Origin of the sequence: Mucilaginibacter sp. (assembly GCF_041660805.1) — a bacterium.
Taxonomy (GTDB): domain Bacteria; phylum Bacteroidota; class Bacteroidia; order Sphingobacteriales; family Sphingobacteriaceae; genus Mucilaginibacter.
On record NZ_JBAZVP010000022.1, the window covers coordinates 1 to 57,671 of the forward strand.

Genomic DNA, 57,671 nt, shown 5'->3' on the forward strand with positions numbered 1-57,671 from the left:
TAGGTTAAAGAATGAAAGTGAGCGGTCGCCAACTATAGTGGTGGCGGCGAAGTAGCTATCGTTCAAGTATATATCCGCGATGGGCAAGATAGCTGAGATAGATATCCAGCTCGCTATCGCCCATTCCATAGATCTTTTCGGTTTGCCAAAAGGCGCTATAGATTTCGTGTTTATTGGTGATGCCGCTTTTATAAATATCAAGCAGTTTTTGATGGATGTAATTTAAACCATTTTCATTAACCTGTAAACGTTTCAAATGCGCCTGCATTGCCAGTTTCAATTGGTGCAGGTTTCCCCAAAATAGTGTTTCATCCAGCCATACTTTTAAGGCTTCGGCATTATGGCTTACATATAAATTCCATGCCTGGGTGGCAAGGGTAAAGTCATACTTCCCTAATTGCACCCGGATGGTATCATACAGGTATTCCAGTTGCCCGCCATTTAATTCGCCCATACCGCCAAAGTTTTCGATGCCTGGAAATTCGGCCGGACAAATCAAGTAAATGGCCGGTGCGGATAAATTGGTTTGCTGTTCAAGTAGCATCATGGCGCCTAACAGGTTTATTTGGCAATGCAGATCATACTCAAACCACAAGTTTATTTCATGATAGGGCTCGTTTAATTTTTCAAGATGAACAATCATCCTATCATGATAGTGTTCGGGCGTTTCATCAAAAGCTTTGCAAATAAATTCAGAACGCTTCTCCCAAAAATCAGCAGAAGAAACATTTTTTGATACCGGGCCTTCAGATAAAGCCTCGCGCCAAACCATTACGTTACCTTCAAGGCCGGTTTGTTCAAAGCCTCCTAATGTGGCATCGCCATTTAGTATGTGTAAGATATTACTCATTTAATAAGGCTTTTAAGCTTTCTAATGTATCGGCTTCTTCTTTAGGCTTATCATGCCGCCAGCGCAATATACGCGGAAAACGCAAAGCAATGCCCGATTTATGGCGGGTTGACCTATTAATACCTTCAAAACCTATTTCAAAAACCAGCTCGGGTTTTACCGTACGTACCGGACCAAATTTTTCAAGAGTATTCCGTTTGATGAAATAATCTACCTTGTTAATTTCCTGATCGGTAAGGCCGGAGTAGGCTTTAGCAAATGGCACCAGTTTATCGCCATCCCATACAGCAAAGGTATAATCGGTATACAAATCGGCACGCCGGCCATGGCCTTTTTGGGCGTATATCATTACCGCATCAACAGACAGCGGGTCTATCTTCCATTTCCACCAATCGCCACGCTTACGGCCTACCTGGTAGGTGGCGCTCTTGCGTTTCAGCATAATACCCTCTGCTACCATAGCGCGCGATTGCTCCCTGATGGTTTCCAGCTCCTGCCAATTATCAAATTTAATGAGTGATGAGATACGGAACACCTCTGAAAACTCCGTTTGCTGTTGTAATCTTTCCAATATAACCCGGCGTTCCGACTGTGTTTTATAGCGGATATCCTCGCCTTTATATTCCAGGCAATCATAAGCAATAACCGCAACAGGGCTATCTGTCAGGATCTTTTTACTCAAGTTTTTACGCCCTATACGGGTTTGCAGCACACTAAAGGACATAGGCGATCCATTCTGAAAGCTAAGGATCTCGCCGTCTAAAACAGTACCATCCGGCAGGGCATTCAAAAAAGGGTGCAGCTCCGGAAATTTTTCAGTCGCCAGGTCCTCACCCCTGCTCCAGATAAAGATCTGCCCATCGCGTTTTATCATTTGGGCACGTATACCATCCCATTTCCATTCGGCCTGCCACTCATCTGCTGCACCTAAGGCCGTGTTAATTTCTTCCGCATTCTTCCTTTTTTCAGATGTTTCCTGTATGGGATATGCCAAAAAGAAAGGATAAGGCCTTGATGTATTATCCGCTGCATTTTGTTCCTGTATCAGCTGGTCATAAGTATAATCTTCAGGCATCCAGCTACCCATTATACGATGTGTAAGGGCGGGTGCATCAATACCGGTGATATCTGCAAGCGCTTTTATTACCAGGTTTTGTGATACCCCAACCCTAAAACTACCGGTAAGCAGCTTGTTAAATACAAAACGTTCCTGGCTATCCAGCATAGCCCATGAATCCATTAGCCATAACTTGCGTTCCTCTTCTGTTTTAGCGCCCAGCTGGTTTATTTCAGCAATCCACTCGGTTAGCGTTTTACTGCTGCTGTTAAGGCTTTCGGGCATTAGCAATGACATGGTTTCGGCCAGGTCTCCTACAACGTGGTAGCTTTCTTCAAATAACCAGGGCGGTATATTTGATGCCTCAATAGCATAGTTCCGTATTAAGGTTGAATTGATTTGCCTTTTTGGCCGCCTGCCGGTAAATAGCGCCAGCATGTGCATTTTATCTGTATCAGGTACTTTTATAAAGTAATCTTTCAATACCTTAACCTTTTCGTTGGTTTTATTGGTCTCGTCAAGCGAGAGGAAAAGCTGGGCAAATGCTTTCATGTGGTTGCCTCCCCAGCCTCACCTAAATCCTCTCCAAAGGAGAGGACTTTATGCATTTTTTCATTTTTCTCTTCATCAGTTGGCCCCCTCTCCTCTGGAGAGGGCTGGGGTGAGGCTTCTTCTTCTTCCTCGCCGCCATAAAGCGTATGTACCTCATGGGCATCAAAGCCTATCTCGTTTAAGTAACGGGCAAATGAGGCAGTATATCCATGAGTAAGATAAACTTTTCCGCAGCCTGTGGCATCAATAGCGCTAATAAGCCCGTTCCAATCCGCATGGTCAGACATGATGAACCCCCTATCAGCAGCACGGCGGCGTTTAGCGCCGCGCAGGGCCATCCAGCCGCTGCAATAGCCAAAACTATACGGCTGGAACTTTCGCATCCAGGGAGTGCCTACAGACGACGGTGGGGCAAGGATCAATCCTTTACGCACCTCTTCTTTTGATGATTCAGGGGTTATTCTTTCTGTTGGGTTTAGTATCACGCCATTTCGACGCAGGGCCTCATTGGTATTTTCGATAACACCGTGCGTATAAACCTTACCGTTATCCAGATCAAGGTTTTGAAGGATGCGCTGGGCCTTGCCTAAGGAATAACCTACAAGTACCGTAGCAACCCCATTTTGGAGATTGGTGCGCCACCAGTTATTTACGTCGGCAAAGATCCGGGCTTGCGGCTTCCAGGAATATACCGGCATCCCAAAGGTGCATTCAGATATAAAGTGCTGGCACTTAATGGGTTCAAAAGGCGTGGATATACCATCATCCTCAATTTTATAATCGCCTGATACTACCCAAACCTCACCTTTATATTCCACCCGGATCTGTGCCGAGCCAATAACATGGCCTGCCGGGAACAGAGAGACCTGTACACCGTTCTTCACTATCTTTTCGCCATACTCAATTGTGCGTAAGTTAATGTAGCCCAGGCGATAAAGTAAAACTTCGCGGGATAAATGATGGGCTAGATAATGCTTGTGGCCCCAGTAGGCATGGTCTGCATGGGCATGGGTAATGATGGCATCATCCACCGGTTTCCAGGGATCGATATAAAACCGTCCCTTTTCACAGTAGATCCCCCTGTCGGTAAATTCAAGCAGCGGTTTGGCCATAGTGTATTTATAACCCTTGTAAACCAAATTGGTTTTAACTGCTATGGTTTGCCCCAAATCAGTAAAAAACCTCTAAAAATCTCTAATTTTCTCTGGTTTGCTTTAAAAAACACAGCATATTTTGCAGTTTGCTCTAAAAATTTCAGCATAAAAAAAAGAGGCGCGGATATCGCGCCTCTTTCAAATTTTTGGAACAAGAGAGACAAGATTTTATGTCTCCGATTTTATTTTTTTATTACACTGCTTATTTTATTGTCAAGTGTAATGTAGTCTGTCAGGATCTGGCCGGCTTCGCGTTTCAGGAAGTCAAGGTCTTCGTTCTTAGGTCTTATCTGGCCTTTCTTTAAAGCTGGCAAACCTAAGGCGGTGCGGCGCGCATTGTTTTTTTCTAAAGCTACTTTCTCATCCATATCACGCTTCCTCTTTAGCTCCGCCTCGTTCAGCGTGATCGTTTTTTCGTTCTCGCGTTTTTTCATATCAGCAATATCAGCCAATAAGTATTTGTAGCTATCGCTGGTTCTCATACGCTGATCATGCAGTTTCTTCAACTCAGGTAATACCGGAGTAAAGTCTCCCGCTTTAGTAAAATCAGTTTTAGCAATTACATCATATGGCATTGCAGATGGTTCGGTATCCTCACCGTACTTATCCAACGGAATAACTGATGGGAACTCAACATCAGGCAACACACCTTTATGCTGGGTTGCGCCACCGCTAACGCGATAGAATTTTGCTATTGTTAAATTAAGCTGGCCAAATTTGTTCTGGCTGCCGGTTGCTACAGATTTTGATTTACCTGCAAGTGCAACAAGCCTTTCTTTAATGCTTGGATTGATCACCTTATCAAGGTCAATAGCATTTTGTACCGAACCCTTACCGTAAGTTTGTGTACCTAAGATTAAACCACGGCCATAATCCTGTATAGCAGCAGAAAAGATCTCTGATGCTGATGCGCTAAACCTATCAACCATAACGGCTAACGGGCCTGAATAGGCAATGGCAGGGTCTTCGTCAGGGTCAACCTCTACCTGGTTACGGGCATCTCTTACCTGTACAACCGGGCCGGTTTTAATAAACAAACCGGTTAGCTCAATAGCTTCCATTAATGAACCGCCGCCATTCTCGCGCAGGTCAATAACTACGCCATCCACATTTTCGCGTTTCAGGGTATCCAATATCAGCCTAACATCACGGGTTGTGCTTTTGTAATTAGGGTTACCGGCTTTATAATCATTAAAATCAAGGTAAAAAGCAGGGATAGAAATAACACCTATCTTAACTGTTTTACCATTGTTGTTATAAGTACGGATCTCTTTTTTGGCCGAGATATCTTTTAAGATAATTTTATCACGTACCAGTTCAATGGTCCTTACTTTGCCAGTAGCGGTATTACCTTTTGGCAATAGCTGCAGGCGCACTAAAGTTCCTTTAGCGCCACGTATCAGTGCTATAGCGTTTTCTATCCTCCAGCCTACAACATCCTGGAAGGCGCCTGTTTTGCCTTGTGCAACACCAATTATACGGTCATCAACGTTTACCAGCTTGCTTTTATCAGCAGGGCCGCCCGCTACAATTGTTTTTATAGTAACGTATTCGTTCTCTGATAGCAGTGTAGCGCCAATACCCTCTAAAGAGCGCGACATATCAATATTAAAATTGGCCGCGTTTGATGGGTTAAAGTAGTTGGTATGCGGGTCTATCGCCTCGGTAAAAGCATCCATAAACGCCTGGAACACATCCTGGTTTGAAAGCTTGTTTGATTGCGACAATATGTTTGTGTAACGTTTCTTTAAAGTCTCTTTGTTAGCCGCTAAGGTTTTACCGGTTAGCTGCAAGTTCAACAGATCGTACTTTACACGCTGTGCCCAAAGCTGGTGAATTTCGTTTTCTGTTGCGGGGAAAGGCAGGCTATCGCGATCATAAGTAAAGGTTTCATTTTTTGTAAAATCAAACTCTTTGTTTAGCTGCGCGATAGAAAAGTTCACATATTCGGTATACCGTTTTTGGAACACGTTAAATATGTAAAACGCGTTCTCCAGGTTACCCGCTTTAATGTCATCATCAAAAACGGTTTTGTATTTGTCAAAGTCCTTAACATCACTTGCTAAAAGATAGCTGTGGTTCTCGTCAAGCTTTTTCAGGTAATGATCATATATGATTGCTGATATAGAATCATTTAAGGGAACTTTTTTATAGTTGTAATTGGCCACCAAATTGGCAACCTGCCTGCAAACTATACTTTGCTGTTCGTCTGGCTGCAGATCATTTGGTCCAGCTTTTTTGTCATGTACGGGTTTCGTTGGCGCGGCATTACACGCCAGCGCGGCGGCTAATACCACCAATAAATATAATTTCTTAAACATATCTTTTACACTATTTAAATCGGAATCTGGGTGATACATCAATACTTGTGCCTGTTTTTAATATTTGCAATATAAAAAAAGAGACAGCTTAAAAGCCGTCCCGCTACATATTATAACTGTATATTCAATAACAATATTACAATAATGTTTGGTTTGTTTTATAATAGGATAACCATTTTACGCAAATGTTACAAAGTTACCTGTAAGAGATTTACTTTGATTTAGTTAGCGGGTCAATTGCCTCGGCATAACGAAGTTCTGATTTAGGCAACCAAATTTTATTGCTTTGTACAAACTTAACTTTCTTATCAATCAGTTTTACATCATCTGTACGGCCGGTAGTAAACGCCAGTTCGCGGGCCTCTGCCAGGTCCTGCTGTGCCTGTGTGAGGTCGCCAAGGTCTGCCTTAACCATTGCCAGGCTAATAAGGCTGCTAATGGTGTGCGGGTTATCGCTTTTATTTTTTGATAGATAAATGCTTTGCAGGTAATACCATTTAGCTTCAGACAAACGGTTTTCCAGCACATATAACTGTGCCAGTTCGCTAAAGTTATAGCTGGCCAACGCATATTCGCGGTAACGCATATTATGCTGCGCCATTTTCATGACCGCTTTTTCTGAAATTTCAATGTTGTATGCTGTACGTGTAAGCGGCACTGCTTTTAGCTTTACTTTTGTAAAAGCCGCAGCAGTAGCCCCTTTTTTAATGGGCGTATGTTTAACCTGGGCAATGGCCGGTAACCTTTTGTGGCTTTTAAAATCGCCTCGCCACCATTGGGCCGAAGCTGAAAGGTTAATGGCACAAAGGATAACTAAAATGATGTATCGCATTTAATATTTCGCGGGCTATAGTTTAATTAACAGGGACGCAAATCATACAAATATAAAATATATTCATATGATTGACAAAACTTTAACTTTTCGTAATTTAACTCTTTTTTATCTAAAAAATTATTGGAACGTAAATTTTTTAAAGACTTTACCCTCCTGGTCGAAGTTTACAAACTTCGTCCTAAAATGTGTTAAGCTTTCAGCTTAACCATTTCGGAAGCTGGAAGCTTCAAAATTTTAGGTCTAAGTTACACTATGCTAAACTTAGACCAGTGTGGGGGAAGGACACACCCCTCCACCCCTCTCAAGAGGGGAATCGCACAACCCGCCGCTTCTTTTAATCTTACTGTATCACCGCGCTACACTAATAAAATAAGGGGTCATGCCGATGCATATCGGCATCTCACTGGCAAAGTAAAATACATGCTTAGCTATGAATTATCTGTAAAGTGGATGACCTTCCTGATGGGATGCTGAAATAAATTCAGCATGACCTGGTTGTTTTTCCGCCCTTGTTGGTTGTCACTAACAAGCCGCCAATGCATAACGGGATATGAAGATTCAGCCTGTGGTCGGTGTTATCACCGCACCACTACTGCGTATAAATGTTGGTGATAATGCCAACCCAAGGATATTGCTATTACACGTTCCCAATATTTTGCAAGCTTGATTTAGTCAGGAGCACTCCAGATCTTTGCTCTGTGCTGCATACCCGAGCCAGGCAAAGGGCACGAGGCCGTTTTTATTTCTTCAATATCTCGGCCGAACCCAAAAACACTTCGTTATTTTTGGTAACCAGGTTAGCGGGTACCCGGCACGAGAGGGAGTACATTTTGCTGCCAATAAATATCATTCGAATCAATAACGTGTTCTTATTAATTTTGTCAGACGCGGAAACATTATAAGTGGTATATGTGTTCCATTTGCCTATTATGATATCCCCAAAGGTATAGTTTGTCTTTTTCGACGCTATACCCATCTTCAGTTGATCAGCAAATTGCTGGGTATCCTTCACCGGCGCTAAGGCGGCCGAATCTAAATGAACCATAACTTTATAATCTATCATATTAGCACTGTATGCAAGACTGTCAGCCTCCCTTAGGGTATAAATATCAATGCCGTTCTTGGTCGTCTTTTCGGGTTCGGCGGGGAATTTTACCGACAGGTTTTCGTCCAGGTTTTTTGTTACCCAATGGGTTTGGGCTTTAGCCGCTGCCGATAGCATCAGCACAAATAACAGCAGGTAATAGGGTTTTTTCATTTACAGTAAAACTTAGTATTGTTTAAAAGTGAAGCATTAATTTGATAAAAGCCAAGATAGTATTAAAACATCAATTTTATTGAAGGGTGTTTCGGAAGAAATAAAATGAGTGGTCATGCCGATGCATATCGGCATCTCACTTGCAAAGTAAAAATGAATGCTTAGCTATGAATTGTTTGTAAAGTGGATAACCTTCCTGATGGGATGCTGAAATAAATTCAGCATGACCCGGTTTTGATGTTGCCACCAATAACGGCACAGAAATAAATGAGCAGGGCTTTAGCCTAAATAATCAAGTTAAAAAACCCATTTGCCATCAATCAATAACCCTATTCTGTACGGTCTTCAGTTTCTGAAGCTTTTTCAGCAGATCATTCGGCTTAAAGGGCTTGAGCAGGCAGTCATCAATATAAGGGAAATCGTTTATCTGTTCCACAGCCGTTCCTATGGATGCGGTTACCGCGATTATAGGCGTGGCCGCTTTTTTGCGGTCGGGCAGGGTTTTGATCAGCTTTGAGGCTTCGAGCCCGTCCATTACAGGCATATTAATATCCATCAGCACAACATCAAAATCCAGCTCCATCACCATGTCTACCGCCTCCCTGCCGTTAACGGCCAACTCCGGAACGATACCCCATTTGCCGAGGATCTTGGTGATGACCAGTATATTGATCGGCTCATCCTCTACCACCAGGACACGGAGATGGAGCATGGGTGCTGTGGCCGGCTCTTTTGCCGCAGGTTTTTTCGCCACCGTTTCTGCCAGCGGGTAGGTCAGCTCAAAGCTGAAAGTGGTACCTATGCCTTCAGCGCTGTTTAGTTCCAGCCGGCTGTTGTGCAGTTGAAGCAGCCGGTAAGCGATGGTTAAACCCAGCCCTGTTCCGTGGTACTGGCGGTTGGTGCGCGACATCACCTGTGTAAATGGCTGAAAGATCCGGTCCTGCCGGTCTATCGGAATGCCGATACCGGTATCTTCTACCCGCAAACGCAGGCTGGCCGTCGTTTCGGTTTTGCTAAGCAGCCGCGCCTCTACCCTTACATGGCCGGCGTTGGTAAACTTAACCGCGTTGCCTATCAGGTTAAACAGGATGCTGGTTAAACGGTTGGGGTCACCCAGCATGGTCTGGCCGTTAACCTCCTTGTCAATGTTACAGTCAAATTTTACGCCCTTTTCCGCAGCCCGGGCCCTAAAAGAGCCGCAAACGTTATTAATTAGTTCTGCCAGTTGGAATGGCCGGCTTTCCAGCACCACCGCGCCGCTATCAATTTTATTAAAATCGAGGATGTCGTTCACAGTGACCATCAGGTTATCAGCCGCGAATCGCAGGATATCCAGGTGTTCGATCTGATCGGGCCGGGGGCCTTCCATGTGCAGGATATGGGTCATGCCTATCACCGCGTTTAGCGGGGTGCGCAGCTCATGTGACATGGTTGACAGGAAATTGGTTTTGGCGGCAGCCTGCTCCTGCTCTGCGGCGAGGGATTTTTGCAGATGGTTCCGCAGTTCGATCTCCTTATGTTGCGATTTTTTAAAGGCCCGGAAAAAAGCATAATGTATATACAGCAGCAACAAAAAATTACACACCAGGCCTATCATACCGGCATGCCGGTTGATGATGAGCTGCTGGGTTGGCAGGGAAATTCCTATATAATTATCCAGGATGATATAGCTGATAACCGCGGCGATATTGATCAGTGAATAGATAGTGCCCCATTTGCTGCCGAGGATATAATAACCACCCGAAAGCACAAGCAGCACCAGTTCGGCCGTGGCGACGTTGAGGCTCTGCCGGAACAGCAATATGCCCGACCAGATCATAAGCGTGATACAAATGATAAAGAAATGCCCGGCCAGGCTCCAGGGCCGCCTGAACAGGAGCAATGCCAAACCGGTGAGAAAAAGCGCCAGGAAGAACCCCATCCTTATCAGCAGGAAATTCCGTTCCTGAAAGAGGTACAATATGATTAAAGTGCTGGTTAAACCAATAAAGGTTAGCAGGCATACGGCCAGTATCCCCACACGCGTGCGTTCGAGAATCTCCCGTTCTCTGTTAAATACGCGGTTATAGCGGCTAATAATTTGATCGGCAAAAAACATATAAGTAGTAGCAATATAAAAGGTTTAGATAGCCTGAGCACTGATCCCGATGTAAACCTATCCCGTTCGATAAACACTCGCCTACCTTTCAGTTTGAGTTAATCGGAGAACACTTCCCCGCATGGTCAGTGCGGGTAAATCGAAGATAGTGTTTAAAATTTGTTATCCAAACAGGAAAAATGCCGCGCCGCGCCAACGTTGTTATTGCTGCGATAACCCCCTACCGCCGTACTTGGCGGATGCAAAGATCAGGGTTACGCCCTTGTTGGTGTTGTCACCAACAAGCCGCCATGCATTATAGAATACGAAGATTAAAAGTTGTTGGTGTTGTCACCAACAACGGCAGAAAATTTGATTTACGCCAAGACTCCTTCCTTCGGGAAGGGTGCGGCTGTTTGTGAAGTGGCGGGTAGGGGTTATTTACGCCAATACCTATCTCATAAACCCCTCCCTGCACCCTCCGTTGGGAGGGAATCGCACCTATCCCTGCTTTTTTCGCCTTCCCACACCAGTGGTGACAACACCAACAAGTCGCCGTACACAACCGGATGCGAAGATTAAAAGCAGGAAGACTTAATTATTCAAATACTTCAATCTCACCATCATGCAGGGCCCAAACCATATATGGGTGTGTATCGGCATGGTAAATATCGCCTGCTTTTGAGATACCTATTATTCCGGCGAAGCCATCATAGGCCTTCATTTCATCAAGGGTTTTTGCTGTAGCCACATAAAGGGGCATACCGTCAGTAACACGGGTAACAATTTTTACAGCAACAGAACCGCTCACAATATCTTCGCCCACGCCGGTACATGATACACCTGCAAGGGCATTAGCATAGTTGCCCGCTGTAGTTGCCGAATCACTCACCCTGCCCGGTATCTCAAAGCCTTTACCACCGGTTGAGGTTGCCACCGCTATATCGCCATACATATCAAGTGCTACGCAGCCCACGGTACCTAAACGGATAGAATCGCTTAGTTTTTTTTCATATTCCTTACGGCGTTGCGGTGTTTCGGGATTATAATATTTAAAGCCATGCTCGGCAGCAAAATCACTGGCGCCCTTACCGCTTAAAACGCGGTCGTCATATTCCATCAGTTTCTCTGCCAGGCAAATAGGGTTTTTAATATTCTCAATATTAATAACGCCCGAAAATTTTTGGGTTTTGCCATCCATCAGGGAGGCGCTTAATCTTATCTTTCCGTCGCTTTGTATTTGTGAGCCGGTGCCTGCGTTAAACAGGTCGCAATCTTCAAGCAATCTTACGGTATACACCACCGTTTGGGCCGCGGTGTGGTTCTCCAGGTGTTTATGGCCAAGCTGCACAATTTCTCTCAGGGCATCCTGCTTAGTTTTTTTTACTTCCTGGTTGGTTTCGCTTTCGCTAAAAAAACCCCCGTGTATGATTAGCTTCATTGCAATAAGTTGTTACTATCCGGAGCGGTTATAAAAACGCCCTCTTCTACCTTCACTGCTTTTTTAATGATCATGCGCTGCTGCTGCAGGTCGTACTTATCAAATATAGACATTACATGAACCTTTAAGTTTTCAATAGAAACGGGGTCGCCTATTTCTACATCATAAACGTTGGTTTCCACTATATTAGTGCCATCAACCAGCATTATTAATCCGGAACCAATTGCTTCCATCATAGCGCCTTCGGTTATCAGCAAACCGGCGTCTTCCCCTAAACCAATTCCCAAAATACCCGGGTTGGTAGCAACAGCATACAGCAAACGCCCAATACGGCCCCGTTGTACAAAGTGGGTATCAACAATAACAGAATCTATAAATCCTAATCCGGCGGTTATCTGCACTTCGCCTTTTATCAGCGCTTCGTTACTTTGCCCGCGATATATCATATGGGTTGAAGCCGCCGCCGCCCCTGCAGATGTACCGGCAATTACAAAATTCTCTTCGTTATAGCGTTTCTTCAGGATCTGCAAAAATTGGGTGCCGCCAAAAATAGCGGTCAGGCGCAGCTGGTCGCCGCCGCTAAACATTACTACGTCCGCTTTGCGGATGCGCTCTAAAAATTCAGGATTAGAGGTATCTTCGCGGCTTTTTATATGCAATACATTTACATGGGTAACACTTAGCTGGTTAAAGGCTTTTATATACTCGTGGCCCACAAGCTCGGGTATTTGCGATGCCGTGGTAATTACCTCAACCACAGATGCTTCCTGCTTATCAGACTCATTAATAATGCGCTTGAGTATGCCTTTTTCAAAGAATTTTATGTAATGGGGCTGCATTATATGCTCCGTCACACTTACATTACTGCCCATATCAACAGCACCACCTATAATAACCAGTTTTCCTTTTGGGGCAATCATAATTCTTATATCAATTTATACAAATTAAAATAAAAATCGTTTAAAACGAGTGATTTAATTAATAATACTGCATTTTTCAACCGAAACTTTTTATTAACTTGATAAGTTCTTTAGATTTAAAAAGAATTTCCTTAACTGATTTTGAAGCGCATTTATGAAGATTGAAAATATACAGGTACTACGCGGGCCTAACCTATGGAGTGTTAACCGCAAGAAGCTAATTCAGATGCGTTTGAATTTGGAGGAGATGGAGCAACGCCCAACAAATACCATTGACGGGTTTTACGAGCGCATGAAAGATCTTATCCCCAGCCTTCACTCGCACCGCTGTTCGCCGGGTGTACCGGGTGGCTTTTTTGAGCGTGTAATTGCCGGCACCTGGATGGGCCACGTAATTGAACACATTGCTTTAGAGATACAAACCCTTGCCGGCATGAACACCGGTTTTGGCCGCACCCGCGAAACCAAAACGCCGGGCGTTTACAACGTGGTTTTTGCATACCTGGAAGAGAAAGTTGGCGTTTTTGCGGCAGAAAGCGCCGTGCGTATTGCCGAGGCCCTGATAGCCGGTGAAGAGTACGACCTGGAAGCCGACATACAGCAAATGCGCGAGATACGCGAAAATACCCGTTTGGGCCCAAGTACAGGGTCAATAGTAGAAGAGGCTATAGCACGCGATATCCCCTGGATAAGATTGAATAACCAATCATTAGTGCAGTTGGGCTACGGCAAGAACCAGGTCCGTTTCCGTGCCACCATGACGGAGAAGACCAGCTGCATTGCCGTTGATATTGCCAGCAACAAGGATGAAACCAAGCGCTTGTTACAGGAGCAGGCCATCCCGGTTGCAAAAGGCATGACCATTAGCAGTGTTGAACAAGTGGTTGAGGCGGTAAGCAAGATAGGCTTCCCCCTGGTATTTAAACCGCTTGATGGTAACCATGGCCGCGGCATCAGCATTAACATACGCGATTTGACAGATGCTATTGCCGCTTATGAATTTGCCGCCCGCATATCGCGCAAGGTAATTGTAGAGCGCTTTATAACCGGTTATGATTTTAGGGTGCTGGTGATAGATAATAAAATGGTAGCCGCCGCCCTGCGCGATCCGGCCCATGTGAAAGGCGATGGCGAACTGACCATTCAGCAATTAATTGATAAAGAAAATTCTGACCCGCGACGGGGCTACGGGCACGAGAATGTGCTTACCCTTATTGATGTTGACCGCGATACCCTTGACCTGTTAGAAAAGAAAGGTTATACCTTGGATACCATCCCCGCTGAGGGCGAAAAGGTATTTGTAAAATCGACCGCCAACTTAAGCACCGGTGGTACATCTGTTGATGTTACCGACCATGTGCACCCGCAGAATATTTTTATCTGCGAACGCATCTCTAAAATAATTGGGCTGGATATATGCGGTATAGATATAATGGCCGAGAACCTCACCGAACCGCTAACCGAAAATGGCGGCGTGGTATTGGAGGTTAATGCCGCACCAGGTTTCCGGATGCATATTGCCCCGAGTGAAGGCCTGCCCCGCAACGTAGCCGGGCATGTTATTGATATGCTTTATCCTCCGGGCAAATCGGCACGGATCCCTATTATTGCCATTACCGGCACCAACGGCAAAACCACTACCACCCGTTTAATAGCGCACATTGTAAAAAATAACGGGCACAGGGTGGGCTTTACCACATCTGATGGTATTTACATCCAAAATAATATGATGCTGAAGGGCGACACCACCGGCCCGGTAAGCAGCGAATTTATACTAAAAGACCCTACGGTTGATTTTGCCGTACTGGAAACCGCACGCGGCGGTATCTTAAGATCGGGCCTGGGCTTTGGCTTTTGCGATATTGGCGTAATAACCAACATACAGGAAGATCACCTCGGCATATCAGATATTCATACGCTTGATGATCTGGCACGTGTAAAAAGCGTGGTTATCAATTCCATTAAAAAAGATGGCTGGGCAGTGCTGAATGCTGATAATAAGTATTGCGTAGAGATTGGCAAAAAAGCCGATTGTAACGTGGCCTATTTTAGCCGTACCGAAAACAACCCGGTTGTGATTGCCCATTGCAAAAAAGGCGGTATTGCCTGCGTTTGCGAAAACGGGTTCATTACCATACAAAAAGGCGATTGGAAGATCCGCGTACAGCGCACCATTCTTATCCCGCTTACTTTTGGGGGCACAGTTGCTTTTATGATAGATAACGTAATGGCGGCTACCCTGGCTACCTTCTTACACGGCTTTAAACCCGAGGACATCAAAATGTCGCTTGAAACCTTTATCCCGTCTGCAGCGCAAACACCGGGCAGGATGAACATCTTTGAGTTTAAGGATTTCCGTTTCATGATTGATTTTGCACATAACCCTGATGGGTTTAACGGTATAAAACAATTCCTGAGCTATATTGATTCGCCATTGAAGATCGGTATCATAGCCGGTACCGGCGACAGGCGCGATGACGATATCCGCGAGCTGGGTAAAATAGCGGCAGAAATGTTTGATTATATTATCCTCCGCCAGGAAAAACATCTGCGCGGCCGTACCGCAGAAAATATCCTTGAACTGTTGATAGAAGGTATAAAATCAGTTGACCATAACAAGTCTTTTGAAGTGGTGCCAAAAGAAGTAGATGCCATTAAGCATGCTATGAGCCTGGCCAAACCGGGTACATTCATCACAGCCCTGAGCGATGTAATAAGCAATGCCATTGAAACCGTACAAAACTACCAGGAGCAAGAGCGGAACGGGTTGTTTAACGTATAACCTTCAGGAACTTACAGTTTAAACCAGAAAAAGCCGCTTCATAATTAATTTATGAAGCGGCTTCTTTTTATTGCCCGGTCATAATGTATATCTTTACATAATGCCACGACACAAAACAAATATTTTTTTTAACACTCAACCAAAACGGTGGTGGCTGGCATTAACTTTATTCCTTAGTTTTTTTGCCCTTTCGGGATACGTAAGCAATGCGCCGCAAAACAGCATAGCAACGCCAACTGAGCAAGTAGTTTTACCAAACGGACACTTAAAAAATGCGGTAAGCTATAAAAGGGCGCGGTTGTTATTTTACAATAAAAGTTGCGCTAACCCACTATTCAGAAGCGACAATAACACAGCCATTTTTATTTACAATAAAACAGTAAATACACAATACCTTCGTTTAAAGCAATTTGCTTTGCTTAAACCACGTTTAATAATTCTGTTAAACGGCATTCCACATTTTTCTGCTTCAGAGCACCCGGCTTCCCTGCGGGCATAAATTCGCTTTGCCATTATTGGCTTTACACAAATTTTTTATCACACAATTAGCCGTGGCTTAATGCCGGCTTATCTTATAATTTATTGACATGAAAAGACTCAAAAAAATATTGAGGCTTTGCGGGCTTGTGCTGTTTTTAACATTGGCCGTTATTGGCATTTCTGTAACCGGCGCCGCGCAGGCCCCACCCAAACGGGGCGGGCGCGATAATGATAGCGAAATACTGATAGAACTGGTGGAAAAAGAAAAGGAAGAAAAAGATACACAAGGCGAGGAAGCCTTTTATTAAGAAAGCCGCCTGTATAATTTGCCTAAAGATTTCGGTGAGGACACCGAAATGGGGAATTGGGCTGTGCTATATAACCTCCTCCGTTGGTTATGTTTTTAAAAAATTTGCATTCGGCGAACTTGCCTAAAGATTTCGGTGAGGACACCGAAATAGGGAACTGGGCTGTGAGGACACCGAAACGGGGAATTGGGCTGTGATATAAGCTACCTACCCCGCTGGTTATGTCCTCACAACCAGTTGCATTCGGCGGCTTGCCTAAAGATTTCGGTGAGGACACCGAAATAGGGAACTGGGCTGTGAGGACACCGAAACGGGAATTGGGCTGTGATATAAGCTACCTACCCCGCTGGTTATGTCCTCACAACCAGTTGCATTCGGCGAACTTGCCTAAAGATTTCGGTGAGGACACCGAAATGGGGAGGTGGGCTGTGAGGACACCGAAACGGGGAATTGGGCCGTGATATAAGCTACCTACCCCGCTGGTTATGTCCTCACAACCGGCTGCATTCGGCGGCTTGCCTAAAGATTTCGGTGAGGACACCGAAATAGGGAACTGGGCTGTGAGGACACCGAAACGGGAATTGGGCTGTGATATAAGCTACCTACCCCGCTGGTTGTGTCCTCACAACCAGTTGCATTCGGCGCGCCTGCCTAAAGATTTCGGTGAGGACACCGAAATGGGGAGGTGGCTCAGTGTTCTTTGTGTTTCCTTACTTTGTGTGCTTTGTGGTAAAAATTAACCACAAAGATTGACGCCAAATTTTCTTCTTCTTATCAGGTTTTTTCATTTCTCTCATAATTCGTTTAATGATAGCTATTTACAGACTGTTTATTTACATTTGATTTTCATAAAGCAATTAAATTCCAATCAATATGCTTACAGAAGTCAACCCCAAACTACCAATGCGCGATAAGGCCATTACAAAAGATTTCTACTTAAACAAATTGGGTTTTCAAGAATTTGGCGGCGATTACGATGGCTACCTTATGGTACAAAAAGACAGTATCCAAATTCACTTTTTTGAGTTTAAAGAACTTGATCCAAAGGAAAACTATGGCCAGATATATGTCCGTACGGATGATATAGAAGCATTTTATCAATTTGCCCAAAGTAAAAACATCATCAGTAATAAATTGGAGCATAAACCCTGGGGGCAAAAGGAGTTCTCTATTCTTGACCCTGATAACAACCTGCTAACTATCGGACAGAACTTATTTTAAAATTTTCACAAGGGAGTAAATAATTTATACACTGTTATTTTGACGGTGATTTTATGAATTTGATGTTTTCTACATGCTCACCAATGAAAATATTCGCCATATCACCGGTCTTATAAAAACCGGGCTTCCCTTCCATATTATCAGCAATAATTAATCCGTTGATCTGCAGATTTTCGAAAACCACATTCTTAACAGCCCTGTGCTCGTCATAACCGGCGATCAGGGAAAGAGGAGGATCCTGACTGGCATAGGAAATATTCTTAAACAGGATGTTTTCAATGGCAGAGCCGGGAGAGGTATTGTATTTTTTGTTAAACATGATCCGAACATTGAAGAGCTGCCCCTTACGGATCTGCTCTATATTGATATTTTCAAAACTGATGTCCCTGAGTGTATTGCTGTCCCCCGCGTTTAGGGACAAACATCCCTGGTAGTCCATTTGGTTTTCATGCTGATCGAGTATCTCCAGACCTGTAAACTTCATATTTGATAACGTGTCTGGATGTTGTGAATCGCCATGCGTGCCAATCAGTATCGGATGAGCGACGTCAGCCCAGAGCAAGGAGTTACTTACCGAAACATTTTTCGTGTTTCCATAATAGTTCCAGCGATGCCCATAGATAGCGATACAATCATCAGAATTTCGCATAAAAACATGGTCCAGGGTGATATCTGCACTGCAGAAAATGTCTATACCATCCGCATTGCCTTCTGAGCTGAAAGATTTAATATTACTTATTTTCACCTGGTTGGATTGACCGATCAGCACCGTGTATTTGTGCGGCAAAAAAACAATGCCATCAATATCAACATTGGTCGAAAAACTGACGATCAGCTGATCATTGCGCCCCGTTCTGATTTTGTTGGTTTTATTTAAAGTTGATGTTGGTGGCATGGATTCTATCTGGGTTAGGATGCCACGGCCCCCGATATGTACATTTTTTGCATGGTCCACAATAAAACTGCCTTCAACAATAGCCCCACCGGCGATATAGACTGTTTTATTTGACTTGATCAACATTTTTCCAATCTGATGGATCCCCGGACCGTAATAGATGACATTGGTATCCCTGGCTGACGGCCGCGTTGTTTCCAGCGGATTGGCGAACAATTGCATGTTTTGAAATATATCGCCATTTACTTCTATTGACATGTACTGGTTTGCGCTTATTGAAAAAGAAATGTTATTGCCATGGATCACCGGTTGAATGCCTAGGGAGAGGGGCCGGATCTTTACCGACCTGATACTTCCGGTATTTACAGTCAGGTTCACTTCAACGGTCCCGGAACAATCAAAATAAGCGAAGGACGTTTTTTTGATGATCGTTTTGGTATCAACAACGTTAGCTACGTTAGCATGATAAATGTCAACATTTTGCCAGGGGCTGCCGGCTTCCCTCACCTTTAAATAGTAATCTTTACTAATGAAATTACACGGAGGTGCCTTGTAGGTAATAATTTTAGCAAACCCGGGTTGGGTGAATATCAACAGCAGGCCTAAAAAGATATTTCTCATCTGGATTATTAGTTCTATTTATAATTGTTAAGAACTATAAAGACCGAAAACCTGGATTTTTATACTCAATAAAAACACCAAGACAAAAGAAATAATAGCGTAGGCCGGGGATGTTTAATGTCCTGTGCTTTAAATAAAACGGCCCCAGTGAAGGGGCCATTAACTAATTATGTTACCGGAATGGTAATTTGCCGAAGAGTGTATCAAAGACAGCCGCACCGCTGTTTGATACTCAGTTAGCGGAACAAACCATACTATTCCGTCACTAACCCGGTTTTTATATTCAATTTAAACGGTTTAGGCGCAGGTAACCATAACTTACCGTCGCCAATTTCTACCGGCATCCAAAGATACCTCGAGTCCCATTGCGTTTTAGGTTTCCATATATCCCCTAAATATAATATAGTAGTTCCCTTTGTTCCAACAACTTTAAGCAGTAAGGTAGATTGGGAACCATAAGTGTTTGTTTCCGGCGGCGCGATATCCGTGAATTCGGACCACGGACCTTCCAGGGATTTAGCTGTCGCGTATTTATTGGGATTTGCCCGCCAGCCGGTTAAAGCAGAACCGATAGCGTAATATAACCCCTTATAGTGTACAATCGCTCCGCCTTCCATATGCTGTGAAATGAGGCACATTTCCTTTTCTACGTCCATATAATCTTCGGAAAGCCGTGCAATCCGAAACCCGTATGGCCGGTCTTCAAATATCAGGTAAGCGGTGCCGTCATCATCCACAAACTGCCCTATATCCCGGCTTTCATGGCCCAAAGGGCGAAAACTTTTAACAAAAGTGTAATCACCGTCGGGTTCGTCACTAATAGCGATGCCTACACTCGCTGTCTTATAGGATTTATTATCGAGATGGAAATACATGACATACTTCTTCGTCTTGCTGTTATAGAACACTTTCGGACGCTCCAGCACCCAGCCTTCTCCCTGATTGTTCGGATCGGTCATCTGCACAACGTCTTTACGAAACTTCCAATTCATCAGATCTTTAGATGAATAGCAGCTCACATAACGCTTATTAGAGTCAAGCCCCTTGCGCCTTTCTTCGCCATACCAATAATAGGTGTCTTTGATCTTGGTAATACCCCCGCCGTGGGCCTGTATATGTTCCCCGCGATCGTCCGGCCACACCTCTGTAGGGCGAAACTCTGTCAGTTTCTGGGCAAAGCCCTTATTGCAGTAAACCAGCAAGGCTATTACTAATAGCTGCCTGCAAAGGGCCCCATTTAATCTTATCATTGTTGTTTTTTTATTAATTTATTGATACTGTTTTATAAAAAAATGCCGCGCCTTTATTGTTTACCTGAACCTGCTTCTTACTTAGCTCATACGGCCATACGACAGTTCCGCAGTTGTTGGTCGGTCGTCAGTTCAGTCCTTAACTGAAGGATCGCCCGGTGGACATGATTGACTACCGATTGATATTTAATGCCGGTAACTTCTGCAATCTGGTCATAATTCCAGCCATCAAAATATTTCAAAAATATCATTTCCCTTTGCCTGCCGGGCAAGGTATTTAAAGCCGCGGATAATAGCCTGTTAACTTCTTTATTATTCTCAAAATTAACCATTACTTCCTCCTGTGAAAAAACAATATTGATATGCTGATGATCATCCGTCAGCGAGTCGTGAATTTTGTGACTTTTAATATAGTTGATGGCCATTGACCGGGCTGATTTGAAAAAATAGACCTTAAGGTTATAAATCGGCCCGAAGTTTTCTTTCCGTTCCCACATTTTAATGAACAGGTCCTGTAATATATCCTGACAAATATCTTCGTCCCGGATAATTTTCAACAGGTAATGATATAAAGCAGGGTAAAGTTCATGGTGGATACAACCAAAGGAGGCTACATTTCCCTGGCGGGATTCATCCCACCAACCCGATAACTGGTTACTTTTGTTCATAGTGGCTTTAATGGCTAATACTATTACGTTGCTGAATAAGGTCCATCGTTTAAAGCCCGATAATTAAATTGGATATCAAAAATTCCTTGAAAACCAGTTAAGTAAAGTTTACCCGATGGATTATAATTTGGTTTAATAAGGGCTAATATGGAGTGATTTAAGGATAAAGAAGGGATACAAATAAGCCATTTAAAGGGTACAATCTGACCAAAAGAAATTTCCTAAACGGGTTTAGAAGCCGTAAAAAGAACTTTTATAACAAAAAAACATGGAAACAAGTAAACTGACAAGCTTTCCGTGGCAGAACCCGGATGCACCCTGGCAGGATAGCTGTTTAGTTGATAACGTTGAAGCGCTTCTTAAAAACCGGCCGTTTCTGGCGCAGGAAATCTGAAGGGTTTGCCCCGAATAACTTGAAAAACTGGGTGCGGAAATATTTGATGTTATTAAAGCCTGTTTCTAAAGCCACTTCGTTAATATTCATATCAGACTGTATCAGTAATTCTGCAGCTTTTCTCAGCCGTATATATCTGATAAAACTGTTAATAGAATGGCCCGACAACGATTTTACCTTGCGGAATAGGTTAGACCGGCTCATCCCGATCTCTGAGGCAAGCATGTTGATATTGAAATTATGATCAGTTAAATGCTTTTCAACAACCTCTATACATTTTTCCAGAAACTGCTTATATTCTTCAGATATGGCTACGTTAGTTGATTTTAAGGTAACCGCGCTATAAAAATAGCGTTGCAGGTTCCTGCGGATCTGTAATAAATTCGCCACGCGTGCAATCAGAATATCCTTCTCAAATGGCTTACTGATATAATCGTCCGCACCGCTTTCAAGGCCTTTCAACTTGCCTGCAGGAGAAGAGCTTGCCGTCAGCAAGATCATCGGTATATAACTAAGCAATGGGTCTTGTTTAATGATAGCGCAGAGTTCAATCCCGTTTAACCCGGGCATCATAACGTCACAGATGATCAGGTCAGGTACTTTTTCCCGGGCGATGACCAGGCCTTTATCGCCATCCGCAGCATCGTAGATCACATACTGCGGTTCCAGCAAGCTTTTAATGTAATGCCTTATTTCTGTATCGTCATCAATGATCAGGATCGCTTTTTTATCGGTAAAAATATCTTCCGCTTTAAATTCCGCAAATTCATCTTCATTATTTAGCGTAGCTAAAGTCAGCGGCCCATCGGTCAGCTCATTTAACAGTTCAGATGAGGCCGATTCAAATACAGATATAATTTCTGGTGAATAATGCAGGATGCCCTTTTTTAGCATTAAGGTAAATGTGGTGCCATTGCCGGGTACGCTCAAATAGGTCAATGTTCCCTGGTGGTCACCGGTAAACTGTTTAGCCAGGTACAAACCAATCCCAAATCCCGCTTTCACGGGCTGGCCGGCTTCCTTAGAACGGTAAAACTTGTCAAATAATTTATCTCCCACCTCTGGTGGTATGCCGTAACCCTGATCCACAACTTTAATGACCGCCTCCTCGGATGACTCTTCCACAATGACGTTTACGGCTTTGCCGGCAGGGGTATATTTAATGGCATTTGATATCAGGTTATACAGGATAATTTCTATTTTTTCCCGGTCCCCGTAGATAACCAGATCTTCATTTTCGCCGGAGAACTCATAGCTGATACCGGATATTTTAGCCTGTTGCACAAAACATAAAAAAACTTCTTTACAAACCTGCACAAGATGAATTGGGCCTACGTTTAGTTGAGCAACACTGGCATCCGCTTTACGGAACAACAACAGCTGGTCTACCAGGCTAAGCAGCCTCCTGGCATTGCGATAAACAATATTGAGATCATTCCGGTCCTTTGAGATGCTGTTGTTTAGCAGGTCCTTCACGGGGTTAATGATGAGCGAAAGCGGTGTTCTGAATTCATGTGATATGCCGGTAAAAAACTCCAGCCTTTTCTCGTTCATTTCCCGTTCTTTTTCCTGGAGCACTTTTTGATTATCGGCATTAACCTTAGCCAGTTTTATCTCGTACTTTAACCGGGTTTCGCGTGAGCGGTAGGCTAAATACCAATATACGCACGTAATTAAAATAAGGAGGTAACAAGTATAAGCCCACCAGGAAGCATACCAGGGCGGCAAAACAATAATTTCCAGCGAAATTTGTTTGGCTAACCACTGCCCTTCCGCATTGGTACATTTGATATGAAGAATATATTTTCCTTCGTTTAAATGGGTATAGTTTGCATATCTGATATTTCCGGAGTTTGTCCAGGTATGATCCCAGTTTTCAAGGAAATATGCATAATGGATCTTGCCCGGCGCGGTGAATTCCAACGCGGTAAACTGGAAGGCAAAAACAGCCTGATCATACGGTACCTCAATTTGCTTAATGCCATCGGGCGTAGCTTTTTTTACAAAGTGAGCGTCTTTTTCAAGCGGAACATTGTTTACCGTTACCCCCGACAATACCAACTTGGGAACGTTAGTCAAATCTTTAACCTTTTCAGGATAAAATAAATTCAACCCTTCTATACCTCCAAAAGCCAGCTCCCCGGACCGAAGCGCAAAATTTGAATTATAATGAAATTGATTACTTTGAATACCGTCACTTTTATAGTAGCTTTTGAAAGATTTGGTTTGCGGGTTAAATTTGGATAACCCGTTAAATGTACTTACCCACAAATTGCCGGATTTATCTTCCAATATGTTTAAAACGGCATTATTACACAAGCCATCTTCAGTAGTAAAACGGGCCAGGATTTTCGATCGTTTCCGGTCAAACAACACAAGCCCCCCACCCTCGGTCCCCACCCAAAGGCGCCGTTCACGATCTTCAAAAATACAACGGATATAATAGTCCAGTTCAAAGAACTTGTGCTTCTTATTAGTCCGGTCTATTTTAATCAGTTGGGTTAATGTTCCTGCCCAAAGGTTACCTTCCCTGTCGGCTGTAAGACTTGAAAGATCTGAAAGATTGGTATCAAAAGCGTTAAATTTATTATGCAGCCTGTCAAATTTATAAAGCGCGCCGTTTATACCATCCCCTTTTAAGGTTCCTGCCCAAAGATTCCTGTCGCCATCTTCGCACATTGTGGAAACCACCTTATTTTCAACACCAGATCCCGGGTTGATACAGCGGTAATGCTCAAACTGACCGGTAGCCCGGATGTACCTGTTGATTCCTCCAAAAAATGTCCCCTCCCAAATCTCATTTTTATAATCGCTAACAATAGAGGTAACAATATTATCACTCAGCGCATGCGGATTTGCAGCATCGGCGGTGAAACGGCGGAATACATTAGCGCGACGGTCCCAGATCACCAAACCGCCACCCTCTGTTCCAATCCATAAATCGCCGTTTAGGTCTTCATAAAGGGCGTACACCGGCTTTTTGGGCAAAGAGTTGGTTGTAGCCGGATTTGAAGCAATGGTTTTGAACCTGTCTTTTTGCGGATCTATGACGTTTACACCGCCATTTAAAGTTCCTATCCAGATCCGTTTATCTTCATCCTGAATTAAAGTATAGGCCGCATCATTGGATAAGGGACTGTTGTTATTCTCATCTTTTAAATAGGTTAACCGATGGTTCAGTATGTTATAAATGTTTATTCCGCCACCGTTAATGGCCATCCACAATTGCTGATGATCATCAAGTATCATGTCTGATACTTTATTAAAGGTTAGTTTGCCTATATTCTGATCAAGTACTTTAGTAATTTCCCCGGAATGTGCCTGATAAAGAAAGAGCCCGTCGCCCGTTCCAATCCACACATTATCGCCCTGGGGTTCAATACAAAAAGCATTCTTGAGGGATCCGTTGATCAGTACCAGCTTTTTATTGTCCTCCAGCAGGCAGAGGCCAAACTGGGGTACAAAAATCCAGATTTTTCCGCTGCGGCTTATCTTAATAGCCTGTACATCATAACTTCTAACCAGTCTTCCGCTTACCGTTAACGGAATTTCTTTGGCCGCTGCACCGGGCTTTTGGCATACCAGTAAGCCCATGCCCAATGTCCCCAGCAACATATTCCCCTGCCCGTCAGATTTGACAACACGAACGCCGACCGGAATTTTTTTGATCCGTTTATCGCGGGCATCAAAGTAATTTACCGGCGAAAATTTACCACTAAAATCGTCATAGATACAAGCCCCGCCATGGGTGCCGATCCACATATTGGAAGACTGGTCTTGTGCTATTGAAAAGATGTAATTATTTATTAGAGAGGTGGGTTCGCCTACTTTATTTCTAAATATTTTGAAACCATAACCGTCATACCGGTTAAGCCCGTCATAGGTGCCAAACCACATGAAACCTTTATTGTCTTTGAAGATGCACCTAACTGCATTGTTGGATAAGCCCTGGTCAATTCCAATAAAGTATACAGGAGGAGCGGCAGTTAACTTTAAGGTCACTAAAATCAAACAGACTAAAGCACAAAAAAAAGTTTTTTTACCAACTACCATTTTGATGGATCTGACACTATTATTGACTCATTTAGGTTGCTCTCAATTAACAATCTTCGCCGGTTTGGTTTGAACAAAGGCCGGGCGCAGGTATTTGTAACCCAGCCGGCATTTCGCTCCCATTTGCCCGCTGATACTGTAAATTATTTTTCGTTGGTTTATTTTTGAGTTGGTTTATTTATTCGCGGCTGTACCTGGCTTTTTTGAGGCTTGGCAATATTAACTAAGATCGAATTCCAGTGATCTGAGATTTGCTGATCCGCTATCTCCAATTTTCTAATGCTGATTACAAGATGCTCGTTTTTTTCCACCCTCTTTTTCATGATCATTAATTAAACACTAATCAAATATACTAATTGCTTTGAACAAAACATTTTGGTTAAAAGCGGTTTATTTGTGGGCAACTTTATAAAACCTGGCACCAAACAGGAAGATAACCACATAGCATATAATTGGTAAATAATACGCATGGGCCACACTATGGTCAGCAATTTGCCCCATAATCATGGGGAACACCGCGCCGCCTACTACGCCCATGGCTATAAAAGATGAAGCCTGTTGCGTATGGCTGCCCAGATTTTTTATCCCTAAACTAAAAATGGTAGGGAACATAATACTGAAGAAGAAATTGATCATCAACAGGGCGATGTACGATGTCCAGCCTAAACTTTGCGCCACTATTAAACACATTAAAACACTGCCGCAGGCAAAGCCGGCCAGCAGTTTATTAGGTGCAATATAAGTCATCAGCGAAGTGCCAACAATGCGGCCCAGCGCCATCATCCCCATAAAAACAATCATGAAATACCCCGCTTTTTCGTTACTAAAATGCATCACATCAACACCGTAATTGATAAAATAGGCCCAGGTACCTGCCTGTGCCGCTACATTAAAAAACTGTGCTGCAACGGCCCATACAAAATGGCTGTGCTGGTATAATTTTTTAGCCGGCGCCAAATCTACGTTAACCGCATCCGGGTTTGTTACCGCGGTTTCAACATGTGGATCTGTTAAAGCCGGGATCTTTAAAAACATAAAAGCAACGGCTATAAGTATAATTACACAGCCAATGGCTACATAAAGTATTTTTACAGAGGAAAGATCGGTTGAGCGTACGGTATCTGAACTCAACAAAAAGTAGGAACCAACAGCAGGCCCTATCATGGTACCAACCGCGTTAAAGGTTTGCGCGAAATTTACACGCTGGTCGCTCCGGCGCTGATCACCCAGGGCGGCAGCAAAAGGATGCGCCACGGTTTCTAAAGTTGCCATACCACAACCCATTATGAACAAGGCTATCCTGAAAAAAGTAAAGGAGGCCGCATTGGCCGCAGGCACAAATAAAAACAGGCCTGATGCAAACAAACACAGGCCCAGTATAACGCCCGGCTTATAACCAAACCGCTTTAAAAAGTAGCCTGCCGGAATGCTCATAATAAAATAAGCCCCGAACACTGAAAACTGAATCAGGCCCGACTGGGATTTAGAAAGATTGAGCACATTCTGGAAATGTTTGTTGAGTACATCACTCATTGAATGGAGCAGCCCCCACATTAAAAACAGGGTGGTAACAAAAATGAAGGTTACGATAAATCTCTTTTCAGTAAAAGCGGGTTTGTGCGGTTCCATAAGGTTTATGTTAAATCGGTAATTAGTGTCAAACGATCAGATGTCTTGAAAAGTGCGGCAGTATCATTTTCATTTTTATCATGCTTGTTATCGCACAGGCGTCAGGTGAATGGCCTGGCCGCCGGAGCCTGTTAACGCAACAGTTAGGGTAGTTGTTGCATCTATTTTAATTTTTTGAATTTTTACACCGGTTGATGACCTAACATTCTGATCATCTGAGTAAATACTGGCCATATATTTTTTCCCCCGGGGCAGGAAACCGAAGGAAAGCCGCAGGCTTCGGGGATCGTTGTTGGTAATGGTTCCTAAAAACCATTCATTTCCTTTGCGCCGGGCAATGGTTATATATTGCCCGGGAACACCCTGAATTACTTTTGTTTCATCCCAGGTAGTTGGGATCGCTTTCCAGAAGGCTAATTCGGGTTCGTTATGAAAGGCCGACGGTTGATCATACCAAAAAAGCGTTTGCAGCGGGCTGTAAAAGATCGCGGCCAGCGCCAGCTGATGGGCATGCGTTGTTTTAATGCGCTTATCAAAATAGCAAATGGTATAATCTGCAGGGCCCGCCAAATAACGGGTAAAAGGTAAAATGGTGTTATGGGTAGCATCGGGCATTTCCTCATTTCCGCGGATACCTTCCGCCGTCATCAGGTTAGGCCAGGTACGCTGTTCTCCTGTAGGCCGCCAGTCATCGTGAATGTTGATCATGATATGATGGGCCGCCGCTTTGTGGATCACATCTTCTACCCAGGTCGTCCAGCGATGGGAGCCCACCTGAACGAACCCGATTTTTACACCCTTAACGCCCCATTTTTCATACACAGAAAAAAGACTGTCGCTTTGTGTCAGGGCCGCTTGCTGGTTTACATACAGCCAAACGCCGATGCCCTTTTCCCGCCCATAACTGATAATTCCCGGCAGGTCGAAATCAGTGATAGCCACTTTAGTCGCATCAGAACCGAAGCTAAAAGCCGGGCCGTACCATTTCCAGTCGAAGAGGATGTATTGCAAACCTTGCTGAACAGCGAAATCAATATTAGCCCTGGCATCGGCCGTACTTTGATTCATTACCCGCATGATCTTTCCCGGTTTTATCCAGTCTGTCCGGGCAATTTTTCGGCTTTCATTCAAATTCTGTATAATGTCATCGTTTTCTATCAATGCGCCGGGCCTTTCCGCAACCATAATTACCCTCCAGGGTGTGCCAATGGGTGAGATCAGTTCTGCCCCACCCGGAAATAAGGAGGTTACCACGGTGTTGGGCTTATGGTCGCTCAATTTGAATTTTGTTCGGGTATAGTCTACCATTTGTGCTTCTGCCAAACAAACGTACAGGCCATTTTTTAGTTCAAGTGTTAGCGGCCTTTCGCTTTCACCGGTCCAGTTGTACAAGGGTAATTTGCTATAGGGCGCCTGGGCCCAGTTGGCAAACCATGCCGTTGATTCTTCCGGTAAGCTGAACTCGGTATTTTCAGCTATAATATTATAATACGTGCCCTTTTGATTTTCGGGCAAAAAATAACGGAAAGCGATGCCTTCGTTATAAGCCCGCATCTCCACATTAAAGGTGTAGATGGGATTATCATCCTTGACCATCTCTATGGTTGCCGCGTTATAGCAGTCCCTGATGAGGCTGCGTTCGCCGTTTACGGGCACCCAGGAGCTGTCGTGCGCTGTCGTTGAAACCTGCTTTACTTCCAGGTTTTCGCACCAGTCCTTGTGCCGGTCTATCTTTAAGGCCATTGCCTTTTCTGACAATTGATTGTCCATGTTTAGCCCAAGGGCAGATTCCCGTATAACGGCTTTACCTTTATAAGTTACCTGGTAGTACATGGTACGCTTTTTATCAATATCCTGCCGCTGATAAAATTGAACGGACAAGTTTCGATCAGGAGATAATACAGTTGTTTGCGAACCTGCGATGATGGACTGCCCGAAGGACAGCAGTTCAATACAAACAAGGTAACCGGTTAGCGCCGATTTGATCAGCAGTTTTTTCATATTCACGGGTTCCTTTTTATCGGATAGATTGATGTGCATTTAATTTTTTTAGTCTCATCAGCGGCTCCAGGTAGTAGTAATCGGCATAGATGATCAAAGCATCGATCCCGGTAACAGATCAATACCACTGTTATCATGTTCATCCGCAATATTCTTTGTGATCTGCACATTAGTTTTAAAATCATTTAGCTGTGTATTTGGGCAATTTTTGGAATCGCTTTTCACAAGGCTCCTGCTTAAAGACAACCAAAACCCCCGGCAATACTCACATTTTTAACAATTGCCTGGTTATTTAATTACAAAGCCCTGCAGAACAGCTATTTCGATTTTTATAATGAGTTAATAGGCAAATCGAAACCAATCAAAATCCGCATAGCGTTTCCTGTACATCTTGATGATCAGCTTCGATTAATTAAACAGGCGACCATGCCTCCTTTTCATAATAGCAGACAACACAGAAAAAATTTGATACCCATCTATGCCATTAACCTCGTTTAAGCCCCATATAAAAGTGCTTTTATTTCCCCGAGAACAGGAATGTGCCAAAAGCAGGTTGGTCCCGGTCAAAATCCTCCGGTCTTATTTTGTCAATTACCTGTTTGGTATAAGGCATCGCCAGGCCTTTACGGATAACATAATGATGGTAAACCATTTCATAAACCGGGATGAATTTCCCCCGGCTTTGAGCAGAAATTACTGTCCAGTCGCTGTATTTACCCGTAATGTCTTTCCAGGTAGTAAAAGGCATGTTATCGTCGCCCAGGTTATAGCGGGCAACATATTCGTACCCTTTCATTAAACGGTTATCCAAGGCGCTGTACAGATCGTCACCCTGCTTCCAGGCTTCCTCACAAATAGTAGCCAGCGCGCCAATACCCAGTTGACTGTGCCCCTGATCGCGACCGCTTTCCTGTACTTGCCCGGTCTCTCCGCTGATGTAGTTTTTGATGGTACCGTTATCATTAGCGTTGTAATAAAAATCAATAGCCTTTTTATACATCGCGCGATCATCTAAAAAGATAGCCGCTGCCATATACGTTTTCGTAGTAATGACACCCCAGTTACCGTTGGTATAAGGTTCGGCGGCGTAAAACTTTTCAATTACCGGCAAAAAAATACCCGTGATCATTTTGGTGATCTTGCCGATCTGCTTAGCAGTAATCCCCTTATAAGTATGCTTCAGTACTTCGGCAGCGTAAACTATCTTGAGTCCTTCCAGGCCGGCCAGCAGCGGCGCGTCATTGGTAGCGGGAATAGTGGTCAGCGTATCGGCATAAGCCTCCAGAATTTCGGTTGATTTTTTAGCGTGGGCGGCATCTTTAGTAACCATCCACATAACGGCGTTGAGGTAGGCTGCGCTAAAATCGGTTTCCATTTTGGTTTTGGTCCATTTAAATTCGCCATCGCGGGATATGGTTTTATAAGGGCCATTCATTTTGTAGCTTGCCGAGGCCCGTGGGTTGTCTTTTAAAAGAAGATAAGAGCTGTAGGCCGGCTCGGTTTTATGTTTTACCACCTGATACAGATCATCAAAATCCTTTTGCGTATGCAGTACGCCGGGATGGACAAATTTCTGGCCAATTACTTTAGTGGCCATAATAGCCATTAGCATGAAAACAATGGGGCAGATTAGCATTAACTTTCTCATAAGTTATATTTTATTCGGTTTATGTGTTGATCAATTTATATAGTGTTTGACGACGAAGCTGATCAGGCACGATGGTCTGTTTTCAACGCCCTACAATTTTGCGAAGAGCTGCGTAAGTTAAGTTTTGTCTTCAAAATAATTGTTTCAAACTCACTTATTGGCGCTCCCTGCAATATCGCTAACATGATCCTGGTTACCTGTTCGCCAATTTCCTGTATCGGTTGAGCAACTGCTGAAATTGAAGGATCAAACAATTCAAAGTTGGTATTATCATCAAATACAATTACGCCAATGTTTTTTGAAATGGTAAGCCCAAGCTCTTTAATCGCCTGCAAACCACTTAAGGCTAAGTAGTTTGTTGTAAAGAAAAAGGCATCGGTATTCTTATTTGCCAATAAAAATTTCTTTATGATCTGCACGCATTGGCTTTTTTCCACCTCGTATCCAATAGCTTTGACTTTTTCTGGTAAGTGATATTTTTTCATCGCGGCAGCATAACCATCGGCCCGTTCAGTCATTTGATCCTGTTTAGAGAGCAACGTTATCATAACAATATTTTTAAAACTATTGGCAAGCAGATGGCTGACCGCCTGAAACGCCCCATGAAAATTATCGATCAGTACCTTGTCGCACCGGATGCCGGGCAGTGACCGGTCAAAGACGACTACCGGGAAGCCGTCTGAAATAAGGTCACTGACATGAAGGTCGATTCCCGGGGACGGAGCGATAATATACCCGTCTACCTGGTGGTTTCGGAAAGTTTGCAGCAAACCTATGGTTTGAACGGCATCATTTTCCGTGCTCCCGTAAATAACCCGGTACCCCTGAGCGGCTGCATTCTTCTCTACGATCCGGGCGATTGAAGAAAAAAAAGGGTCTGAAATATCTTCCACTAACATCCCAATCGTTTTACTTTTCCCGGTACTTAATCCAACAGCCAGCCGGCTGGGCTGGTAATCTACTTTTTTTGCGAGTCTTAAAATTTTTTCTTCAAGCGCAACACTTATACCGTACTGCCGGGCTTTTCCGTTCAAAACCACCGAAACAGATGCTTTTGATACCTGCAGCTGTTCTGCTATATCCTTAATCCCAATCTTTTTTTTCATACCAATTCATGCGCTAACCTAATTTGTAGCATTCCCGGGGTATCTTTTTTAGTCATTTTCAACTGTCAGGTGAAACCCAGCATAAAAATCAGTATTGCCCGGTGATAAGACCAGGCAATACATCGTTTTTGAGTTTTCAGGCTTAACAATAAATTATCGCCATACACCATTAGCGGCGATGGATGCCTGGTCGTTTTTACCAGCCTGGGTTTTGCACCAATGCCGGGTTAAGCGTGATCTGTTGCGTTGGGATAGGGTATAAATAATTTTTTTCAGTGAAACTTCGTGCAGTATTGTCCAGTATCAATTGACCATTGCCATCCACCGCGTTTGTTGGTGCGGGGGCCAGCGGATTAGGGCCAATTTGAGCCTGTGTACCGCGGTACTTGATCCCAACCGGCCAGGAGCTGACAAAGGCGGGGGCATTTCCATAGGCCGTACCGCCAACGTTGGTTACCAAATCAGTCCCGGCACTATGCCAGCGCTTAATGTCGTCAAACCGGAAACCTTCGTAATACAGTTCGACAAAACGCTCACGCCTTATCTCTGTACGGAAATCTAAACCGTTGCCCGACACAAATCCGTTAGTTAAAGGCGGCATGTTTTTATTGGCCCGCAAACGTACCAGGTTGATGGATTTATTAAGGTCGGCATCGGATATGCTACCATTGCGTTCATAAACAGCTTCCGCATAATTTAACAGCACCTCGGCATAACGTATCACCGGGTAATCTTCAGATTCCTTGGTGTCGGGGCAATTGCGTTCGGTCACCCACTTTTGATTGGTATAACCGGCAATCTGAATGGTCTTACCTAATGAAGTGGCAATATCTGCCGCATCGTTCAGCCAGGTAACCCGGTAGTTTGCATTTCCGTACCAATAATACATATTGTTTACCCTGATGGTATATCTCAAACGGTTATCCCGGTTTACAAATTCAGACCCATAGGTTTGAAAGCCTTGAAAAAGCGGAGATTTTTCGATAGGTAATCCATCCCGGCATAGAAATGCATTTACAAATTTATGCTGAGGGCCAATCTGCGTTCCCTGACGGCTGATATTGGAATTGATTACTTTGCTCACATCATCATACCGATAAGACAACAAATACTCATGATTAGCGGCTTTATTTACCGCTGCAGGGTTAGATTTAGGGTTTTCCAGAATGAAAAGATATTTCTGAGCAGAGTCTCCGAGAACAGTACTGTTACCACCCAAAGCATTTGAGGCTGTTGTACCAAAAAGCGCAAACTGACCGCTAACAATTGCCGCATTTGAAGCCGCGGCAGACTTATCCAAAAGCATATTATAACGGGTATTGTCACCATTCCTGAATTTTAACCATGTGCCTTCATAAAGCGCAACACGGCCTAAAAAAGCTTGCGCCGCGGTACGGCTTACCCGGCCAAAATCAGCAGAGGAAGACAAATAAGATACAGGCAAATTAGGGATAGCGGCTTCAAGATCGGCAATGATTTGGTCAGCTACCGCATCCCGTGTCGCCCTTGTGCCATAAAGCTCGGGCGAGTCCAGGTTCAGTGTTTTAACAATCAGCGGTACACCGCCATAAAGTTGCAGCAATTCGAAATAGCAATAAGCCCTGAAAAATTTGGCTTCCGCAACATATTGAGCGATGCCTGCCTGATCAGTAAAACCAGCAGCTTTTTCAAGCAGGTAATTACAGTTCCTGATCCTGGAATAGTTGTTGTTCCAGTTGGCATCACTGGCCGGAACAGTATTTGTCCCGGCACCATAGCTGCCACCGCCGCCGAAAACATCGGCACGCCCGTCATAATGCGGGTTATCCGCGAAAGAGTTGCTGAAATTATGCAGGTAGCTGTAGTATTGGTTTGCAAATGTTTTAAAGTCATTAACGGATTTGAAATAAGCGGCATCCGAGAGCTGGTCCTGCGGCTTTAGATCGAGCGCTTTATTACACCCCACCTGACCTGCGATGATCAGCATGGCCAGGACGTAAAATAGCTTGTGATATATATTTTTCATGTTTGTTCTGAATTAAAAAGTAATGTTTGCGCCTATGGTTACATACCTATAAAAGGGATAGCGTTCATTTCCCTGCGTAGTTCTGGTTATCTCCGGGTCCCAGCCGTCATGTATACCGCTGCTTTCCCATAAATCGCTTCCTGAAATGTAGAGTCTTAAGCTGCTTATTGCCCCGGTGCGCTCCATCAAAGATTTAGGTAATGTATAGCCCACAACGAGGTTTTTTAACCGCACATAAGCGCCATTTTCAACAGACCAGCTGGATATTTGATAATTATAGTTATTCATACCAGCTGCAGTATGTAAATTAGGATAATAGGCATTTGTGTTATCCGGGGTCCAGGTATTACCTACCCATTGCGTAGTTTGGGCCTGCCCGAGCGCGCTGAATGGTACCCGCCAGTTATTTTGGCTACCCTGTGCCCTGAATATTGTTCTTTTACCCACGCCCTGGAACATGCTGGTAAGGTCAAACCCTTTCCATTGCAGCCCTATGGTCATGCCAAAAGTGTAGCGGGGCACATCGCTGCCCAGGTAAACCAGGTCACCCATATCTTTCGCAGAGGTGCCGGTAGTTAATTTTCCATCGCCGTTTGCATCCAGGAAATAATTATCGCCGGGGCGCAGGCCTGAATTTTGACCTGGTAAATTGGTTAACGGGCTGGCTATTGGTATGCCGATTGTATTGGTTACCCCACCCGGATTATAATATTTGGCATTATAAGCATCCACTTCGGCCTGGGTTTGAAAGCGCCCGCCGTATTTCAACCCAAAGTATGACCCCAGCGGGTAACCCTCAACTGTAGCATTGTAACCTGCTCCCAATGCAGGTACCCCATTAAAATAAACCAGTTTGTTCTGGCTGTCAGTAATGTTACCTGATAGGGAATAGCCAACCTGGCCAATGTGATCACGCCATGTTAGCTGCCCTTCCCAACCCCATGTCTTCAAATCGCCGTTATTTGATTGAGGAGCGCCAATGCCCAAAGTACCGGGATAAGTAACACTTACCAGCATGTTGCGGTTCTGGTTACGGAATACCTCAAATGTACCGTTCAACCGGCCATTTAAAACACCAAAGTCAATACCAAGGTTTCTTTTGATCACCGTTTCCCATGTACGGTTTAAGGAAACAAGATTGCCGGTAGTAGTGGTGGCCGTCGCAAGCGTTGCTCCCAGTAAAGTCCCGCTATTGCCTACGTTCAATGATTGCAGGTAATCATATAAGCCGATACCGCCCTGGCTGCCCGATGTTGCGTAAGATGCACGTAATTTCAGGTCAGTAAAAATGTTGGTTTTTTTGATAAAGTCCTCTTCGCTTAAGCGCCAGCCGCCCATAAGGCTATAAAAAGGTTTCCAGCGCGTGTTTGAGATAAATTTGGAAGAGCCATCGTACCTGCCGGTTCCTTCAAAAAAATACTTGCCCTTAAAGGCATAGGTAACCCTGGCAAAATAAGAACCCAGTGCATAATGATTACGAACTTCATCATTGGTGACAAAACCGCCCGTTGTGCTGCTCAGGCCCAGATTAAGTGAAGGAACGTCGTCGCTGCCGATATTATAAGTCCTGGTGTTGAACAGATTGTACTCATCCCGCTCATAAGAGCTGCCGACCATGAAGGAAACGTCATGTACTTTATTAAAGGTATTATTATAGGTAACACGCCCAATCAAATTATAATAGGGGTCATTGATAGTTTGGCGGAAATAACTCTGGCTCCCTGAAGTTGAGCCTCCGGCTGGCGCGGTTGTACCGGTCAGGTATTTATCATCATAAGAATAAAGGCGAACGGTTTTGGTTTGCACGCGGGCATCCTGCCACCACACGTTATAACCGGCCGTACCTGAAAAAGTTAAGTGTTTTAAGAAGTTATAGGTAAGCGTGCTATTCAGCAGTGCTCGGGTATTATTTTCCAGGTTATCGCCACCGTCCCTCAGCAGGCCTGCCGGACTAGCGACACCTCCCCATTGATAAGGCCGGCCCGATTGTGTATACATAGGCAGGCCCACCTGAAAGCCATTGCCCAACGCACTATAGCTACCGGTAGTATATAGGGTTGGTTGCTGAATATTATTCTTTTCAAGGGCAACATTGGTTTCAAGCTGCACCTTATCACTGAATTTATAAGTATTGTTTAAACGGATGTTATAGCGTTGATTACCATTATTGCCTATTTTTAGCTGGCTACCATCATTAAGGTAGCCAAAAGACGCGCGATAGGTATTTTTATCTGTTCCGCCGGAGATACTTAAATCATGCTGGGTAGAAGTGGCGCGGCCCCATAAAAACTGCTGTAACGATACATCGATAAAATCAAGTTCCTTTACATCAAGGAATGCCGGTACAGGCAAGCCATTGTAAAATGAGTTAGCGGTGATACCCCCGGTAGTGTTTCCGGGAATTTGGGAGGCCAAAACTACAGTACCTTTGTTGGCTTTTGCAAAATTGGCCATTTGATACCAAAGGTCGGTAGCGGGCACAACTCCGTAATTGTCATTTATCTTGGCCTGGACCAATCCGTCAGACCATTGATCAATATTTGTCATCTTAGGCTGCAACCCAATAAACTTTTCAGAAACGGAGGGGTTGTACTGTATTTGCATTTTGCCCTTCTTGCCTTTTTTTGTGGTGATCAATACAACACCATAGGCGGCACGGGCACCATAAATTGAGGCGGAACCATCCTTTAAAACAGAAATATTATCGATATCATTAGGGTTAATCGAATTTAATTCGTTGTTGTTGTTTAATGCCACGCCATCCAATACAACCAATGGATCCTGACCGTTTACAGATGTTGCACCGCGGATCTGGAAGTTCCAGTTTTCACGACCGGGCTGGGCTGACGACCGGGTCACGACCATCCCGGGCACCTGGCCCTGTAAGTTGGCAATAGGGTTATTGGTTGGTCCGCGATCTTCAAACACTTTGGAACTAACGGTAGAAATAGCGCCCACTACGGATGGTTTCTTTTGTGTTCCGTAGGCCACGACAACTACCTCGCTTAGCCCTGTTTTATCCGGAGATAGTTTGACAACCATCGCCTTTGAAAAATCAGCCCGGATCTTTGAACTGACATAACCAACGCTGTTAAATTGTAATGTTGACCCCGGCGGCACATTCACCTTAAAGGTGCCATTGGCGTCGGCGGCAACGCCGGTAGTTGAATTAACCAGTACTACTGTTGCGCCAATTACTGGTTCCCCGGTATCCGCATCAATAACCTTTCCTGTAACAGTTTGTGTCTGTCCGAAGGCTAAGTTGCAGGAAAGCAAGATAAACAGCAAGGCAAGGAAACGACTAAATCGCCACTTTTTACTGTACAAAGAAATCATAATCATTCGATTTAAGGTGTATAATCTGTTAAGTTTAAATTAGCTTAATAAGAAGTTCGCGTGAGATTCAACCCTTAAGCTATTGGTTATATGCATTAGACAAGCATAGTTTATTTCCATACTCACTTATCTAATACTTTTTTGCCGGCTATTGCGGGGAAGCGAAGTAAGTTTAAAATGATTTGTGGATTTTGAGTTGCCATTTGTTAAGTTCCGGTGGAACCTGACGCTTTTTATTTACACCTTTAATTTGCACATTGGCCTGTTACTCTACCTGTCGTAAAATTATTGCCTGCCCGCTTTTGGCAGCCAGATTGACCGGTATTACATCGCCGTTCTTTACTTTTATAGTATGGATACCGATCCCACCTTTTTCATCATCACCATAAATTGTAGCAGTGTAGAATTGCCGCTTTTTTAAAAAATCCAGCTTGATGGTAGTGGCCCATGAGTTAAACCCGGCCGCGGTGCCGATATACCAGTTGTTGCCTTTCCGACGGGCAACACTAACCGATTCCCCGATCTCGCCCTGCAGATAATGACTTTCATCCCATACCGTAGGCACATATTTAAAGAATTCGATCTCCGGGCTATCTACCTGGTAATCCTGCGACTTGCCATACCAGAATATGGCCTGCAATGGGTCAAAATAAACAACGGTTAATGCCAGTTGCTGCCCCTTGCTTACCTTTAGGTTTTTACTGAAGGTATTAAGCGGATTAGGATAGCAAAAGGTAAAGTCTGCCGGCCCGGCCAGGTAGCGGGTATAGGGTAGCGTCATAATATGAAAGGCGTCGGGGCTGTTTTCATCTCCCCTTACGCCCTCCTGGCTGAGGTTATAAGGATACCTGCGCGAAAGGCCTGTTGGCTTATAATGATCATGAATGTTTAATATAAACCCATAATCATTTACCTTTTGCATAGCGGAATCTAACCAGCTGAGCCCTTTTTGGGTTCCGCCATCTACAAAACCGAACTTCATTCCACTTACCCCCCATTTTTTATAAAGCGGCAAAATGGTATCCAGTTTCGCTTTTAAACCTACATAGTTTACGTACAATATTACGCCGATGCCTTTAGTCTTTGCATGTGCTATAATTTTTGGCAAGTCCAGTTCCGGTATCCATTTTGTAGGATCAGACGTGCCTCTGAACTCCGCGCCATACCAGCCGGCATCAAGCAAAATATACTGAAAGTTCATTTTGGCCGCAAAATCCGCACCGTCCATCCCGCCCTGGGTACTTATGGGTACCCTAAACACCTTGCCCGGCTTAACATACAACGGGTTCTCCCGGCTTAATGGAGTAACAAGCTTTAAATTAAGCTGACTGAAATCATGCAGCCCAATCGCTGATTCGGCGCAGCTGATAGTACGCCAGGGAGTAACCAGGCTATCTTTAAATGTGATGAGTGTGTCCTTATGTACTGCCTGGACCTGGTTGTTGCGATAAATGGTATCGGTATAAAAATCCAGCGCCAGGCTATTGGGTTTGCTTCCTTTGATTAAAACGCATTTGGTGCCGTTCCGGTTTTCGGCTTCCCCGATGGTTAGGTATAACTTATTATTAGAAACCAAGGTTGCCGGAAAATCACAAATACCGGGCATATCATCCAATTTTACCGGCCGGAAAATAGATTCTTCATGGTATTGATAAATTTTATAATTCCCGGCCAGATTAAATTCCGTCAATTCCTTTTTTAGTCTGAGCGGCTGTTTTAACCTGCGGACCGCATAGCGGATGGCCAGGCTGCCGTTGAAGGCCCGTGCGACCACATCAAACGTTGCATTGGTTGACCGGCATTGTAAGATCAGTTCCCGGTAATTGTTTTCGATCTGTGCGTTTTCCCCAAGCGCCCAGTCAAAAGTTTCTTTGTTATTTCTTTTTACCCGGCCGTCAATAGTAATTCCTTTAGCTAATTCAGGGCCATCCGTTTCCAGGCCCAGTACAGACCAATTGGTAACCGTATGCCCTTTAAAGTTCATTTGATAAATTACCTGTCCGAGACCGTTAAGGCCGAACTGTATCTTGGTTTGGTGGTTCGGGGATTCCAATTGCGCGACGATCCTATTTTCTGCACTTGCTGTAAAAAAGGAGACTAAAAGAAGCAGCGAAAGCGAAATGGCCGGCTTCAAATAGGCAAAGGATATATTCATGGGTTATATGCTATAATTATACAAACCTACAGACAAGCAAATCCCGCCTTCATACTCATTGTTACTAACCCTACATGGAAAGCCGAATTTTCATAAAGCTCCTTCCCGGCAATTCGGCGCAAGCAACCTGCACCATCTGAAATTGGCTGGAGTTATGGCACGTATTGTTTACCGATAACTAACCGATCTCCGGACAGGTCCGCTTCAAATAAATGAGGAACACGTACATAACGCCCATTAACGTTTTTATGGCTATGAACCGACATCAATAGTTGGCCACTCAGTGAATAGAATAGCATCCCATGCCCAAAATTGGGGGGCGTTATCGGGTCTTTATCCTGTATCCAGGGGCCGTCAAGAGTGCCGCTTTTTGAATAGGCCACACCTTGTGTGTAGATATCATATATCCAGCTTGTCCATACCATGCCTAATCGTCCGTTTTTTGTTCTGAAAAGATAAGGGCCGTCTGTTACTTTATTCGGTTGATCCTTCCCGTCTTTATCTTTTTCCCGGCTCCATGGAGAATCGCTGGCCCGGAATAATACCTTTCCTTTCCCGATCGTGCCGCTTAGGTCCGGCTTTAGTTCGATCTTTTCGATTGTACCATTCCAGTTTTGCAGCCATTCGTAGCAATAGATCATGTAAGGCTTCCCGTTTTTGTCTATCCAAAAAGTTCCGTCTAACGTGGGCATATCAGCAGGTAGATAGACAGGGTCTTTCATCGGTATATAGGGTCCGTCGGGATGATCACTCACAAGTACGTGACAGGCACGGCGTTCAATCACATTACCTCTGACAGTATCGATCTTGACAGCCCGGTTAGTGAAGGTGGCAAAATAATAATATTTGTTTTTATAGTGGTGTATTTCAGCGGCCCATATCATTGGTTTTGGCCCCATCCATGAAGCCGGGTCGGTTTTGGTGACCTGATAAGGTCCATCCCACAATTTCAGATCTTTGCTTTTCCATAACATACCGCCGGTGCCTGTCATGTAATACATGTTTGTGTTACTGTCTGCCAGAATAAAAGGATCGCTTAAAACGATGGAGTCCAGAGGGACACCCGTTTTTATCTTAGGCGGCCCGATGGTTTGAGCTTTCAACAGCAATGGAAACAAAAAGCAAATGATTGTTGTGAGACAAATATTCTTCATCAAATAATTTATTTGGTATACGCAAAAAAGCACCTGGGATATTGCAACACAATATGTAAAAAATTCTCCGGTTCCTGACAGGCAAATTTCTTATATGATTACAGCCACCCTTTGCGCGATTTTTCGGCAACCTTTAATTGCAGTTTTTCGTACACTTTTAATTTCATGGTTATATTCTTGAATTTATAAATTATACCTTTAGCCCGTTTTATTTGCCTAAACATGATCATATCGACCACCAAAGGTTGTAAGGTTTTAACTACAGCCCTACAATGAAAATCAGTTTTGTAATACTTACATGGAACCGTTACAAATTTCTGGAAAAATGCCTTGAAGCCTTAATCGAAAGTATTGAAACGCCAAACGATTGTGAAATTATTATCATGGATAACGGATCAACGGATGGTACCCGGGATGTACTAAATCGTTATCAGAATAATAAACTGGTAAAGGTGATACTCCGTAAAAAGAATTACGGGTTAAACGCATATAAAAAGCTATTTGGCCATGCAAAAGGCGAGTATGTTGTTATTGTGGACGATGATGTATTAACTTTTCCTGAAAAGCTCGACACCCTTTTTATTGATTATATGCAAACCTTCACTCATTATGGGTTTATAGCATTAAATGTTATTCAAAATGAGTTTACGAATGGCGCCAAGCCCGGGCCTGAATGCTATACAGAAGAAATAATTGGTGACAAAGTATTGCAAGAAGGGCCAACCGGTGGCTGGTGTGCCTGCTTCCGCAAAAGAGAGTATAAAAAGCTTTGGTTAAAGTTTATGTTTACTAATTTAAACATGCGGAAATCTGAGGATGGTGTACTTGCGCAGTATTTTCAAAGAAAGCTTGGGCTTAAATCAGGAATAATAAAAAATGCCGTATGCTTTCATGCAACCGGCCCTTATTATGCAAGGCAATATGGGCATATGGATCGTGAAATAGAAAAATATAAACAATCAAAAATGCAGACCCTCGTTTTGCATTATGAAGAATATAAAGACTGATTTTACTTCATAAAAGGATATTTGAGATTCTTACAAGTCTGTGATCTGGTAAACTTAAAAGCCCACAAATAAGATTTTGTGGGCTTTTAAACCTTTATGACGATCTATCAAGTCGGGATGGCGGGATTCGAACCCACGACCTCCAGCACCCCATGCTGGCGCGATACCGGGCTACGCTACATCCCGAAAATACTTCCTATCCTGATAATCTTTGTTCCCTTAATCTACAAGGCGTCATTACGCTACAACGCCAGGTGAAAAACCTGATTAGATTATAATACTATTTAGTAGATGGTAGTACACATTTACGCTGCAAATATAATTAGCCGGAATTAATTGATAAAGTTTTTCGTGTGGATTTTAAATGAGTGAATGAATGGTTTATCCTAACAATAAAGAGAGTTACCTACTGGAAAAGTAGTGGCCTTAAGACGTATACAAATTGGCTCATTGATGTATAATTAACATCAATGTAAAACCTGTTTGGAAGTTTTTTTATAAACAGATAAGAAATAAATAGAATTTAACAGCATCAATATTAACCAAAAATTAATTTTATAATATATCTTACAACTTCCAGGAAAAATGCACTAAATGGACTGGTTTTTGTTTTCAGGTTTGTTCATCTAAAACTTATGAACAAACACTACGGGCAACTTGTTGAATATATTGTGAGAAAGGACGGCTATAGTCTAAGTGATCTCGCAAAAGAATTAAATATTAATAGAAGAACCATTTATAACTGGTTTCAAACCAGCAACTTAAGGAGCGACGTTATCTATCGTATAGGTTATGTTATCAGACATGACTTTTCAAAGGAGTTTCCTGAACTCTTCACTAAAGAAGATTTCAAAGGTCTGTATACGGCAAAAATATCTTCGAAGTTTCCCTCGGCTGTTGACAGTGACGAAGTAAACAGGCAATGGATGGAAAAGTATGTTTCCTTATTAGAGAAATACAACAAAGCATTGGGAGACATGTCGGCTGACGAACAGGTATTGAACTGATGTGGCTGTTTAAGCATTAAACTTCCTCCTGTTTAATAACCTTTTTATATCTATACCTATTTGTAACTTTATTGTACAATTTTTGTAACTTTATTGTACAATAAAGCGTATACGATTCTTGTTATAAATCTAATATTTGTTAACATGATTAGTAGAGCTAAAAAAAGGATGTTAAATATCATCAGATGCAACAAAAATGTACGCATGTTAAAGTATGTTCGTGAGGAGGACGCTAACGCGATGAAAGAGATTATGCTTTGTCTCTGTGCTTAATTTAATGTAGTTTATTTGCTACAACACGTCTTTATGTTCCCCATTTTTAAAAGCTACTAATTTCCCCAAAAAGTATTTTTTAATTCTTTCCTTTTCATAGCTTTATCATCGGCAATACCCTTTGCTTAAACCTATACTATGAAACCCTATTTTACCGTAATTCTTTTTTTAATTAGCAGCGTTGCTTTTGCGCAAAAACAGTCTTTAGGCCTGTTTGATGACCATAAGGATATAGGGAACCCCAAAAATGCAGGCTCGGCTGTTTATGATAAGGCTTCAAAAACATATACCTTAAGTGGTTCGGGGTACAATATCTGGTTTAACCGTGATGAATTTCAATACCTATATAAAAAGATAAAAGGCGACTTTACCGTTACCGCTAACTTTGAATTTATTGGCGCAAAGGGTAATAACCACCGCAAAATTGGCTGGATGATCCGCGAATCAACCGATGAAAAAAGCATCCATACAAGCGCTGTTGAACACGGCGATGGTTTAACGGTAATGCAATGGCGCTCTGAAACCGGCGAAAACATGAAAGACCCCGAAGGAGAAATATTTTTCCCTGAAAAAACCTTTGAAGTGCTTCAATTAAAACGTGTGGGTAAAAAACTAACCATGAGCGTTAGGCATATTGGCGGCCCGTTAAAAGTTGTTGGCGATCATGTAATGAATAACATGCCGGATGAGGCATTGGTTGGTCTGTTCATCTGCTCCCACGACCCTGAACTGATTGAAAAAGCAAAGATCTGGAACGTACAGATAAAAACAGCCGGGAAATAGATAACCTCTTTTATACTACCGCCTGTATCTGCTGCTCTTCAACAGCCATTACATTGTGCGTTTGTTTTAATTTTTCCTTACGGAGATATCGCATATGCAGCAACCCTATCAGTAATGCTATAAACCCTTCGGCCAGGATTGTATCTGGCGAGCCGATCCATTTTGATACCGAACCAACCAGCAAACCACCTATTGGCTGCAGGCCAAAAAACGCCATGGCATAAAAGCTGATCACCCTGCCGCGCATTGCCGGTGCAACCGTGGTTTGTATCAGTGTATTACTGATGGTTATTTGCGACATCATCCCAAAGCCGGCAATAGTGGCAAACACCAGTGCCAGCGGGTACAATTTTTCATGCGAGAACAGAATTAGTCCCGCACCAAACACCAGCGTATTTATACTTAGTATCTTTTTTAAATTGCTCCCGGTTTTTAACGATGCCAGGAAAATAGCGCCGCTAAATGCACCCAGGCCTATCACACTGTCAATAACCCCGAATGTGGTAGCATTGCCCTTAAATACCTCGCGGGCATAGTAAGGTATAAGCGTACTAAATGGCAGCACAAACAAGCTTATCAACCCAAGCATCATAATTACAAACCCGATAGATGGGGTAGCTTTTATATATGCCAAACCTTCTTTCAATTCGCCAAAGGCGTTCTTTTTATGCACTGTTTTTACATATTGGGGCATCCGCATCATTAATAAAGAAGCTAATACGGCAATAAAGCTCGCGGCATTCAGCGCAAAGCAAACACCATCGCCCAGGGTTTCTAAAACAAAGCCGGCAATGGCAGGGCCTATCAACCGCGATAAATTTACCATTGATGAGTTCAGCGCCAGCGCGTTAGGCAAATCTGCCTTATCTTCTATCATCTCATACACTAATGATTGCCTTGCGGGCACATCAAAAGCATTGATAATGCCCAGGAGTACGCTAAGCGTTAGTATCTCCCAAACCGCATAATGTTTTAACAGAATAAGTACCGCCAACAAAACAGCCTGTATCATAGATGCCACCTGTGTGGTTAGCAACACCCGGAAACGGTTGTACCTGTCTGATACTACACCGCCAAACATTGATAATAAAAACGAAGGGAACTGGCTTGCAAACAGGGTGAGCCCCAGCATAAAGGTGGAGTGGGTAAGCGTATAGATCACCCAGCTTACCGCGGTCTTTTGCATCCAGGTGCCAATAAGCGAAATAGATTGCCCGGCAAAATATAACCGGTAGTTGCGGCTTCTGAATGCCTTAAAAGTAGTTATGTTCATTCCCTGAAACTTCAACGACAATTTTAAAGGAATAATTGTTTCTTAAGGGCGATGTAATAATTAAATTACGTAGCAGCAACGTAAGTATTTACCCACTTATGGGTATTGATTGTTTTTAGGTATTAAAATAGCTTTGGAATATATCAAAGCAATAAGTAACCCGAAACTTTTTTGGGGAGATAGCCGGGAAATGATCGGGGGGTTATGATCGGCTATCATCTTTTTGCGGTTATTTATATAAGATCAAAAGCCCTGGCATATTGCGTTAATTCAAAAGTGCTGGCATTTAGTTTTCTTTTAATGTTCTTACGATGTGTTTCGGCTGTTGCAACAGATATAAAAAGGTTGGCTGCTATTTCTGCCGCGCTTTTTCCTGACGCAACCATGGCAAGTACCTGCCTTTCGCGCCCGGTAAGTTTTGAGTAGCTTTTAAAGTTTTTTCGCAAAAAGTTGTTCTCTTCTAACAATCGGGTTGCTTTGGCCGTCATATGATGCATGGCATCAATGGGCACAGCAATGGTTATGGTTAAGCTCGGTTTACCGGCATCATCACGCATAAAAATTTTTGTGCTTGACATATGCCAGCTCCAATCTTCTTTATCCGGAAATTTTACCTGCTGAAAGTAGGTAACTATCTCATCATCATTGTTCCGCTCCAGCAAAGCCAAAATACGGGGTACATAGTCCTGGGCATCATCATGGTTAAAGTATAATTTATAATAATCATCAGATGATAGTGCCGAAACTTCTTCGATGGTAGTTTTTAAGGCCTTTAGCCCTCTCTTTGACATATACACAACAGACCAGTCTTCCAAATCATGAACAATAACAACACAAGGCAAATGGTCAAAGTTTATTACATATTCATCAATTTTTATCTTTATTTCTTTACGGAGCTTAACGGTATAAAACATGATCTAAAATAGCATTTACCATTAAACTTTTAACGTTAATTATTTATCATACAATGTTTTCACTAATCGCATTACCGTACATATCATTTAATCTATTATTTTCGTTTAAATCTGTATGTTAGTAGCTTAATTCTTTATGACATCTACCGAGAATTATGAATTGCTGATCAATAAGATCAACACCTTTATTCGCAAATACCATTATAACAACCTGCTGCGCGGGCTGATATTTTTGGGTGCGGGTATATTTTCGGCATATGTGGTTATTACGCTTAGCGAATACTTTGGCAATTTTAATACGTTGCTGCGTACTTTGCTGTTTTACTTTTTCATTTTACTCAATTTAGGTTTAATTGCCTGGCTTATTGTCCCGCCGTTAATGGCCCGGTTAAAACTGGGTAAAACCCTCACACATGACCAGGCCGCAGAGATAATCGGCCAACATTTTAATGATGTGCATGACAAACTGTTAAACACCCTGCAATTAAAAAAACAGGTGGTTGAAAATGCAGCTCACCGCGAATTGATAGAGGCCAGCATTGATCAAAAAATTGAAGCGTTAAAACCAGTAAGTTTTCCATCGGCCATTAACATTCGCGATAATACTAAATACCTGAAGTGGATCATCCCGCCCGCGGCTATCATTTGTATCATTGCTTTTGCGGCGCCATCTATTTTAACAGAGAGCACCAAAAGGCTCATCAGGCATAATGAATATTTTGCCCCGGCCGCGCCCTTTCAATTTGTGGTGCTGAATAAAAATTTATCGGCAGTGCAGGGAGAAGATCTTAAACTGGAACTTAAACTTACCGGCGATAAGCTGCCCGCGGATATTTATGTGGAAACCGCTACCAATACCTTTAAGTTGGATAAAGAGAATATTAACCGGTTCCATTACCTGTTCAGCAACCTGCAACAAAACACCACGTTCAAATTATCAGGCAATGGCTTTACATCTGTTCCGTATGAGATAAAAGTTCACCTGCGCCCTGTAGTGCTGCACTTTGATGCGGAACTGAATTATCCTGCCTATCTGCATAAAAAAAATGAAGTGGTTGCCAATGCCGGCGATCTGAACCTGCCGGCGGGAACATTGGTAACCTGGAAATTCCATACACAAAATGCTACCGGGCTCGTCTTCACTATTGACAGCACCAGTAAAACAATCCGGCCAATAGGCAATGACCTTTTTGAACACCAGGAACGGATACTTAAAAACACATCTTACAAAATAAACCCGCTAAACAATGCCGTTAACCGCAATGACCCGGCCGGATACCGCATCAATGTAATTGCTGATGAACCTCCATCAATTGAGGTTGACGAAAGGCCCGATTCGGTGAGCATGAAAGCCTTTTACTTTAACGGTAAGATACAGGACGATCATGGTTTTTCAGCGTTAACATTCCATTACAGATCTGGCGATAAGGGGCAGGAACATTCCGTTGTAAAATCAGTTAAGGCCGACTTGTCGGCAACTCAAAGTGGCTTCTTTTATTTTTGGAACCTGAAAGAACTGGGCATAAAAGCCGGAGAAAACATTACTTATTATTTTGAGGTGGCGGATAACGATGTTGTTAATGGCCCCAAAACGGCCCGCTCGCCAGAGCGCTCACTAAATATTCCTGATGCAGCCGCGTTAGCCGAACAATTAAATGCCGGCACACAGGCCGTGAAACAAAAAATGCAATCGGCTGTAAAACTTGCCGGGCAGATCGAAAAAGACGCAAAAAAGCTCAATCAGTCGTTTTTAGACAAAAACAACCTTTCCTTTGACGAGAAAAAACAGGTAGAGGCATTGCTTCAAAAGCGTAAGGATTTAGATGAATTAGTTAGGGACATACAAAAAGAGAATAAAAAGAACCAATATAACCGCCAGGAAAACCAGCAGCAAAAAGATGAGCTGACCGAAAAACAGCAGCAAATGGATGAGCTGTTTAAAAACATGCTGGACGATAAGACCAGGGAAATGCTTGAAAAGCTGCAGCAGTTAATGCAGCAGGACCAAAAAGATGCTACCCGCGATGAGCTTTCTAAAATGCAAAACGATAATAAATCGTTAAAGAAAGAACTGGACCGGATGCTGGAACTTTATAAAAAGCTCGATTTTGAACAAAAGCTCAATCAAAGTGTTAATCAGCTTAATCAACTGGCGGATGAGCAACAAAAATTATCAGATAAAACAGAAAAAGCGGGCAACAACACCGAGGACCTTCAGCAGCAACAGAAACTAAATAACCAGTTCCAGGATATTAAGAAATCGCTTGACGATTTGCAGAAAACCAACGAGCAAAACGGTAAGAGCCAACAATTTGAAAACCCTGAAAAAGAAAAACAGGCCATTGATGAGCAAATGAAGCAAAGCAGTAACAGTTTGCAAAAAAACAACAGGCAGCAAGCATCGCAATCACAGGAGCAGGCGGCAAAACAAATGAAGCAGCTGGCCAACAAATTGGAGCAAAATGAAGAAGAGGGCGAAAGCAGCCAGAACAATGTTGATGCAAAGCAGTTACGCGAGTTGTTAAAATCGTTGGTGAACAGTTCCTTTACCCAGGAAAAGATCATGCAATCGTTAAGGAGCACCTATACAAGCGACCCTGCATATATCACCCTGGCGCAAAACCAAAAGGATGTAAAAGATAACTTGAAAACAGCCGAGGATACCTTGTATGCACTAAGCAAACGCATCCCGCAGATACAGTCAACAGTAAATAAAGAGATCACAAGCATAAATGATCATATTGACCAGGCACTTAATAATTTAGACGAACGCAATACCGGTTTAGCTACCCGCAACCAGCAATTTGCCATGACATCCATGAACAACCTTGCCCTTATGCTAAGCGAGGCGCTTGACCAGCTGCAAAAAAGCATGAACAAAAGCGGGAAAGGCAAGGGCAAACAAAGTAAGCCGTCGTTATCGCAATTAAGTAAAATGCAGCAGCAGCTAAATCAAAACATGCAGCAGGCCCGCGAACAGATGAAGCAGCAGGGAAACCAGCCGGGCCAGCAAGGCAAAGGCGGCCAGCAGGGGCAACAAGGCATGAGCGAGCAACTGGCAAAAATGGCCCGCCAGCAACAGCTAATAAGGCAAACGCTGCAGCAAATTAACAAGGATAATAACAAAGACGGCACCAACGGTTTGGGTAACCTTGATAAAATTTCAAAAGAAATGGAACAAACTGAGAACGATCTCGTAAACAGAAGAATTACGGATGAGGCGTTAAAGAGACAGCAGCAAATTCAGACGCGGTTACTGGAAGCAGAGAAAGCCGAACAACAACGCGAGCAAGACCAGAAAAGGGAAAGCCGCGCCGCGAATGATATGCCACCGGGATATATTAAGGCCTTGCAGGACTACAACCAAATAAAGACAAAGCAAACGGAACAGATAAGGACCGTCCCTTCGGCACTTAATTTGTACTACAGGCAAAAAATTAAAATCTATTTTGATCAACTTAATGCTAAATAACATGGAACCGGCTAACGTGCAAACAGGCGAACTATATACCCTACAGCTTCCATCAAAATACGAAAGCATAACCCTGCTGGAGAATTTGATTGAAGCAATTGCGGATAAATACCAGGTTAGCGAAGACACCTTTGCTAATATGATGACCTGCTTAAACGAAGCTTTTATTAATGCCATTGTACATGGCAATAAACTTGATGCTAACAAACTGGTTATTGTTAATGCCGATGTTGAACACAAACGAATTGTTTGGACTATTACCGATGAGGGCCCTGGTTTTAACTACAATGACCTGCCAGACCCAACCGCACCAGACCGTTTAGAAGAACTGACCGGCCGTGGGGTGTTCATCCTGAAGCACTTAGCAGACCAATGCATATTTAATGCCTCGGGTAACGAGGTTGAACTACATTTTAAGATATAATGCCTGCCATACAATTTTTTGAAGAAGACATTAGCTATAAATTAAAGAAAAAAACGGCTGTTCGTAAGTGGATCACAGAAGCCATTATTGCCGAAGGTTTTAAACTGGATGAACTCACCTATGTTTTTTGCTCAGATCAATACCTGTTGCAAATAAACCAGCAGTATTTAAATCATGATACCTATACAGATATTATCACCTTTGATAATTCTGAAGTGGAGGGCGTTATTACCGGTGATATTTTCATCTCTGTTGAGCGCATAAAAGAAAATGCAGCACAGTTTGCCGTTACCGAAACGCAGGAACTGCATAGGGTAATGATACATGGCGCCCTGCACTTGTTGGGTTATAAGGACAAAACTGTAGCGGATAAGAAAAAAATGACTTTAAAAGAAGATCATTATTTGGTGGAAAGAGGTTTTTAATAACTAATTTTACACTAATAAATTATTCATCTCCAACTTTTAAAACAATGAAAGCACTTACATTATTTTTAACGCTGATGTTTGTTACATCTGCTGCTCCTACTTTATATAAGTTTAAGCTTACAACCATTGATGGTAAAGCTTTTTCGTTAAAACAGTACAAGGGCAAAAAAGTACTTATTGTAAATACGGCATCTAAATGTGGCTATACCAAGCAATATGCCGACTTGCAAAAACTGGCCGATCAATACAAAGACAAACTGGTTGTTGTTGGCTTCCCGGCAAATAATTTTGCATCACAAGAACCCGGTACCAATGCAGATATTAAAACCTTTTGTGAAAAGAATTTTGGCGTAACCTTCCCGCTAAGTACTAAAGTAAGTGTTAAAGGCGACGATATAGATCCGTTATTCGCTTTCCTTACCGCAGAACCAAATCCTGACTTTACAGGAGAGATCAAATGGAACTTCGAGAAATTTTTGATAGACGAGAACGGCAAACTGATACACCGTTACCGCTCGGCTGTTACGCCGTTATCTGACGAGATAACCAAAGCATTATAATAAAAAAGGGGGCCTATTTGGCCCCTTTTTTATTTCTTATCAATCTTACTTTGTGGTTAACTTTTACCGTAAAGGACACTGTGTCAAAAAACATTCTATCTTTAGCCAGTGCGCTGGAGGCAAGCAACTGTTTGTGAGGACACAACCAGCGGGGTAGGTAGTTTATATCACCCACTAACTCCGCATTTCGTTCGTTGTACTCACAGCCCAACTCCCTATTTCGGTGTCCTCACCGAAATCTTTAGGCAGGTGCGCCGAATGCAACTGTTTGTAACTAAGCCAAATAAAACGCTACCCTCTTTTTGTAAATCATCCTTATGAGACAGCCTCTTTTATTGCTTATCAGGCTTGATTTACATTGTGTTAATTATCATCCTTAGCCTTTTCTTTAGCAGCCTTCTCTTTAGCTTTAACAGCGTCTTCCTTTACCTTTTTAATTGAATCTTGTTTAGCCTTTGCAGCCTTTTTCTTTTTATTAAAAAAGCCCTTTAGTAAAAAGTTACTTTGCGCGGCTTTCAAATCTTCGTTTAGTGTAGCTGTTGTACTATGCACCCCCTTCATGGTGGTTCGGGCTTGCCTAACAGTACCTTCCAGGTCGCGGGCTATTTTATCATCATTTAACAATCTGCTGATGCTTCCTTTGCCATTATTTACTTTGGCTACTATTTCGGCCAGGTTGGTCGTTAGCGTTTCGGCATTGTCAGCTATTCTGGTTAGTTTGGTTATTATCCTGTCTACATCAACCGGGTTAATGGCTATTAACTGCTCACCGGCCTCTATTTCCTGGGTGCTTTTTATACCACCCGGGGCAATCACTATCAGCTTATCCCCCATTAAACCATCGCTGCCAATACTTAGCTTCGAATCCTTTTTAATGAATTTTTTAACGGAGTTGTTCAGGCTCAGATCAACCCGTACAGAACTGTCTGTCACAATGTTAATAGCGTCAACCACACCAACGTTTATCCCCGCGAAGCGGACATTGTTACCTACGGTTAATCCGTTTACATTTTTAAATGTGCCATAAACCCTAAAGTTTGAGCTAAACATACTTTTTTGATTGCCTATAAAGAACACTGCCAGTAACAGGATTACAAACCCTATAAAAGTAAACAGGCCTATTTTTATTTTTTGTGATGATGTGGTTCTCATGCTTTTGCGTTAAAAAATGATTTGACTAATTCGTCTTTTGAGTTTTTAAGCTCATCAAAGGAGCCTTCGGCTATATATTTCCCATCACCCATGATCAAAATACGATCCGCGGTAATTCTCGCGCATTCCATATCATGTGTAATAATTATAGATGTTGTTTTATATTTCTTTTGCACCTGCAATATCAACTCACTTATCTCACGTGAGGTGATGGGGTCAAGCCCGGTAGTGGGTTCATCGTAGAGCATTATTTCAGGCCGTACAATCATTGTTCTCGCCAGTCCGGCACGTTTCCTCATCCCGCCCGAAAGGTCTGACGGCATCTTGTCTATGGCGTCCAGCAGGCCCACAGCATCCAATACTTCTTCTATCCGCTGGTCAATCTCACCCTGGTCTTTCATTTTCAGTACCCGCGTGAGCGGGAATTCCAGATTTTCCCGCACGGTCATTGAATCATATAAAGCCCCGCCCTGAAACAGGAAGCCAACTTTTGTTCGCAATGCTTTTAACTCATCGCTGCCCATTTCGGCAACCTCATCACCAAACACCTTTATTGTTCCGCCATCTTGGGTTAGCAGGCCAACTATGCATTGGATAGTAACCGATTTTCCCTCGCCTGATTTACCCAGTATCACCACATTTTCGCCCCGGTTTATTTTTAGGGTGATATCTTTTAGTACCTTTTTTGAGCCAAATGATTTACTAAGATGCTTTATATCAACCACCACTTCGTGCTTTGAAGGCTGCGCTTCTTTTTTATATTTTACCGTCGTCTCTTCCATAATTTACCTATAATATAATAAGCTGGTGATCTGTACGGCAATAGCGTCAATAACAAAGATCCATAAGGATGCGGTTACTACGGCCGAGTTTGCGGCTAAACCCACACTCTCCGTGCCTTTATCTGAGTGGAAGCCCTTATAGCAACCCACAAAGCCAATGGCAAAACCAAAGAAAAAAGTTTTGACAAACGCGGGTAAAAAATCAATAAATTCAAGGGAGGCAATACACTTATTAAAGTACAGATGAAAGCTGATATCGTCTGTAAAGTTTAGCGCTAAAAAACCGCCGAAAAGACCTATCACATCGCCCATTAAAGCAAGAAGAGGTACCATGAGGGTTACTGCCAGTATGCGGGTAACCACTAAATATTGGGTTGGGTTGGCGCCGGATACTTCCATGGCATCTATCTGCTCGGTAACTTTCATGCTGCCCAGCTCGGCGCCAATACTTGACGCTATTTTACCGGCGCAGATAATAGCGGTAATAACCGGCCCTATTTCGCGGATAAAAGAAACAGCGAGCGTTTTTGGCAGCATGGATTCTGCACCCATTTCAACCATTGACGGCCTTAGCTGTAATATGAGCACCATGCCCATAATAAATGAAGTAAGGCCAACCAACAAGAAAGACCTGTAACCTATCTCATAACACTGCCGCACAAATTCCGACCACTCAAATCCGCCCTTAAAAATATTTTTGAAGAACTGCGAAAAGAAAACGCCCTGTTCTCCAATGTCTTCCAGCCACCTTTTATATCCGGGAATTGCTTGTTCTGCCATAATCTTCTAATTACTTGCCAGTTATAAACAATCTATTAGCCAATTGTTTTAAAACCCAACATATAATTTCGAAGCTGAATTAAGACATCGGCACTTCAATGATCAATAAGCGGGTTTCTGAATTGGTTTCAATTGTAAATGAACCTGTATCATATACACCAATAGCATCCCTTTTGTTTAACTGGTTACCGGCAATGCTAACACCGCCTTCTAATACAAACACGTATGCTCCGTTGCCGGGGGTTTTTATAGAATAATTCACCAGTTGACCAGCATCAAAATTGCCCATTGAAAAAGTGGCGTCCTGGTTAAGCCATAAGGTATCTGCAGCGCTTTTATCGGGCGATATTAACGTAGTAAGCTGATTGTGAACCAATGCTTCAACAAAGCTTTTCTGATCATAACGGGGCTTAATGTTCCGCTCTTTAGGGAAGATCCATATTTGAAGCGATTCTGTTGCCTCTTTTGATGATGGGTTATATTCTGAATGGGTAATACCAGTACCGGCAGACATTACCTGCACATCTCCGGCGTTGATAACGCCAACGTTGCCCATGCTGTCCTTGTGCTCTAATGCGCCCTTTAAAACAATGGTGGTAATCTCCATATTATCATGCGGATGCGCGCCAAAACCTCTCCCTGCTGCAATAATATCGTCATTTAATACGCGCAACACACCAAAACTCTCCTTATCGGGGTTATAATATGGGCCAAAACTAAATGAGAAATGGGCCTTTAACCAGCCTATATCGTTAAATCCTCGTTCATTAGCGGGATAAATAACCTGTTTCATAATAATCTATATTTATATGTTTAAACACACAATATTTATTCCACAATTTATTTATGCGTATTTTTGCAAAAATAACTGACCATAATGGCATATAAAGCAATTATAGCGGGCGCAAGCGGCCTTATTGGCAGTAATTTGTTAAACATATTACTGCAAGAGCAGCAATATGACGAAGTTTTAATTTTAGTCCGGAAAGAACTACCTATCCAGCATAAAAAACTGGTTCAACTGGTAATTGATTTTGATGATCTGGATAAACATGCCAGCGCCTTAACCGGCCATGCATTGTTTTGCTGCCTTGGTACAACCCGGCATAAAACTCCCGATAAGGAACAATACTGGAAAATAGACCATGACTACCCACTACACCTTGCACAATTAGCAAAGCAAAATGGCGTTAGTCAGTTTCATTTGGTATCCTCTATTGGGGCGAATGCAAAATCGTCAACCTTTTATATTAAGCTAAAGGGAGCGGTGGAACAAGATATTCAGAAGCTGAACTTAGATGTTCTGCATATCTATCAGCCATCCATGTTGATTGGCGACCGTAAAGATTCCCGCTTAGAAGAGAAAATAGTTAGCGGGATATTTAAAGTTATCGATCCGTTATTAATTGGCGGGTTAAAAAAATACAGAAGCATTAAGGCAAGCACTGTTGCAAATGCCATGTACAAAAAATCATTAGAGACCGATACCGGTACATTTATACATACATCAGATAAAATACAAACTATTTAGTGAGCACATATATTTCGGCCGAGAGTTTAGGCCACTCCTTTCATGACAACTGGTTATTTAAAAACCTAACTATTGGTATAAACCGCGGCCGCAGGGTTGCGCTTGTAGGCATCAATGGTGCAGGTAAGTCTACCCTGTTAAAAATTCTATCTGGTTCTTTAAAACCTACCGAAGGCAAGGTTGCGCAAAGTAAAGATCTAAACATCGGCTACCTGGAACAAGACCCGCATTTTAAAAACGCGGTAAGTATCAGCGATTATATCTTTCATGCTGATAATATCCAGCAGCAGCTGATCCGCCGTTACGAAGAGTTGTTAGAGAACGACCCGGAGAACATGAAGGAGATGGATAAAGTGATGGAGGAGATGAGTGAGATAGATGCCTGGGAATATGAGTACAAGATCAAGACTATTTTAGGCAGACTTGATATACATCACCTTAACCAGCATATTAAGACTTTATCGGGCGGGCAAAAGAAACGTTTGGCCTTAGCTAAACTTTTAATTGAAGACCCTGAGATCTATATTTTAGATGAGCCTACCAATCACCTTGATATTGATACTATTGAGTGGCTGGAAAAATTGCTTACCGAAGGATCAAAAACTATTTTGATGGTTACCCACGACAGGTATTTCCTGGATAATGTTTGTAACGAGATATTAGAGATAGACCGGGGTAAGATCATCCCCTATTTTGGTAATTACGGTTATTATTTAGAAAAAAAGGCCGAAAGGGAAGCATCTGATGAAGCGACCTTTCAAAAGAACTCCAATTTGTTACGTAAAGAATTGGAATGGATGCGCAGGCAGCCAAAGGCACGTGGTACAAAATCAAAATCAAGGATAGACGCTTTTTATGATCTGGAATCTAAAACAAAAAACAACGGACCTAAACAAAACGTTGAGTTAAGTGTAAAAACATCCCGGCAGGGTAATAAGATAATGGAGATGCATGAAGTAAGCAAGGGCTTTAACAACCACACTTACATCAACAAATTCAGCTATATATTTAAAAAAGGAGACCGCATAGGCTTAGCCGGTAAAAACGGCAGCGGTAAATCTACTTTGCTAAACCTGATCACCGGCGGATTAACGCCCGATAGTGGCGAGATCATTAAAGGTGAAACTACGGTTATTGGTTATTTTAACCAGTCTGGCTTAACCTTTAAGGAAGATGAGCGTGTAATTGACATTGTTAAAAACGTAGCGGAGTTTATTACAATGGCCGATGGCAAGCTAATATCCGCTTCGGCTTTGTTAACTTTATTCCTGTTCCCTCCTGCTAAGCAGTATGGAATGGTATCAAAATTAAGCGGTGGCGAGAAGAAACGTCTGCACCTGATGAGCATCCTTATCAAGAACCCTAACTTTTTGATACTTGATGAGCCGACCAATGACCTGGATATTGATACTTTAAACGTTTTAGAAGAGTTTTTAGGCAATTTCCCGGGTATTTTAATAATGGTATCTCACGATAGGTATTTATTAGATAAAATGACCGACCAGCTGTTCATTATGGAGCCGGAAGGACAAGTTAAGATCTATAATGGGAATTATTCTTCATACCGCCTTGAGTTGGAAGAAAGCAAGCAACAGAATAAAAAGCCTGCGGCTGCTGCTCCTATTCAATCAGAGCAACCAAAGAAGGCAAAATTAAGCTTCAAAGAAGAAAAGGAATATGAAGGCTTGGAAAAAGAGATAGCTGACATTGAAAATACGCTTAAAGCAACCACAGAAGAACTTAATACAACCAATATAGACCCTAAGAAACTAAGTCAGCTTACTGATAAAATAGTTTATTTAAACAAACAACTGGATGCAAAAACAGCCCGTTGGATAGAATTAGGCGAATTGAAAGAGGCATAAGATGAAACTATCGGATATTATAGCATCAACAGGAGTAATCATATTACTTGTTGCCTTTTTGCTCAATTTATATAAAAAATTGCCTGCTCAAAGCCGCTGGTATAGCGGAATGAACTTTGTGGGCGCAGGATTATGTGGCTTTTCATCATACATGATCAGCTTTTATCCTTTTGTTATTTTGGAAGGTATTTGGGCGGCGTTCGCCCTTGCATCATTTATAAAGGTTCCACGTGGAACATCTGAATAAATATTTAAACAATGTTCCACGTGGAACATGGAGGTTATATGTTTAAGAAATATAATGTAATTGTAGTTGGTGCCGGGCATGCGGGCTGTGAAGCTGCTGCTGCTGCTGCCAACCTTGGATCATCGGTTTTATTAATAACCATGAACATGGGCACTATTGCCCAAATGAGCTGTAACCCTGCTATGGGTGGTGTAGCCAAAGGACAAATTGTGCGTGAGATTGATGCGTTGGGTGGCTATTCTGGTATTATAACAGATAAAACATCTCTCCAATTCAGGATGCTCAATAAATCAAAAGGGCCTGCAATGTGGAGCCCGCGCGCGCAAAGTGACCGTGCCCGCTTTGCTGAGGAATGGCGAATTGCTTTAGAGAAAACGCCAAATGTTGACTTTTGGCAAGACACTGTTACGTCTCTATTAGTTAAGGGCAATACAATTGCCGGTGTTAAAACATCAATAGGAATAGAGATAGAAGCGGATTCTGTTGTGCTAACTAACGGAACTTTCCTGAATGGGGTTATCCATATTGGAGAGAAAAGATTTGGCGGTGGCCGTACAGGTGAAAAAGCCGCTACAGGATTAACCGAACAACTGGTAACATTGGGCTTTGATTCCGGCAGGATGAAGACAGGCACCCCTCCCCGTGTTGATGGCCGCAGCTTGAACTATTCTTTAATGGAAGAGCAATGGGGTGATGAAGAAAGAGGCCGTTTTTCTTATACAGATGTAGAGATGTCAAATGATCAGCGCTGCTGCTGGATCACCTATACCAATACCAAAGTACACGAAACTTTAAAGGAAGGCTTCGAAAGATCCCCAATGTTTACCGGCCGCATCAAAGGTTTAGGCCCGAGATATTGCCCATCAATAGAGGATAAAATCAATCGTTTTGCTGAACGTGACCGCCACCAAATATTTGTGGAACCAGAAGGATGGAACACTGTTGAGATCTATGTAAATGGTTTCTCCACTTCGTTACCAGAGGACGTACAGTATAAAGCGC

At 43.0% G+C, this 57,671-nt stretch carries 43 protein-coding genes and 1 tRNA gene (1 of these 44 running past the window's edge); 15 read left to right on the top strand and 29 right to left on the bottom strand.

Going from position 1 to position 57,671, the window contains the following annotated elements; all coding sequences use genetic code 11:
* Window positions 1-55: 55 nt before the first annotated feature.
* From WC743_RS20595 to WC743_RS20635, 9 genes are all read right to left on the bottom strand, one after another.
* On the bottom strand, window positions 56-850 hold the full coding sequence (locus WC743_RS20595; RefSeq protein WP_373015107.1) for a DUF1835 domain-containing protein: 795 nt from the start codon (window positions 848-850) through the stop codon (window positions 56-58).
* Window positions 843-2,459: an ATP-dependent DNA ligase gene (locus WC743_RS20600; RefSeq protein ID WP_373015109.1), complete on the bottom strand. Its 1,617-nt coding sequence runs from the start codon at window positions 2,457-2,459 to the stop codon at window positions 843-845. The genes WC743_RS20595 and WC743_RS20600 overlap by 8 nt, the downstream gene beginning before the upstream one ends.
* Window positions 2,456-3,571, bottom strand: coding sequence for a ligase-associated DNA damage response exonuclease (locus WC743_RS20605; RefSeq protein WP_373015111.1), 1,116 nt, complete (start codon window positions 3,569-3,571; stop codon window positions 2,456-2,458). The genes WC743_RS20600 and WC743_RS20605 overlap by 4 nt, the downstream gene beginning before the upstream one ends.
* 224 nt (window positions 3,572-3,795) lie before the next feature.
* Window positions 3,796-5,934, bottom strand: coding sequence for a carboxy terminal-processing peptidase (locus WC743_RS20610; RefSeq protein WP_373015113.1), 2,139 nt, complete (start codon window positions 5,932-5,934; stop codon window positions 3,796-3,798).
* Between the two features lie 211 nt (window positions 5,935-6,145).
* A complete protein-coding gene (locus WC743_RS20615) occupies window positions 6,146-6,766 on the bottom strand; it encodes a hypothetical protein (protein WP_373015115.1) in 621 nt (206 codons plus the stop codon).
* Between the two features lie 742 nt (window positions 6,767-7,508).
* Window positions 7,509-8,027, bottom strand: coding sequence for a hypothetical protein (locus tag WC743_RS20620; RefSeq protein WP_373015117.1), 519 nt, complete (start codon window positions 8,025-8,027; stop codon window positions 7,509-7,511).
* A gap of 316 nt (window positions 8,028-8,343) precedes the next feature.
* Complete coding sequence (locus tag WC743_RS20625; RefSeq protein WP_373015119.1) at window positions 8,344-10,125, bottom strand: ATP-binding protein; 1,782 nt, start codon at window positions 10,123-10,125, stop codon at window positions 8,344-8,346.
* A gap of 577 nt (window positions 10,126-10,702) precedes the next feature.
* Complete coding sequence (locus tag WC743_RS20630) at window positions 10,703-11,545, bottom strand: isoaspartyl peptidase/L-asparaginase (protein WP_373015121.1); 843 nt, start codon at window positions 11,543-11,545, stop codon at window positions 10,703-10,705.
* Window positions 11,542-12,465 carry a cyanophycinase gene (locus WC743_RS20635; protein ID WP_373015123.1) on the bottom strand — a complete coding sequence of 308 codons (924 nt, stop codon included), beginning with the start codon at window positions 12,463-12,465 and terminating at the stop codon, window positions 11,542-11,544. Before WC743_RS20635 ends, WC743_RS20630 begins: the two co-directional genes overlap by 4 nt.
* A 154-nt stretch (window positions 12,466-12,619) precedes the next feature.
* Between WC743_RS20635 and cphA the strand changes: the two genes are divergently transcribed.
* The 4 genes from cphA to WC743_RS20655 all read left to right on the top strand — a co-directional run bounded on the left by cphA (window position 12,620) and on the right by WC743_RS20655 (window position 17,256).
* Window positions 12,620-15,247 carry a cyanophycin synthetase gene (gene cphA, locus WC743_RS20640; RefSeq protein WP_373015125.1) on the top strand — a complete coding sequence of 876 codons (2,628 nt, stop codon included), beginning with the start codon at window positions 12,620-12,622 and terminating at the stop codon, window positions 15,245-15,247.
* A 100-nt stretch (window positions 15,248-15,347) separates the two neighbouring features.
* Entirely contained in the window at window positions 15,348-15,746 is a 399-nt protein-coding gene (locus WC743_RS20645; protein WP_373015127.1) for a hypothetical protein, read from the top strand.
* A gap of 88 nt (window positions 15,747-15,834) precedes the next feature.
* Window positions 15,835-16,035, top strand: coding sequence for a hypothetical protein (locus tag WC743_RS20650; protein WP_373015129.1), 201 nt, complete (start codon window positions 15,835-15,837; stop codon window positions 16,033-16,035).
* 873 nt (window positions 16,036-16,908) lie between these two features.
* Window positions 16,909-17,256 (top strand): bleomycin resistance protein, encoded by a 348-nt coding sequence (locus WC743_RS20655; RefSeq protein ID WP_373015131.1) that lies wholly within the window; start codon window positions 16,909-16,911, stop codon window positions 17,254-17,256.
* A 34-nt stretch (window positions 17,257-17,290) separates the two neighbouring features.
* On the opposite strand, the gene WC743_RS20660 is transcribed toward WC743_RS20655, so the two are convergent.
* From WC743_RS20660 to WC743_RS20720, 13 genes are all read right to left on the bottom strand, one after another.
* Window positions 17,291-18,772, bottom strand: coding sequence for a glycosyl hydrolase family 28 protein (locus WC743_RS20660; protein WP_373015133.1), 1,482 nt, complete (start codon window positions 18,770-18,772; stop codon window positions 17,291-17,293).
* Window positions 18,773-19,026: 254 nt separating this feature from the next.
* A complete protein-coding gene (locus WC743_RS20665; RefSeq protein WP_373015135.1) occupies window positions 19,027-20,022 on the bottom strand; it encodes a family 43 glycosylhydrolase in 996 nt (331 codons plus the stop codon).
* 86 nt (window positions 20,023-20,108) lie between these two features.
* On the bottom strand, window positions 20,109-20,690 hold the full coding sequence (locus WC743_RS20670; RefSeq protein ID WP_373015137.1) for an RNA polymerase sigma factor: 582 nt from the start codon (window positions 20,688-20,690) through the stop codon (window positions 20,109-20,111).
* A 334-nt stretch (window positions 20,691-21,024) separates the two neighbouring features.
* Window positions 21,025-25,086 carry a two-component regulator propeller domain-containing protein gene (locus tag WC743_RS20675; RefSeq protein WP_373015139.1) on the bottom strand — a complete coding sequence of 1,354 codons (4,062 nt, stop codon included), beginning with the start codon at window positions 25,084-25,086 and terminating at the stop codon, window positions 21,025-21,027.
* A 441-nt stretch (window positions 25,087-25,527) separates the two neighbouring features.
* Complete coding sequence (gene fucP, locus WC743_RS20680; RefSeq protein WP_373015141.1) at window positions 25,528-26,766, bottom strand: L-fucose:H+ symporter permease; 1,239 nt, start codon at window positions 26,764-26,766, stop codon at window positions 25,528-25,530.
* Between the two features lie 87 nt (window positions 26,767-26,853).
* Entirely contained in the window at window positions 26,854-28,767 is a 1,914-nt protein-coding gene (locus tag WC743_RS20685) for a glycoside hydrolase family 97 N-terminal domain-containing protein (RefSeq protein WP_373015143.1), read from the bottom strand.
* A 93-nt stretch (window positions 28,768-28,860) separates the two neighbouring features.
* The gene (locus WC743_RS20690; RefSeq protein ID WP_373015145.1) at window positions 28,861-28,992 is read right to left on the bottom strand and encodes a hypothetical protein; all 132 of its coding nucleotides are present in this window, start codon (window positions 28,990-28,992) and stop codon (window positions 28,861-28,863) included.
* 292 nt (window positions 28,993-29,284) lie between these two features.
* Window positions 29,285-30,415 (bottom strand): alginate lyase family protein, encoded by a 1,131-nt coding sequence (locus WC743_RS20695; RefSeq protein ID WP_373015147.1) that lies wholly within the window; start codon window positions 30,413-30,415, stop codon window positions 29,285-29,287.
* A 62-nt stretch (window positions 30,416-30,477) separates the two neighbouring features.
* A complete protein-coding gene (locus tag WC743_RS20700; protein WP_373015148.1) occupies window positions 30,478-31,521 on the bottom strand; it encodes a LacI family DNA-binding transcriptional regulator in 1,044 nt (347 codons plus the stop codon).
* 196 nt (window positions 31,522-31,717) lie between these two features.
* A complete protein-coding gene (locus WC743_RS20705) occupies window positions 31,718-33,526 on the bottom strand; it encodes a RagB/SusD family nutrient uptake outer membrane protein (protein ID WP_373015150.1) in 1,809 nt (602 codons plus the stop codon).
* A gap of 12 nt (window positions 33,527-33,538) precedes the next feature.
* Window positions 33,539-36,868, bottom strand: a complete 3,330-nt coding sequence (locus WC743_RS20710; RefSeq protein WP_373015152.1) for a SusC/RagA family TonB-linked outer membrane protein — start codon at window positions 36,866-36,868, stop codon at window positions 33,539-33,541.
* A 259-nt stretch (window positions 36,869-37,127) separates the two neighbouring features.
* Entirely contained in the window at window positions 37,128-39,017 is a 1,890-nt protein-coding gene (locus WC743_RS20715; protein WP_373015154.1) for a glycoside hydrolase family 97 catalytic domain-containing protein, read from the bottom strand.
* A 152-nt stretch (window positions 39,018-39,169) separates the two neighbouring features.
* Window positions 39,170-40,171 carry a glycoside hydrolase family 43 protein gene (locus WC743_RS20720; RefSeq protein WP_373015156.1) on the bottom strand — a complete coding sequence of 334 codons (1,002 nt, stop codon included), beginning with the start codon at window positions 40,169-40,171 and terminating at the stop codon, window positions 39,170-39,172.
* Between the two features lie 272 nt (window positions 40,172-40,443).
* Here WC743_RS20720 and WC743_RS20725 point away from each other — a divergent pair, with 272 nt between their 5' ends.
* Window positions 40,444-41,178 carry a glycosyltransferase family 2 protein gene (locus WC743_RS20725; protein ID WP_373015158.1) on the top strand — a complete coding sequence of 245 codons (735 nt, stop codon included), beginning with the start codon at window positions 40,444-40,446 and terminating at the stop codon, window positions 41,176-41,178.
* A 112-nt stretch (window positions 41,179-41,290) separates the two neighbouring features.
* Here the strand turns inward: WC743_RS20725 and WC743_RS20730 are convergent.
* A tRNA-Pro gene (locus tag WC743_RS20730) sits at window positions 41,291-41,364 on the bottom strand.
* A 485-nt stretch (window positions 41,365-41,849) separates the two neighbouring features.
* On the opposite strand from WC743_RS20730, the gene WC743_RS20735 reads away from it, so the two are divergent.
* Both WC743_RS20735 and WC743_RS20740 read left to right on the top strand, forming a co-directional pair.
* Entirely contained in the window at window positions 41,850-42,185 is a 336-nt protein-coding gene (locus tag WC743_RS20735) for a helix-turn-helix domain-containing protein (protein WP_373015160.1), read from the top strand.
* Window positions 42,186-42,596: 411 nt separating this feature from the next.
* Window positions 42,597-43,241 (top strand): hypothetical protein, encoded by a 645-nt coding sequence (locus WC743_RS20740; protein WP_373015162.1) that lies wholly within the window; start codon window positions 42,597-42,599, stop codon window positions 43,239-43,241.
* Between the two features lie 10 nt (window positions 43,242-43,251).
* Here the strand turns inward: WC743_RS20740 and WC743_RS20745 are convergent, their stop codons facing one another.
* On the bottom strand, window positions 43,252-44,514 hold the full coding sequence (locus WC743_RS20745) for an MFS transporter (protein WP_373015164.1): 1,263 nt from the start codon (window positions 44,512-44,514) through the stop codon (window positions 43,252-43,254).
* Between the two features lie 233 nt (window positions 44,515-44,747).
* Window positions 44,748-45,428 carry a response regulator transcription factor gene (locus WC743_RS20750; RefSeq protein ID WP_373015166.1) on the bottom strand — a complete coding sequence of 227 codons (681 nt, stop codon included), beginning with the start codon at window positions 45,426-45,428 and terminating at the stop codon, window positions 44,748-44,750.
* A 136-nt stretch (window positions 45,429-45,564) separates the two neighbouring features.
* On the opposite strand from WC743_RS20750, the gene WC743_RS20755 reads away from it, so the two are divergent.
* From WC743_RS20755 to WC743_RS20770, 4 genes are read left to right on the top strand one after another with little or no spacing between them, the layout of a single operon-like run.
* The gene (locus WC743_RS20755) at window positions 45,565-48,900 is read left to right on the top strand and encodes a DUF4175 family protein (RefSeq protein WP_373015168.1); all 3,336 of its coding nucleotides are present in this window, start codon (window positions 45,565-45,567) and stop codon (window positions 48,898-48,900) included.
* Window position 48,901: 1 nt separating this feature from the next.
* The gene (locus WC743_RS20760) at window positions 48,902-49,324 is read left to right on the top strand and encodes an ATP-binding protein (protein ID WP_373015170.1); all 423 of its coding nucleotides are present in this window, start codon (window positions 48,902-48,904) and stop codon (window positions 49,322-49,324) included.
* Window positions 49,324-49,749 carry an rRNA maturation RNase YbeY gene (gene ybeY / locus WC743_RS20765; protein WP_373015172.1) on the top strand — a complete coding sequence of 142 codons (426 nt, stop codon included), beginning with the start codon at window positions 49,324-49,326 and terminating at the stop codon, window positions 49,747-49,749. Before WC743_RS20760 ends, ybeY begins: the two co-directional genes overlap by 1 nt.
* 47 nt (window positions 49,750-49,796) lie before the next feature.
* Window positions 49,797-50,312, top strand: a complete 516-nt coding sequence (locus WC743_RS20770) for a glutathione peroxidase (RefSeq protein ID WP_373015174.1) — start codon at window positions 49,797-49,799, stop codon at window positions 50,310-50,312.
* A gap of 363 nt (window positions 50,313-50,675) precedes the next feature.
* Here the strand turns inward: WC743_RS20770 and WC743_RS20775 are convergent, their stop codons facing one another.
* The 4 genes from WC743_RS20775 to WC743_RS20790 form a co-directional block, all read right to left on the bottom strand.
* Window positions 50,676-51,464, bottom strand: a complete 789-nt coding sequence (locus WC743_RS20775) for an MlaD family protein (RefSeq protein ID WP_373015175.1) — start codon at window positions 51,462-51,464, stop codon at window positions 50,676-50,678.
* Window positions 51,461-52,246: an ABC transporter ATP-binding protein gene (locus WC743_RS20780; RefSeq protein ID WP_373015177.1), complete on the bottom strand. Its 786-nt coding sequence runs from the start codon at window positions 52,244-52,246 to the stop codon at window positions 51,461-51,463. The genes WC743_RS20775 and WC743_RS20780 overlap by 4 nt, the downstream gene beginning before the upstream one ends.
* Before the next feature lie 3 nt (window positions 52,247-52,249).
* Window positions 52,250-53,026, bottom strand: a complete 777-nt coding sequence (locus WC743_RS20785; RefSeq protein WP_373015178.1) for an MlaE family ABC transporter permease — start codon at window positions 53,024-53,026, stop codon at window positions 52,250-52,252.
* Window positions 53,027-53,105: 79 nt separating this feature from the next.
* Window positions 53,106-53,819 (bottom strand): pirin family protein, encoded by a 714-nt coding sequence (locus WC743_RS20790; protein ID WP_373015180.1) that lies wholly within the window; start codon window positions 53,817-53,819, stop codon window positions 53,106-53,108.
* Between the two features lie 84 nt (window positions 53,820-53,903).
* On the opposite strand from WC743_RS20790, the gene WC743_RS20795 reads away from it, so the two are divergent.
* The 4 genes in view from WC743_RS20795 to mnmG are tightly spaced (at most 38 nt apart) and all read left to right on the top strand, a layout consistent with a single transcriptional unit that may run on beyond the window.
* Entirely contained in the window at window positions 53,904-54,557 is a 654-nt protein-coding gene (locus WC743_RS20795) for an oxidoreductase (protein WP_373015182.1), read from the top strand.
* Window positions 54,557-56,422 carry an ABC-F family ATP-binding cassette domain-containing protein gene (locus WC743_RS20800; protein WP_373015183.1) on the top strand — a complete coding sequence of 622 codons (1,866 nt, stop codon included), beginning with the start codon at window positions 54,557-54,559 and terminating at the stop codon, window positions 56,420-56,422. The genes WC743_RS20795 and WC743_RS20800 overlap by 1 nt, the downstream gene beginning before the upstream one ends.
* A gap of 1 nt (window position 56,423) precedes the next feature.
* Entirely contained in the window at window positions 56,424-56,669 is a 246-nt protein-coding gene (locus tag WC743_RS20805) for a hypothetical protein (protein ID WP_373015185.1), read from the top strand.
* 38 nt (window positions 56,670-56,707) lie between these two features.
* Window positions 56,708-57,671 carry the 5' portion of a tRNA uridine-5-carboxymethylaminomethyl(34) synthesis enzyme MnmG gene (gene mnmG, locus WC743_RS20810; RefSeq protein ID WP_373015244.1) on the top strand. 899 nt of this gene lie beyond the right edge of the window, so 964 of the gene's 1,863 nt are visible here — the first part of the coding sequence; it begins with the start codon at window positions 56,708-56,710; the stop codon falls past the right edge of the window.

Bases quoted from the DNA above. Each gene is read 5' to 3' on its own strand.
- WC743_RS20715 (WP_373015154.1), bottom strand. From the start codon at position 39,017: ATGAATATATCCTTTGCCTATTTGAAGCCGGCCATTTCGCTTTCGCTG.
- WC743_RS20795 (WP_373015182.1), top strand. From the start codon at position 53,904: ATGGCATATAAAGCAATTATAGCGGGCGCAAGCGGCCTTATTGGCAGT.
- WC743_RS20610 (WP_373015113.1), bottom strand. From the start codon at position 5,934: ATGTTTAAGAAATTATATTTATTGGTGGTATTAGCCGCCGCGCTGGCG.
- WC743_RS20605 (WP_373015111.1), bottom strand. From the start codon at position 3,571: ATGGCCAAACCGCTGCTTGAATTTACCGACAGGGGGATCTACTGTGAA.
- WC743_RS20770 (WP_373015174.1), top strand. From the start codon at position 49,797: ATGAAAGCACTTACATTATTTTTAACGCTGATGTTTGTTACATCTGCT.
- ybeY (WP_373015172.1), top strand. From the start codon at position 49,324: ATGCCTGCCATACAATTTTTTGAAGAAGACATTAGCTATAAATTAAAG.
- WC743_RS20700 (WP_373015148.1), bottom strand. From the start codon at position 31,521: ATGAAAAAAAAGATTGGGATTAAGGATATAGCAGAACAGCTGCAGGTA.
- WC743_RS20665 (WP_373015135.1), bottom strand. From the start codon at position 20,022: ATGATAAGATTAAATGGGGCCCTTTGCAGGCAGCTATTAGTAATAGCC.
- WC743_RS20620 (WP_373015117.1), bottom strand. From the start codon at position 8,027: ATGAAAAAACCCTATTACCTGCTGTTATTTGTGCTGATGCTATCGGCA.
- WC743_RS20740 (WP_373015162.1), top strand. From the start codon at position 42,597: ATGAAACCCTATTTTACCGTAATTCTTTTTTTAATTAGCAGCGTTGCT.
- WC743_RS20685 (WP_373015143.1), bottom strand. From the start codon at position 28,767: ATGAAAAAACTGCTGATCAAATCGGCGCTAACCGGTTACCTTGTTTGT.
- WC743_RS20750 (WP_373015166.1), bottom strand. From the start codon at position 45,428: ATGTTTTATACCGTTAAGCTCCGTAAAGAAATAAAGATAAAAATTGAT.
- WC743_RS20720 (WP_373015156.1), bottom strand. From the start codon at position 40,171: ATGAAGAATATTTGTCTCACAACAATCATTTGCTTTTTGTTTCCATTG.
- WC743_RS20650 (WP_373015129.1), top strand. From the start codon at position 15,835: ATGAAAAGACTCAAAAAAATATTGAGGCTTTGCGGGCTTGTGCTGTTT.
- WC743_RS20710 (WP_373015152.1), bottom strand. From the start codon at position 36,868: ATGATTATGATTTCTTTGTACAGTAAAAAGTGGCGATTTAGTCGTTTC.
- WC743_RS20660 (WP_373015133.1), bottom strand. From the start codon at position 18,772: ATGAGAAATATCTTTTTAGGCCTGCTGTTGATATTCACCCAACCCGGG.
- WC743_RS20760 (WP_373015170.1), top strand. From the start codon at position 48,902: ATGGAACCGGCTAACGTGCAAACAGGCGAACTATATACCCTACAGCTT.
- WC743_RS20775 (WP_373015175.1), bottom strand. From the start codon at position 51,464: ATGAGAACCACATCATCACAAAAAATAAAAATAGGCCTGTTTACTTTT.
- WC743_RS20625 (WP_373015119.1), bottom strand. From the start codon at position 10,125: ATGTTTTTTGCCGATCAAATTATTAGCCGCTATAACCGCGTATTTAAC.
- WC743_RS20785 (WP_373015178.1), bottom strand. From the start codon at position 53,026: ATGGCAGAACAAGCAATTCCCGGATATAAAAGGTGGCTGGAAGACATT.
- WC743_RS20645 (WP_373015127.1), top strand. From the start codon at position 15,348: ATGCCACGACACAAAACAAATATTTTTTTTAACACTCAACCAAAACGG.
- WC743_RS20595 (WP_373015107.1), bottom strand. From the start codon at position 850: ATGAGTAATATCTTACACATACTAAATGGCGATGCCACATTAGGAGGC.
- WC743_RS20805 (WP_373015185.1), top strand. From the start codon at position 56,424: ATGAAACTATCGGATATTATAGCATCAACAGGAGTAATCATATTACTT.
- WC743_RS20705 (WP_373015150.1), bottom strand. From the start codon at position 33,526: ATGAAAAATATATATCACAAGCTATTTTACGTCCTGGCCATGCTGATC.
- WC743_RS20755 (WP_373015168.1), top strand. From the start codon at position 45,565: ATGACATCTACCGAGAATTATGAATTGCTGATCAATAAGATCAACACC.
- WC743_RS20615 (WP_373015115.1), bottom strand. From the start codon at position 6,766: ATGCGATACATCATTTTAGTTATCCTTTGTGCCATTAACCTTTCAGCT.
- WC743_RS20600 (WP_373015109.1), bottom strand. From the start codon at position 2,459: ATGAAAGCATTTGCCCAGCTTTTCCTCTCGCTTGACGAGACCAATAAA.
- fucP (WP_373015141.1), bottom strand. From the start codon at position 26,766: ATGGAACCGCACAAACCCGCTTTTACTGAAAAGAGATTTATCGTAACC.
- WC743_RS20780 (WP_373015177.1), bottom strand. From the start codon at position 52,246: ATGGAAGAGACGACGGTAAAATATAAAAAAGAAGCGCAGCCTTCAAAG.
- WC743_RS20655 (WP_373015131.1), top strand. From the start codon at position 16,909: ATGCTTACAGAAGTCAACCCCAAACTACCAATGCGCGATAAGGCCATT.
- WC743_RS20745 (WP_373015164.1), bottom strand. From the start codon at position 44,514: ATGAACATAACTACTTTTAAGGCATTCAGAAGCCGCAACTACCGGTTA.
- WC743_RS20670 (WP_373015137.1), bottom strand. From the start codon at position 20,690: ATGAACAAAAGTAACCAGTTATCGGGTTGGTGGGATGAATCCCGCCAG.
- WC743_RS20725 (WP_373015158.1), top strand. From the start codon at position 40,444: ATGAAAATCAGTTTTGTAATACTTACATGGAACCGTTACAAATTTCTG.
- cphA (WP_373015125.1), top strand. From the start codon at position 12,620: ATGAAGATTGAAAATATACAGGTACTACGCGGGCCTAACCTATGGAGT.
- WC743_RS20635 (WP_373015123.1), bottom strand. From the start codon at position 12,465: ATGATTGCCCCAAAAGGAAAACTGGTTATTATAGGTGGTGCTGTTGAT.
- WC743_RS20695 (WP_373015147.1), bottom strand. From the start codon at position 30,415: ATGAGAAAGTTAATGCTAATCTGCCCCATTGTTTTCATGCTAATGGCT.
- WC743_RS20790 (WP_373015180.1), bottom strand. From the start codon at position 53,819: ATGAAACAGGTTATTTATCCCGCTAATGAACGAGGATTTAACGATATA.
- WC743_RS20630 (WP_373015121.1), bottom strand. From the start codon at position 11,545: ATGAAGCTAATCATACACGGGGGTTTTTTTAGCGAAAGCGAAACCAAC.